The organism is Actinomycetospora sp. NBRC 106378 (genome assembly GCF_030269685.1).
In the GTDB taxonomy this organism is placed as follows: Bacteria; Actinomycetota; Actinomycetes; order Mycobacteriales; family Pseudonocardiaceae; genus Actinomycetospora.
Map to the genome: position 1 here is coordinate 56,060 of NZ_BSTT01000006.1, position 55,284 is coordinate 111,343.

At 71.2% G+C, this 55,284-nt stretch carries 61 protein-coding genes (1 of these 61 running past the window's edge); 25 read left to right on the top strand and 36 right to left on the bottom strand.

Going from position 1 to position 55,284, the window contains the following annotated elements; all coding sequences use genetic code 11:
- The 6 genes from QSK00_RS15330 to QSK00_RS15355 form a co-directional block, all read left to right on the top strand.
- Positions 1-1,078, top strand: the 3' portion of a protein-coding gene (locus tag QSK00_RS15330; RefSeq protein ID WP_285591971.1) for a BCCT family transporter. 701 nt of this gene lie to the left of the window's left edge; 1,078 of the gene's 1,779 nt are visible here — the last part of the coding sequence; its start codon lies off the left edge, out of view; it ends in the stop codon at positions 1,076-1,078.
- Positions 1,075-3,099 (top strand): transglycosylase domain-containing protein, encoded by a 2,025-nt coding sequence (locus QSK00_RS15335; protein WP_285591972.1) that lies wholly within the window; start codon positions 1,075-1,077, stop codon positions 3,097-3,099. Before QSK00_RS15330 ends, QSK00_RS15335 begins: the two co-directional genes overlap by 4 nt.
- 85 nt (positions 3,100-3,184) lie before the next feature.
- On the top strand, positions 3,185-4,777 hold the full coding sequence (locus QSK00_RS15340) for an alanine/glycine:cation symporter family protein (protein ID WP_285591973.1): 1,593 nt from the start codon (positions 3,185-3,187) through the stop codon (positions 4,775-4,777).
- A 53-nt stretch (positions 4,778-4,830) separates the two neighbouring features.
- Positions 4,831-5,682, top strand: a complete 852-nt coding sequence (locus QSK00_RS15345) for a YhjD/YihY/BrkB family envelope integrity protein (RefSeq protein WP_285591974.1) — start codon at positions 4,831-4,833, stop codon at positions 5,680-5,682.
- A gap of 127 nt (positions 5,683-5,809) precedes the next feature.
- Positions 5,810-6,157 carry a hypothetical protein gene (locus tag QSK00_RS15350; RefSeq protein WP_285591975.1) on the top strand — a complete coding sequence of 116 codons (348 nt, stop codon included), beginning with the start codon at positions 5,810-5,812 and terminating at the stop codon, positions 6,155-6,157.
- Between the two features lie 774 nt (positions 6,158-6,931).
- On the top strand, positions 6,932-7,159 hold the full coding sequence (locus QSK00_RS15355) for a Na+/H+ antiporter NhaA (RefSeq protein WP_352231143.1): 228 nt from the start codon (positions 6,932-6,934) through the stop codon (positions 7,157-7,159).
- Between the two features lie 24 nt (positions 7,160-7,183).
- Here the strand turns inward: QSK00_RS15355 and QSK00_RS15360 are convergent, their stop codons facing one another.
- Positions 7,184-7,603, bottom strand: coding sequence for a MarR family winged helix-turn-helix transcriptional regulator (locus QSK00_RS15360; RefSeq protein ID WP_285591977.1), 420 nt, complete (start codon positions 7,601-7,603; stop codon positions 7,184-7,186).
- Positions 7,604-7,759: 156 nt separating this feature from the next.
- Between QSK00_RS15360 and QSK00_RS15365 the strand changes: the two genes are divergently transcribed.
- From QSK00_RS15365 to QSK00_RS15375, 3 genes are all read left to right on the top strand, one after another.
- A complete protein-coding gene (locus tag QSK00_RS15365) occupies positions 7,760-8,209 on the top strand; it encodes a nitroreductase family deazaflavin-dependent oxidoreductase (RefSeq protein WP_285591978.1) in 450 nt (149 codons plus the stop codon).
- 118 nt (positions 8,210-8,327) lie between these two features.
- Positions 8,328-8,912, top strand: coding sequence for a DUF305 domain-containing protein (locus QSK00_RS15370; protein ID WP_285591979.1), 585 nt, complete (start codon positions 8,328-8,330; stop codon positions 8,910-8,912).
- A gap of 383 nt (positions 8,913-9,295) precedes the next feature.
- Complete coding sequence (locus QSK00_RS15375) at positions 9,296-10,000, top strand: DUF899 family protein (RefSeq protein WP_285591980.1); 705 nt, start codon at positions 9,296-9,298, stop codon at positions 9,998-10,000.
- Positions 10,001-10,215: 215 nt separating this feature from the next.
- On the opposite strand, the gene QSK00_RS15380 is transcribed toward QSK00_RS15375, so the two are convergent.
- Together QSK00_RS15380 and QSK00_RS15385 are read right to left on the bottom strand one after the other, a co-directional pair.
- Positions 10,216-10,434, bottom strand: coding sequence for a hypothetical protein (locus QSK00_RS15380; protein WP_285591981.1), 219 nt, complete (start codon positions 10,432-10,434; stop codon positions 10,216-10,218).
- Positions 10,435-10,515: 81 nt separating this feature from the next.
- Complete coding sequence (locus tag QSK00_RS15385) at positions 10,516-11,469, bottom strand: NmrA/HSCARG family protein (protein WP_285591982.1); 954 nt, start codon at positions 11,467-11,469, stop codon at positions 10,516-10,518.
- Positions 11,470-11,648: 179 nt separating this feature from the next.
- Here QSK00_RS15385 and QSK00_RS15390 point away from each other — a divergent pair, with 179 nt between their 5' ends.
- The gene (locus tag QSK00_RS15390) at positions 11,649-12,005 is read left to right on the top strand and encodes an ArsR/SmtB family transcription factor (RefSeq protein ID WP_502872043.1); all 357 of its coding nucleotides are present in this window, start codon (positions 11,649-11,651) and stop codon (positions 12,003-12,005) included.
- A 6-nt stretch (positions 12,006-12,011) separates the two neighbouring features.
- Here the strand turns inward: QSK00_RS15390 and QSK00_RS15395 are convergent, their stop codons facing one another.
- The 4 genes from QSK00_RS15395 to QSK00_RS15410 are packed head-to-tail and all read right to left on the bottom strand — an operon-like array spanning position 12,012 to position 15,404.
- Complete coding sequence (locus tag QSK00_RS15395) at positions 12,012-12,434, bottom strand: acetyl-coenzyme A synthetase N-terminal domain-containing protein (protein WP_352231145.1); 423 nt, start codon at positions 12,432-12,434, stop codon at positions 12,012-12,014.
- The gene (locus QSK00_RS15400) at positions 12,431-13,309 is read right to left on the bottom strand and encodes a fumarylacetoacetate hydrolase family protein (RefSeq protein WP_285591983.1); all 879 of its coding nucleotides are present in this window, start codon (positions 13,307-13,309) and stop codon (positions 12,431-12,433) included. Before QSK00_RS15400 ends, QSK00_RS15395 begins: the two co-directional genes overlap by 4 nt.
- Before the next feature lie 4 nt (positions 13,310-13,313).
- Positions 13,314-14,054 (bottom strand): GntR family transcriptional regulator, encoded by a 741-nt coding sequence (locus QSK00_RS15405; protein ID WP_285591984.1) that lies wholly within the window; start codon positions 14,052-14,054, stop codon positions 13,314-13,316.
- A gap of 48 nt (positions 14,055-14,102) precedes the next feature.
- Positions 14,103-15,404: an alpha-hydroxy acid oxidase gene (locus tag QSK00_RS15410; protein ID WP_285591986.1), complete on the bottom strand. Its 1,302-nt coding sequence runs from the start codon at positions 15,402-15,404 to the stop codon at positions 14,103-14,105.
- Positions 15,405-15,572: 168 nt separating this feature from the next.
- Here QSK00_RS15410 and QSK00_RS15415 point away from each other — a divergent pair, with 168 nt between their 5' ends.
- The 4 genes from QSK00_RS15415 to QSK00_RS15430 all read left to right on the top strand — a co-directional run bounded on the left by QSK00_RS15415 (position 15,573) and on the right by QSK00_RS15430 (position 19,150).
- Positions 15,573-16,328: a type 1 glutamine amidotransferase domain-containing protein gene (locus QSK00_RS15415; RefSeq protein ID WP_285591987.1), complete on the top strand. Its 756-nt coding sequence runs from the start codon at positions 15,573-15,575 to the stop codon at positions 16,326-16,328.
- A 135-nt stretch (positions 16,329-16,463) separates the two neighbouring features.
- Entirely contained in the window at positions 16,464-17,627 is a 1,164-nt protein-coding gene (locus QSK00_RS15420; RefSeq protein ID WP_285591988.1) for an LLM class flavin-dependent oxidoreductase, read from the top strand.
- A 10-nt stretch (positions 17,628-17,637) separates the two neighbouring features.
- On the top strand, positions 17,638-18,165 hold the full coding sequence (locus tag QSK00_RS15425) for a flavin reductase family protein (RefSeq protein ID WP_285591990.1): 528 nt from the start codon (positions 17,638-17,640) through the stop codon (positions 18,163-18,165).
- A gap of 40 nt (positions 18,166-18,205) precedes the next feature.
- Entirely contained in the window at positions 18,206-19,150 is a 945-nt protein-coding gene (locus QSK00_RS15430; protein ID WP_285591992.1) for a 3,4-dihydroxy-2-butanone-4-phosphate synthase, read from the top strand.
- 261 nt (positions 19,151-19,411) lie between these two features.
- On the opposite strand, the gene QSK00_RS15435 is transcribed toward QSK00_RS15430, so the two are convergent.
- From QSK00_RS15435 to QSK00_RS15450, 4 genes are all read right to left on the bottom strand, one after another.
- On the bottom strand, positions 19,412-20,203 hold the full coding sequence (locus tag QSK00_RS15435) for an alpha/beta fold hydrolase (RefSeq protein ID WP_285591993.1): 792 nt from the start codon (positions 20,201-20,203) through the stop codon (positions 19,412-19,414).
- A 211-nt stretch (positions 20,204-20,414) separates the two neighbouring features.
- Positions 20,415-20,825: an ester cyclase gene (locus QSK00_RS15440; protein ID WP_179795118.1), complete on the bottom strand. Its 411-nt coding sequence runs from the start codon at positions 20,823-20,825 to the stop codon at positions 20,415-20,417.
- A gap of 68 nt (positions 20,826-20,893) precedes the next feature.
- A complete protein-coding gene (locus QSK00_RS15445) occupies positions 20,894-22,033 on the bottom strand; it encodes a glutathione-independent formaldehyde dehydrogenase (RefSeq protein WP_285591994.1) in 1,140 nt (379 codons plus the stop codon).
- Positions 22,034-22,239: 206 nt separating this feature from the next.
- Positions 22,240-22,905: a helix-turn-helix domain-containing protein gene (locus QSK00_RS15450; protein WP_285591996.1), complete on the bottom strand. Its 666-nt coding sequence runs from the start codon at positions 22,903-22,905 to the stop codon at positions 22,240-22,242.
- Between the two features lie 311 nt (positions 22,906-23,216).
- Between QSK00_RS15450 and QSK00_RS15455 the strand changes: the two genes are divergently transcribed.
- Positions 23,217-23,609: a PRC-barrel domain-containing protein gene (locus QSK00_RS15455; RefSeq protein ID WP_285591997.1), complete on the top strand. Its 393-nt coding sequence runs from the start codon at positions 23,217-23,219 to the stop codon at positions 23,607-23,609.
- 748 nt (positions 23,610-24,357) lie between these two features.
- Here the strand turns inward: QSK00_RS15455 and QSK00_RS15460 are convergent.
- Positions 24,358-24,975, bottom strand: a complete 618-nt coding sequence (locus tag QSK00_RS15460) for a fumarylacetoacetate hydrolase family protein (RefSeq protein ID WP_285591998.1) — start codon at positions 24,973-24,975, stop codon at positions 24,358-24,360.
- Positions 24,976-25,169: 194 nt separating this feature from the next.
- On the opposite strand from QSK00_RS15460, the gene QSK00_RS15465 reads away from it, so the two are divergent.
- A complete protein-coding gene (locus tag QSK00_RS15465; protein ID WP_285591999.1) occupies positions 25,170-25,523 on the top strand; it encodes a hypothetical protein in 354 nt (117 codons plus the stop codon).
- A 696-nt stretch (positions 25,524-26,219) separates the two neighbouring features.
- On the opposite strand, the gene QSK00_RS15470 is transcribed toward QSK00_RS15465, so the two are convergent.
- The gene (locus QSK00_RS15470) at positions 26,220-26,936 is read right to left on the bottom strand and encodes an SDR family oxidoreductase (RefSeq protein WP_285592000.1); all 717 of its coding nucleotides are present in this window, start codon (positions 26,934-26,936) and stop codon (positions 26,220-26,222) included.
- A gap of 126 nt (positions 26,937-27,062) precedes the next feature.
- On the opposite strand from QSK00_RS15470, the gene QSK00_RS15475 reads away from it, so the two are divergent.
- Complete coding sequence (locus QSK00_RS15475; protein ID WP_285592001.1) at positions 27,063-27,653, top strand: TetR/AcrR family transcriptional regulator; 591 nt, start codon at positions 27,063-27,065, stop codon at positions 27,651-27,653.
- Positions 27,654-27,663: 10 nt separating this feature from the next.
- On the opposite strand, the gene QSK00_RS15480 is transcribed toward QSK00_RS15475, so the two are convergent.
- The 4 genes from QSK00_RS15480 to QSK00_RS15495 are packed head-to-tail and all read right to left on the bottom strand — an operon-like array spanning position 27,664 to position 31,441.
- Positions 27,664-28,407 carry a hypothetical protein gene (locus tag QSK00_RS15480; protein ID WP_285592002.1) on the bottom strand — a complete coding sequence of 248 codons (744 nt, stop codon included), beginning with the start codon at positions 28,405-28,407 and terminating at the stop codon, positions 27,664-27,666.
- Positions 28,404-29,663 carry an NADH:flavin oxidoreductase/NADH oxidase family protein gene (locus QSK00_RS15485; RefSeq protein ID WP_285592003.1) on the bottom strand — a complete coding sequence of 420 codons (1,260 nt, stop codon included), beginning with the start codon at positions 29,661-29,663 and terminating at the stop codon, positions 28,404-28,406. The genes QSK00_RS15480 and QSK00_RS15485 overlap by 4 nt, the downstream gene beginning before the upstream one ends.
- Before the next feature lie 33 nt (positions 29,664-29,696).
- Entirely contained in the window at positions 29,697-30,560 is an 864-nt protein-coding gene (locus QSK00_RS15490) for an SDR family NAD(P)-dependent oxidoreductase (RefSeq protein ID WP_285592004.1), read from the bottom strand.
- Positions 30,557-31,441, bottom strand: a complete 885-nt coding sequence (locus QSK00_RS15495) for an alpha/beta fold hydrolase (protein ID WP_285592005.1) — start codon at positions 31,439-31,441, stop codon at positions 30,557-30,559. The genes QSK00_RS15490 and QSK00_RS15495 overlap by 4 nt, the downstream gene beginning before the upstream one ends.
- A gap of 92 nt (positions 31,442-31,533) precedes the next feature.
- On the opposite strand from QSK00_RS15495, the gene QSK00_RS15500 reads away from it, so the two are divergent.
- The 4 genes from QSK00_RS15500 (at position 31,534) to QSK00_RS15515 (ending at position 35,128) form a co-directional block, all read left to right on the top strand.
- Positions 31,534-32,229, top strand: coding sequence for a winged helix-turn-helix transcriptional regulator (locus tag QSK00_RS15500; protein WP_285592006.1), 696 nt, complete (start codon positions 31,534-31,536; stop codon positions 32,227-32,229).
- Between the two features lie 132 nt (positions 32,230-32,361).
- Complete coding sequence (locus QSK00_RS15505; RefSeq protein WP_285592007.1) at positions 32,362-33,252, top strand: alpha/beta fold hydrolase; 891 nt, start codon at positions 32,362-32,364, stop codon at positions 33,250-33,252.
- The gene (locus tag QSK00_RS15510) at positions 33,249-34,253 is read left to right on the top strand and encodes an NADP-dependent oxidoreductase (protein WP_285592008.1); all 1,005 of its coding nucleotides are present in this window, start codon (positions 33,249-33,251) and stop codon (positions 34,251-34,253) included. Before QSK00_RS15505 ends, QSK00_RS15510 begins: the two co-directional genes overlap by 4 nt.
- Positions 34,254-34,273: 20 nt before the next feature.
- Positions 34,274-35,128: a TIM barrel protein gene (locus QSK00_RS15515; RefSeq protein ID WP_285592010.1), complete on the top strand. Its 855-nt coding sequence runs from the start codon at positions 34,274-34,276 to the stop codon at positions 35,126-35,128.
- Positions 35,129-35,199: 71 nt separating this feature from the next.
- Here the strand turns inward: QSK00_RS15515 and QSK00_RS15520 are convergent, their stop codons facing one another.
- Positions 35,200-36,210 (bottom strand): LacI family DNA-binding transcriptional regulator, encoded by a 1,011-nt coding sequence (locus QSK00_RS15520; RefSeq protein ID WP_285592011.1) that lies wholly within the window; start codon positions 36,208-36,210, stop codon positions 35,200-35,202.
- A 79-nt stretch (positions 36,211-36,289) separates the two neighbouring features.
- Between QSK00_RS15520 and QSK00_RS15525 the strand changes: the two genes are divergently transcribed.
- Entirely contained in the window at positions 36,290-37,318 is a 1,029-nt protein-coding gene (locus QSK00_RS15525) for a Gfo/Idh/MocA family oxidoreductase (protein WP_285592014.1), read from the top strand.
- On the top strand, positions 37,315-38,106 hold the full coding sequence (locus tag QSK00_RS15530; protein WP_285592015.1) for a TIM barrel protein: 792 nt from the start codon (positions 37,315-37,317) through the stop codon (positions 38,104-38,106). The genes QSK00_RS15525 and QSK00_RS15530 overlap by 4 nt, the downstream gene beginning before the upstream one ends.
- Before the next feature lie 397 nt (positions 38,107-38,503).
- On the opposite strand, the gene QSK00_RS15535 is transcribed toward QSK00_RS15530, so the two are convergent.
- From QSK00_RS15535 to QSK00_RS15580, 10 genes are all read right to left on the bottom strand, one after another.
- Positions 38,504-38,893, bottom strand: coding sequence for a tyrosine-type recombinase/integrase (locus QSK00_RS15535; RefSeq protein WP_285592016.1), 390 nt, complete (start codon positions 38,891-38,893; stop codon positions 38,504-38,506).
- A 170-nt stretch (positions 38,894-39,063) separates the two neighbouring features.
- Positions 39,064-39,636 (bottom strand): Asp23/Gls24 family envelope stress response protein, encoded by a 573-nt coding sequence (locus tag QSK00_RS15540; protein ID WP_285592018.1) that lies wholly within the window; start codon positions 39,634-39,636, stop codon positions 39,064-39,066.
- A gap of 11 nt (positions 39,637-39,647) precedes the next feature.
- The gene (locus QSK00_RS15545; RefSeq protein WP_285592019.1) at positions 39,648-40,199 is read right to left on the bottom strand and encodes a DUF6286 domain-containing protein; all 552 of its coding nucleotides are present in this window, start codon (positions 40,197-40,199) and stop codon (positions 39,648-39,650) included.
- The gene (locus QSK00_RS15550) at positions 40,196-40,738 is read right to left on the bottom strand and encodes an Asp23/Gls24 family envelope stress response protein (RefSeq protein ID WP_285592021.1); all 543 of its coding nucleotides are present in this window, start codon (positions 40,736-40,738) and stop codon (positions 40,196-40,198) included. The genes QSK00_RS15545 and QSK00_RS15550 overlap by 4 nt, the downstream gene beginning before the upstream one ends.
- Positions 40,739-40,749: 11 nt before the next feature.
- Positions 40,750-40,944 carry a DUF2273 domain-containing protein gene (locus QSK00_RS15555; protein ID WP_285592022.1) on the bottom strand — a complete coding sequence of 65 codons (195 nt, stop codon included), beginning with the start codon at positions 40,942-40,944 and terminating at the stop codon, positions 40,750-40,752.
- 219 nt (positions 40,945-41,163) lie between these two features.
- Positions 41,164-41,550, bottom strand: a complete 387-nt coding sequence (locus tag QSK00_RS15560) for a hypothetical protein (RefSeq protein ID WP_285592023.1) — start codon at positions 41,548-41,550, stop codon at positions 41,164-41,166.
- 74 nt (positions 41,551-41,624) lie between these two features.
- Positions 41,625-42,143, bottom strand: coding sequence for an Asp23/Gls24 family envelope stress response protein (locus QSK00_RS15565; protein WP_285592024.1), 519 nt, complete (start codon positions 42,141-42,143; stop codon positions 41,625-41,627).
- A 143-nt stretch (positions 42,144-42,286) separates the two neighbouring features.
- Positions 42,287-42,922 (bottom strand): Asp23/Gls24 family envelope stress response protein, encoded by a 636-nt coding sequence (locus tag QSK00_RS15570; protein ID WP_285592025.1) that lies wholly within the window; start codon positions 42,920-42,922, stop codon positions 42,287-42,289.
- Positions 42,919-43,503, bottom strand: coding sequence for an RNA polymerase sigma factor (locus tag QSK00_RS15575; RefSeq protein ID WP_285592026.1), 585 nt, complete (start codon positions 43,501-43,503; stop codon positions 42,919-42,921). The genes QSK00_RS15570 and QSK00_RS15575 overlap by 4 nt, the downstream gene beginning before the upstream one ends.
- A 329-nt stretch (positions 43,504-43,832) precedes the next feature.
- Positions 43,833-45,536: a GAF domain-containing SpoIIE family protein phosphatase gene (locus QSK00_RS15580; protein ID WP_285592027.1), complete on the bottom strand. Its 1,704-nt coding sequence runs from the start codon at positions 45,534-45,536 to the stop codon at positions 43,833-43,835.
- Positions 45,537-45,957: 421 nt separating this feature from the next.
- On the opposite strand from QSK00_RS15580, the gene QSK00_RS15585 reads away from it, so the two are divergent.
- Positions 45,958-46,218 (top strand): class F sortase, encoded by a 261-nt coding sequence (locus QSK00_RS15585; RefSeq protein WP_285592028.1) that lies wholly within the window; start codon positions 45,958-45,960, stop codon positions 46,216-46,218.
- A gap of 535 nt (positions 46,219-46,753) precedes the next feature.
- Here QSK00_RS15585 and QSK00_RS15590 read toward each other — a convergent pair.
- The 7 genes from QSK00_RS15590 to QSK00_RS15620 all read right to left on the bottom strand — a co-directional run bounded on the left by QSK00_RS15590 (position 46,754) and on the right by QSK00_RS15620 (position 54,161).
- Entirely contained in the window at positions 46,754-47,119 is a 366-nt protein-coding gene (locus tag QSK00_RS15590) for a SaoD/DsrE family protein (protein ID WP_285592029.1), read from the bottom strand.
- Between the two features lie 67 nt (positions 47,120-47,186).
- Positions 47,187-48,017 (bottom strand): amidohydrolase family protein, encoded by an 831-nt coding sequence (locus tag QSK00_RS15595; RefSeq protein ID WP_285592030.1) that lies wholly within the window; start codon positions 48,015-48,017, stop codon positions 47,187-47,189.
- The gene (locus QSK00_RS15600) at positions 48,014-49,312 is read right to left on the bottom strand and encodes a linalool dehydratase/isomerase domain-containing protein (RefSeq protein ID WP_285592031.1); all 1,299 of its coding nucleotides are present in this window, start codon (positions 49,310-49,312) and stop codon (positions 48,014-48,016) included. Before QSK00_RS15600 ends, QSK00_RS15595 begins: the two co-directional genes overlap by 4 nt.
- 637 nt (positions 49,313-49,949) lie before the next feature.
- The gene (locus QSK00_RS15605; RefSeq protein ID WP_285592032.1) at positions 49,950-50,450 is read right to left on the bottom strand and encodes an SCO family protein; all 501 of its coding nucleotides are present in this window, start codon (positions 50,448-50,450) and stop codon (positions 49,950-49,952) included.
- The gene (locus tag QSK00_RS15610) at positions 50,438-52,033 is read right to left on the bottom strand and encodes a linalool dehydratase/isomerase domain-containing protein (RefSeq protein ID WP_285592034.1); all 1,596 of its coding nucleotides are present in this window, start codon (positions 52,031-52,033) and stop codon (positions 50,438-50,440) included. The genes QSK00_RS15605 and QSK00_RS15610 overlap by 13 nt, the downstream gene beginning before the upstream one ends.
- A gap of 604 nt (positions 52,034-52,637) precedes the next feature.
- A complete protein-coding gene (locus QSK00_RS15615) occupies positions 52,638-53,288 on the bottom strand; it encodes a TetR/AcrR family transcriptional regulator (RefSeq protein WP_285592035.1) in 651 nt (216 codons plus the stop codon).
- Positions 53,289-53,765: 477 nt separating this feature from the next.
- Positions 53,766-54,161 carry a tautomerase family protein gene (locus QSK00_RS15620; RefSeq protein ID WP_285592036.1) on the bottom strand — a complete coding sequence of 132 codons (396 nt, stop codon included), beginning with the start codon at positions 54,159-54,161 and terminating at the stop codon, positions 53,766-53,768.
- Positions 54,162-54,261: 100 nt separating this feature from the next.
- On the opposite strand from QSK00_RS15620, the gene QSK00_RS15625 reads away from it, so the two are divergent.
- Positions 54,262-54,750 (top strand): winged helix-turn-helix transcriptional regulator, encoded by a 489-nt coding sequence (locus QSK00_RS15625; protein WP_285592037.1) that lies wholly within the window; start codon positions 54,262-54,264, stop codon positions 54,748-54,750.
- Positions 54,751-54,779: 29 nt separating this feature from the next.
- Here QSK00_RS15625 and QSK00_RS15630 read toward each other — a convergent pair whose 3' ends face one another.
- Positions 54,780-55,196, bottom strand: coding sequence for a tautomerase family protein (locus QSK00_RS15630; protein ID WP_285592038.1), 417 nt, complete (start codon positions 55,194-55,196; stop codon positions 54,780-54,782).
- Positions 55,197-55,284 lie beyond the last annotated feature (88 nt).

The window sequence follows — 55,284 nt, forward strand, 5'->3', positions numbered from 1 at the left end:
GCTCAACCAGCTCACGGGGCTGCCCAACACCACCACGACCCAGGTCCTCGTCGTCTGCGCGATCACCGCCGTGGCCGTCGTCAGCGTGATGCTGGGCGTGGACAAGGGCATCCGGCGGCTGTCGCTGGTGAACCTGTGGCTCGCATTCGCCCTCATGGTGTTCGTGTTCGCCGTCGGCCCGAAGATGTTCGTCCTCACCGGACTGGCCGACTGGACCGGCTACTACCTGCAGAACATCATCGGGACGAGCTTCACCGTCTTCAACCCGGACACCCAGCCCGCCGCGTTCGACTGGCAGGCCTCGTGGACCCTCTTCTACTGGGGCTGGTGGATGTCCTGGGCCCCCTTCGTGGGCATGTTCATCGCGCGCATCTCCTACGGCCGCACCGTGCGCCAGTTCGTCTCCGGTGCGTTGCTCGCCCCGGTCGGCGCCTCCATCGTCTGGTTCTCCGTCCTCGGTGGCACGGGTCTCGCCCAGCAGCTCTCCGGGCAGGCCGACATCGCGGGCGGCAGCTCGGAGTCCTCGCTGTTCACGGTCCTGTCCACGCTGTCCGTCGGCGGGGTCGTCTCGGCGATCGCCTCGGTCCTCGCGATCATCGTGGTCGTGCTGTTCTTCGCGACGTCGTCGGACTCCGGCTCGCTGGTGGTCGACATGCTCACCAACGGGGGCGACCCGCACCCGATCTGGCAGCAGCGCCTCTTCTGGGCGCTCATGGAGGGCGCGGTGACGATCGTCCTGCTGCTCGTCGGCGGGGCCGCGGCCCTCGACGCCCTGCAGGCGGCCTCGATCACGACGGGCCTGCCGTTCGCGGTGGTGCTGATCCTCATGGCGCTCGGTGTGCTGAAGGCCCTGCGCTCGGACCCGGCCGTGACCGGCGGCGGCCCGGTGGTCCTCTCCGACACCGAGGGCGGCGGCTACCGACCGGGCGCCGATCGGGGCGCCGCGGCCGAGGAGACGGCCGCGCCCGCAACGGCCGAGCCCGGGACGGCCGAGACCGGTGGTGGTCCGAAGCACGCGGCCGACGAGTCCCGCGAGGACGGCGCGGAACGGCCGGTCACCGGGAGCGCCCAGGCGTGAGTCCGCGCGCAGGGGCGCGGGCGCTCGCTGCCTGCGCCCTGGCGGGCGTCCTGTTCGCCGGCCTCACGCTGCCCCCGGTCCTGGCCGGCGGCCTGCTCCTCGGTCGGGCCGCGGCGTCGGTCGACGTGACCTCCGGCTCGCTCGCCGGGGGTCGGGTCCGTGAGGCGTCGGTGATCACCGACGCCGTCGGCACCCCGATCGCCCGGCTCTACGAGCGCTACCGCCTCCCGGTCGGCTCCGACGCCATCGCCGACACCATGAAGGCCGCGATCGTCGCGATCGAGGACCGCCGCTTCTTCGTCCACGACGGGGTCGACTGGCGGGGACTCGGCCGGGCGCTCGCGAGCAACGCGGTGCGCGGTTCCCCGCTCGAGGGCCAGGGCGCGTCGACCATCACGATGCAGTACGTCAAGAACTACCGGCTCTACGCGGTGGCGGACACGGCGGCCGACCGTCGGGCGGCGACCGCCGACACGCTGAGCCGCAAGCTGACCGAGGTGCGGCTCGCGCACCGGGTCGAGGAGCGGCTCGGCAAGGACGAGATCCTCGCCCGCTACCTCGACCTGGTCTACTTCGGCAACGGTGCCTATGGCGTGGAGGCCGCGGCCCGGACCTACTTCGCGACGACCGCGGCGACGCTGACGGTGCCGCAGGCGGCGCTCCTGGCCGGCATCGTCCGCAGCCCGGAGGGCTACGACCCGACGGAGCAGCCGGCAGCGGCACGCGCCCGGCGGGGCGAGGTCCTGCGCGCCATGGCCGACGTCGGCTCGATCTCCCCGGCGCAGGCCGCGGCCGCCGACGCCGCACCGCTCGGGATCGTCTCGCCCCTCCGTCGCCGGGCACCGGGATGCGGGGCGGCGGTCGAGGGTACGGGCTTCTTCTGCCGCTACGTGGAGGAGGAGCTGGCGGCGGCCGGGATCCCGCCGTCGGAACTGCGCACGGGCGGCTACACCGTCCGCACCACCCTGGACCCGGACGCGCAGGCGCGCGCCGACGCGGCGGCCGGGCGGATCGGGGACTCCTCGGGGGTCGCGAACGTGGTCGCCGTCGTGGCACCGGGATCGTCCGGCCCTCGACCGGTGCTCGCGCTCGCCGCCAATCGGGAGTACGGGCCGGACGCCGCGGCGGGTCAGAGTTCGTTGCCGCTCGCGACCGCCCCGCTGCGGGGTGCCGGGTCGGTGTACAAGATCTTCACCGCCGCGACCGCCCTGGAGCAGGCGCTGGTCTCTCCTGACGACGACCTCGACGTGCCGAAGCGCTACACGTCGTCGATCTCCCCCGGGCACACGGTCGAGAACCTCGGCAGCTACGACGACCGGTTGACCCTGACCCGGGCGCTGGCGACCTCACCGAACACCGCGTTCGTCGAGCTCGAGGACCGGATCGGTTCGCTCGGGCCCGTCGTCGAGACCGCCCGGGCGCTGGGCCTGCGCCGCACCCTCGACGCGCCGGCTCCCGGCGGCGGGACCGTCGGGGAGGCGGTCGTCGCGCAGGACCAGGCCTCGTTCACCCTCGGGCCGAACCCGACGAGCCCGCTCGAGCTCGCCAACGTGGGAGCCACCCTCGTCGCCGACGGCCGCTGGTGCCCGCCGACGCCGATCCTGTCCGTCACCGACCGCGAGGGTCGCCCGGTGGACCTGCCGACCCCGGAGTGCGATCAGGCGGTGCCCACCGACGTCGCGGCCGATCTGCGGACCGCGCTGTCGGAGGACCACACCGACGGCACCTCCGCCGACGCGGCCGAGGAGGTCGGATGGGACCGTCCGATGATCGGCAAGACGGGGACCACCCAGGTCTCGGCGTCCTCGGCCTTCCTCGGCGCCACCACCGCCTACGCCGGCGCGGTGATGACGTTCTCCGACCGGGGTGCCCCGGAGCCGGTGTGCACCGACCCGGTCCGCGTCTGCTCGGACGGCACGCTCACGGGCGGTTCCGTGCCGGCCGAGACCTGGTACAGGACGATGCTGCCGCTGCACCGCGACGTCCCGGAGGGCGACCTCGTGCCCGACCGCGACGACTGACTATGACCTCACGGCCCGCCTGACGATCGTCTGACGAAACGGTCGCGGGCCTTGTGATCCATGGCCAAGCGTCTGGAATGTCCGTATGACGGCTGCCGCTCCACCCCCCGCCGTGGTCGACGTCCTCGCCCAGGAGGGGGCCTCGTCCGGGGCCCTCTCGGCGATCGAGGACGCCATCGACGCCGTGTTCACGCCCGTCTCCGAGGGCCTCTCGGCGGTCGTGTTCGCGGAGATCCCGCTCTTCGGGGTGTCCTTCCCCTGGATCGTCGGGTGGTTGATCCTGGCGGCGCTGATCTTCACCGTCGTGTTCCGGGCGCCGCAGTTCCGCAGCTTCGGGCTCGCCGTGCGCATCGCGCGTGGCCGGTACACCGGCGACGACGAGCCCGGGGAGATCTCGCACTTCCAGGCGCTGACGTCGGCGGTCTCCGGGACGGTGGGTCTCGGCAACATCGCGGGCGTCGGTGTCGCGGTCACCATCGGCGGCGCCGGGGCCACGTTCTGGATGATCGTGGCCGGGCTGCTGGGGATGTGCACCAAGTTCGTCGAGTGCACGCTGGGTGTCCGCTACCGCGAGCACCACGCTGACGGGACCGTCTCCGGTGGCCCGATGCACTACCTGCGGCGCGGCATCGCCGAGCGCTTCCCGACGGCGTTCGGACGCTCGCTGGGCAAGGTCCTCGCCGGCCTCGCCGCGGTGTTCATCCTCTTCTTCGGGGTCGCCGGCGGGAACATGTTCCAGGCCAACCAGACCTTCGCCCAGCTCACCGAGGTGACCGGCGGGGAGGCCGGGCTCCTCGGGGGCGACGGTGCCGCGCTGGTCTTCGGTGTCCTGCTCGCCCTGCTGGTCGGCGCCGTCATCTTCGGTGGCATCCGCTCCGTCGGGCGCGTGACCAGCCGGCTCGTCCCCGCCATGGCGATCGTCTACGTGGCGGCCTGCCTCATCGTGCTGCTGGTCAACCTGCCCCTGATCCCCGCCGCCGTCGGCGCCATCATCGGCGGGGCGTTCACGGGAGCCGGCGTCGCCGGCGGCGCGGTCGGCGCCCTCATCGTGGGCTTCCAGCGCGCCGCGTTCTCCAACGAGGCCGGGCTGGGCTCCTCCCCGATCGCGCACTCCGCGGTGAAGACCCGGCACCCGGCGACCGAGGGCTATGTCGCGATGCTCGAGCCCTTCGTCGACACCGTCGTCGTCTGCACCATGACCGCCCTGACCATCGTCGTCGCCGACACCACGTTCTGGCGCGACGCGCAAGCCGCCGCGGCCGCCGGGGAGGACCCCTCGGGCGTCGTGGTCACCTCCTCGGCGTTCGAAACGGTGCTGCCCTGGTTCCCCTACGTGCTCACCCTCGCGGTCGCCCTCTTCGCGATCTCGACGATGATCACCTGGGGTTACTACGGGCAGAAGGCCTGGACCTACCTCTTCGGGCGCAGCACCCTCTCCGAGCGCGTCTACCAGGCGGTTTTCAGTCTGTTCGTCGTCATCGGGTCGGTGCTCACCCTCGGCGCCGTCCTCGACTTCGCCGACGCCGTCCTGTTCCTCCTGGCCCTGTTCAACATCATCGGGCTCTATCTGCTCGCCCCCGTGGTGAAGCAGGAGGTCGACGCGTTCCGAGCCGCGCGCCGGTCCGGCGAGGTGGTCGAGATGGCGCCGTCGGAGCGGCGCGCCTCGACCAACGCCTGACCCCTCGGGGGGTCGCCGGGTCGGCGGGCGGCGCCACCGGGCAGCCTGTCCGCGTGATCCTTCCCGGACGGCGACGGTTCGCCCGGACCGCAGCGGGCCGGGTGGTCGCCTCCGCCTCCGCGCACCGGCTCCCCGCCCTCGCGGCCGAGTCCGCGTTCTTCGCGGCCCTGTCGGTGTTCCCGGCGTTGCTCACGGTCGTGGCCATCCTCCGGGCGGCGGCCCCGTCCCTGCCCGGCGCGGCCGACGCCGCGGCGGTCGAGGGGATGACCCGACTGCTGCGGCTCGTGCTGACGACGCGGGGCAGTGCGGCCGCGGACGCCGCGACCGCGCTGCTGGCCACGAGCACCCCGGGCCTGCTCACGGTCGGGACCGCCGCCGCGGTGGTGCTGGTGGTCCGCACGCTGCGCTCGGTGCTCCACGGCCTCGCGACGATCTCCGGGACCGCGCCCCGCTCCTGGCGGATGGCCGCCGTGCTGGGGATCCTGCTGCTGGTCGGCGCCGCGACCGTCACGGCGGCGGCCGTGCAGGATCCGATCGCGTGGCTCGGGGTGCCCGGCGGGCACCTGCTCTGGCGGGTACTCCGGTGGCCGCTGATGCTGCTCGCCCTGTTCGGCTGGGCAGTGCTGGTCCTCCGGTCCGGCGTCCGACGGAGGAAGCGGCGCGCGCTGGTGGCGGCCGGAGCGCTGGCCGTGAGCGGGTGGGTGCTGGCCAGCGCGCTGTACCCGGTCTACGTCTCGGTCGCCGCGAGCGTCGCACAGGGCCTCGGCGCCCTGGGCGGCGGGCTCATCCTGCTCGTCTGGCTCTACCTGCTCATGGCCTCGCTGTACCTGGCGGCGGAGACCCTCGTGATCAGGTCGTCCCCGCCCCGCGCCCCGACCACGCGCGGGGACGAGGACCGCGGCTGAACCGGCCACCGCGGTCGTCAGGAACGTGCAAGGGCGGACCCCTTCCACCGTGGCCCGTCCCGGCGTTGCATGTCCCCGGCCGCGTCGAACGCCCGCCCGGCCGGGAACGCAGGAGGGCAGGTCCGACGTGACGTGCGAGGCCGGGCCCGCGGACTTCTCCGACATCGTCTGCGAGGAGACGGGGGTGTCGGTGCGGCAGGCGGCCGCCCGCGCGCTGATCGCCCGCGACGAGGTCCTCGGCGAGCCCTCCCCCGCTGGGGGGCCGCAGCACCACGCGGCGATGATCGAGGACGTGCGGGCGCTCACCGGGGTCCTCGCCGCCGAGTTCGCCCTCGCCGCCCACGACGTGGCCGTCCTGCGCGATGCCGCGTACTGGGCGTCGGCCGCGCACCGGGCCACCATGCGCTCAGACACCTTCGCCCTCTCCACGGCCCTCGCCATGCGCGGCTACGACGAGGGCACCGGGAGCCGGTGAGGCGTAGCCTCGCCCGCCTGACGACCACCTGACGATCGCGGCTGGTCCGATTCCAGGCCGGAGACCTGCGGTACCGGTACCGGGTGACCCCACGGCACCCGGGCCCTGCCGTGCTCGCCGTGACCGTCGCCCTCGCCGTCGTCGCCGGGTGCAGCTACGGCGTCGAGGCCGCTCCCCCGCAGAGTCGGCCGATGGCGCCCGAGAACACCGTCGCGCCCCCGATCCCCCAGACCTGGCTCGGCCAAGTCTGCTCCGCTCTGGTGCCCGCCGTCCGTTTCACGGAGCCGGTCCCGGCGCCCGTCGACAACGGCCAGTCCACCACCGCGGCCGTCGTCGACCTGCTGCAGGAGCAGGCAGCCTCGCTCCGGGAGCAGCGCGCAGCGCTGGCGGCGATCCCCGCGAACTCCGACGCCACCCTCGTCGGCAGGCCTCGAACGGGCACGGTCGGCCCTCCCGTTGCCCGGCCCGACCGTCCTGCGGGACCTCGCTCTGCCCGTGAACCTCACCGACGAGGCGGCGTCGGTCCCGGCCTGCCGCACGCTGAGCGCTTCGTGAGGGTCCGGCAGCGACGTCCCCGGACCTCGATCGCCCGCTGCTCGCGGGGCGGCGGTGGAGCGTCGTCGGGGAGGTCCCCGATGAGATCACGAAGGTTGCCCAGCAGGCTCATCGATCGGTCTCCGCTCACGGGCGGTCGGCGTCCAGCACACCACGGCCGACGTCATCGTTGGGTCGGGACGACGTTGCAGCGTCCTGACGAAGACCGTGATGCGCGGTGTGACGCCCGATGCGCTGCGCACCTTCCTGCCCACCCTCGCCGTCGTCGATGACCTGCTGGCGATCACGACCATCTACACCGACGACCTGTCGGTCGTTCCGCTGTCGCTCGCGCTCGTGCCGCCGGCGTTGTTCGCTTCGCTGGTCCAACGCAAGGTCCGTCGGCGGTGGACTGCTGCCGCTGGCCCTACTCGAGGAACGACTCGACGCACACACCGGTGCGCGTAGGCGATGGCAGCCGTCAGCACCTGATCATCTGACCGGTCGGCCTTCGTCGACGACCGCGGACAGCGCTGCGCCCAGGTCTCCGGAGAGGCCAGCGGCAGCGAGCCGGTCCGACCACGTCCGTTCGATGTCCTCGATCTCCGCCAACGCGATGCGGACGAGTTCCCGACCCCTGTCGGTCAGCACGATCAGGCGCGCCCGCCGATCCAGCGGGTCCGGCACGCGGGCCAGGAGATCCCGCCGCTCGAGGTCGGCGACCACCTCACCCACCGACTGATGAGTGACCGCGAGGCCGGCCGCGAGCGTGGTCAGCCGTGCCCCGCCGGGCGGGAGTGACTCGAAGACCTGGTGCGCGGAGAAGGAGATGTTCTCGTAGCCCGCCGCGCGTAACCGCTCGAGCAGGTCCTCCACCATCAGCCGGCTCACTCGCACGAACAGCGAGATCACCGTCGGAACGGGCTCGCCTGCAGACCCCGCCGCATGCCGGAACGGCTCTTGCATTCCAGCAGGCTACCTGCATACTCGCGATAGGGCAGGTTGCCTGCACAATGAACTGGGAGCTCCATGCCGAGCGAGTCGTTCCGGACGTCCGTCGGAGCCGGTGTGACGACGCTGCTGCGCCGCCGCGTGCTCGTGCGCCTCCCAATTCAGGCGTACCGCGTCGGGGCCGGGTGGATGTTCGGCTCCCGCCTGCTGCTGCTCCACCACACCGGCCGCCGTTCGGGGCGTACGAGACACGTGGTGCTCGAAGTGATCGGGGGGACGCCGCCGGACACGGCCGTCGTGATGTCCGGCTTCGGAGAACGGGCTCAGTGGTACCGCAACGTCAAGGTCGATCCGCGGGTCCTGGTGTCCATCGGGCGACTCCGCGACCGACCCGCGCTCGTACGCGTCCTGTCCGCCGACGAGGCGCGATCCGTCCTCGTCGAGTACCGCCGACACCACCCGCACACCTGGTCGTGGATCCGCGTGGTCCTGGAACGGAGTCTCGGGCAAACCGTCACCGTCGACGACGCCCCACCCGTGGTCGAGTTCCGCCTCGACGGGAGCTGAGGGACGATCCCCGACGATTCCAGGCGGCCGTCACGCCAGAACGGGTGCGCCGCGGGGTGAACGTGGACGGGTCGGGCCGCGAACGCATGCGGTCATCCACGTGAGGAGAACGACCTCGATGAGATCCGTACGCGCCCGTCGTCGGCTCGCCGTCGGGCTGCTCGCCCCGGCCCTGGCGGCGCTCGCCGCCTGCGGCGCATCAGGTGCACCGTCCGGTACCGGTACGAGGGCGACGACGGCGCCCCCAGCGGCCGCGACTCCCGTCGACTCCGCGTTCGTGCTGCACATGCTCCCGCATCACGAACGGGCGCTGCAGGTCGGCGCGCTGATGGCGGCGCAGGGGTCGGACCCGCGGGTCCGGGAGTTCGGGCAGCGGATCGTCACCGAGCAGACCCCCGAACGAGACCGGCTCCAGAGCTGGGTGACAACGCTGCACCTGACGACGTCACCCAGCGACGCGACCATGGCGTCCGGGTACATCGACGACGCGACGCTGGCCCGGCTGCGCGGGGAGGCCGGGACCGCGTTCGACCGCGACGCGCTGCTCTCCTCGGCGAACTCCGAGACCGGGGCTGCCCAGATGAGCGCTGTCGAGCTGCGGGGCGGCGCCTACGCCCCGGCGCGAGACCTCGCGACCGCCATCTCGACCGCGCCTGCCGGGGAGATCCCACAGCTTCGGCAGCTGGCGACCCAGCTGGGGTGACCCGCCGGTCCCCCGCCGGCTGTTAGTGATCAGCGGCGGCGTCTCAGTGGGGCTGCTGGGCCTGGCGAACCTTCATCGCTGCCACCCTGCTGCTCGGCATTCTTCTGGACGCCCGACTCGGCGAGACCGGCACCGTCGACGAGATCGCAGCACTCATAAGCAACGCCTAGTCTTCCGATCACACCTTCCCCGGAAGCACGCCGAGTTCACTCAGTCGCATACGAGCGGCGCCGTGATAATCCCCGTTATCGCGGCATCGCGACGAGTCGGTCTCCGGCCGCGGCGGAGTCGTCCGGGCTGTCGAGGCGGCAGGTAGATCGACCTCTGGCAGGCTGAGCGCGGACGCCGCAACCACTTCAAGACTGCTCCGGGGAAGGATCGACATGACCGGGCTGCCGTTGCCTGATCACGCACTGCCCGCGGTCGTCTCGCCGCAGGAATGGGAGGCGGCCCACGAGGCGATGCTGCTCGAGGAGAAGGAGTTCACCCGCGCCCGAGACGCGCTGGCCGCCCGACGTCGCCGGATGCCGATGACCCGCGTCGACACCAGCTACCGGTTCGTGACATCGCAGGGTGAGGTCGGGCTGCTCGAGCTGTTCCAGGGACGCCGGCAGTTGCTGGTCTACCGCTTCTTCTTCCAACCCGACGTCGACGGGTGGCCCGAGAAGGGCTGCGCCGGCTGCTCCTACCTCGCCGATCACGTCCCGCACCTGGCGCACCTCAACGCTTGGGACACCTCTTTCGTCGTGGTGTCCCCAGCGAGCCCAGAACAGATCACAGAACTCCAGACCCGCATGGGATGGCGACACATCCCCTGGTTCTCACTGCCCGGCGACACCTTCAGCCGCGACTTCGACGTCAACGAATACTTCGGACTCAACGTGTTCCTTCGCGACGACCACGATCAGGTCTATCGCACCTACTACGTCTCCGCCCGCGGGGTGGAGCCGCTACTGCCGACCCTGTCGATGCTCGATCTCACGCCGCTGGGACGCCAAGAAGATTGGGAAGACACTCCAACTGGCCGCCCCCAGCTCCCCGCCTACCGGGCCAGACGCCACGACGAATACCCGACAGCCCCGCACTGACCCTCTGACAGCCACGGATCTGGCACGCGGTCCGAGACCACTCCTCCGAGCCGTCCCCCGCACCACGGCCGACTTCGCTCCTCCAGCGACTTGGATACAGCGTCGATCGGCCCACCCGGGGCCAGGTACAAGCAAGACCGGTCGACCGCATCCGTGCGTTATGCCAACACGCACCAGGATCCTTAACGCCGGCCCCGTCGCCGCGAGCCTCTTTGTCACGCGTTTCCGAGGTAATCCGAGAAGAGAAGACGCCGTTCCGGCGCGGCTGCCGGAACTCGGCTCTGGTCTACGAAGTTGTGGGCGCCGCCTTCGGTGGAGCAGGATACATTCTTCGCGGACCAGTTGAAGTAGACCGTGCCGAAGTAGCCTCGACAGATCACGTCTCCGGCAGCGGTGTCGTAGTGGTCGAGGTCGGCGTGACATGCCTTCTCCACCAGCGCCTTCTTGCTGCACTTGAAGCCCGCCGCACTGACAGTTACCAAGCCATGAGCTACAAATCTCGTCGGTGAGTGGGCCTAGCTTCCGAAGGCGACCGGTTCCCCGCGCCAGTCGGCGTTGCGGACGAATTGTTCCCAGGTCAGCGCCTCGGGATCGATGCGTCGACTCCACTGGATATCGCGGTCGTCGCGGAAGTATCCAAACTCCACTGCGTACTCGACCATGCCGATGGTCTCGTTGGCGAAGAAGGAGTTCTCGGCAAACACAGGGAAGTAGTTGAGAAGGCCTTCGCGCGTGTAGGCGTTGCGGTACTCGGCCTTGAGTCCGGTGACACGGGAGAATGCCTCGACCATCTCGGCCGGAGAGATGAGGTCGCCGACGACCGGCAGCCAGGCGCCGAGGTAGGTGTCGGGGTTGGAGAACACCTCGAGAACGGCGGGCCCGGCCGCTGTGAGCGGGTCCACGAACGGGGCGCGGAAGTCCTCGGGGAGGTAGAAGGGCATGATCACCGTGTCACCCTCGACGCGCGGGGCGTAGTACTCCAACATGTTGGTGTAATAGAACGAGAGCGAGACGAAGGTGTGCGCGACCGGCAGAGTCCGAATGTACTCGGCGACGAGCGCCTTGTCGGTGAAGTGCGGCGCCCATTTGCGGCCCGACGTCCTCTCCTCGACGTTCTCCAAGGTACTGAAGACGACGTGACCCACTCCGGCTTCGACTGCGGCGTCAGCGAGCTCGCGCCCGAGGGGGTACTCCTCGGAGTCGGGGGGCAGGAGGGGCGGCGTCATCAGGAAAGCCCCGTCGGCCGATGCGAACGCGTTCACGAATTCGCGCTGGTGACCGAGCGCGAGGGGAACCTCAGTGATTTCGGCCCCCATCCCCGCCAGGCCTCGGGCTTGAGCAGAATCAGGGTTCCGAGTGAGGGCTCGCACGCGATACCTGCCGCTCTCGAGCAGAGAGGTGACGACGCTCCTACCCTGCTTGCTGGTGGCCCCCGCGACGGCGATCAACGGCTTACTGGTCTCGGGCATGGTGCACTCCTCTTTTGCATGCCCGGTGTCGCTGCGACCCGCAGCCGGGTCGCGCAACACCGACGAAAGCGGATGTCTCCATCATATCGTCATACCGCGATGTGTCAATGTGTAGGAACTGAGCTCGAGCCCAGTCCGTCAGATCGAGATACGATGGCGCCTAGGAGAAGGGAGAGACCGTGGCGGCGGCACAGGCGAGGAGCCCAGAGGGCGAGACTGGGGACGATGTGCCGCTGGACGCGGTCAAAGCCTTGAAGGCTTTGGCCAACCCTGCCCGGCTGCAGATCATGGACTGGCTGCGAGACCCCCATGGCGAGTTCGCGCAGTGGGAACCAATCGCCGACCGGGACGACGTGGGGGTTTGTGTCAGCCATCTGCAAGCCAAGTCAGGGCTGGCGCAGTCGACGATCTCTTCGTACATGGCGACCCTCGAACGGGCGGACCTTGTGCGGTCAACGCGCATTGGCAAGTGGATCCACTACAAGCGCAACGAGGAAACGCTGTCGCGACTAGCGGAGATGCTCCGCCGGGCATAGCGGCCATCAGGAAGGCCACGGGGGCCAGCAGCGGCTTGCACTCGACGACGTGCCTGCCCTCGATGCCGCACGAGTCGGACACGATCGCCGCTGGACGGGCGTTGTCATGGCGGACGGCGAGCTCCCACGTGGCGAACCCGCCGAACACCACACTGTGCACCGCGCCGAGGCGGGCGCAAGCGAGCGTGGGCGATCGCGGCCTCGGGACCATCGGCATGTAGATGATCCCCGGTCGCCCTTGCCGACCCCCTGCGAGCGCAGCACCCCGGCGAACCAGCGCGAGGACTGCGGCGCCGAGGACCGCATGATCGTCTCGGGCTCGGTGCACCAGTCAGTCAGGCCGGCGGCGTCGCGCCAGAAGCCCTCGGGGTCGGTCATGCTCTGCAGATAGGCCGCCTCAGACAGCTCGGCCTGGGTGTCGCCGCTCATGAGGTCGCCGATCTTGGTGGCGCCGCCTCTGATGCTTCGATGACCTGTCGTTGGCTCCCGAGCCGCTCGATGTGTGTCTCGATGACGTCGCCGGGCTGCAGATAGGGGAAGCGTCCGGACAACGCGACCCCTTGCGGGGTGCCGGTCAGGATGAGGTCGCCGGCCTCGAGCGCGACGTACTGGGAGAGATCGACGATCAGGTCTGCGACGTCGAAGATCATGTCGCCGGTCGTCGAGTCTTGCCGTGGTTCGCCGTTGACCCAGGAGGCGATACGCAGGTTGCTGGGGTCGATCTCGTCGGCCGGCACCAGGGCGGGGCCCAGGGGGCAGAATCCGGGGGCGATCTTGCCTTTGGACCATTGGCCTCCGGAGGTGTCCATCTGCCGGTGCCGGTCGGTGAGGTCGTTGGCGATCGTGTAGCCCGCGATCGCGTCGGCGGCCTCGCTGCGGTGGGTGAGTCGGTGGGTTCGTCGGGCGATGACGACGGCCAGCTCGACTTCCCAGTCGAGGGTGTCGCAGCCCGCGGGTCGCGCGACGGTGTCGTGGGGTCCGATGACGGTGTTCGGGTGTTTGAGGAAGACGATCGGGTTCGTCGGAGGGGCGGAGCCGGTCTCGGCCGCGTGGGCTGTGTAGTTCTGGCCGATGCATAGCACCGCGGTGGGGCGGGCGACCGGCGGCCCGACACGGAGGTGCTCGGCGTCGTCGATGAGCGGCAGTGCCCCGCGTTGCAGGGCGTCCCGGGCGGCCGCGAGACCTCCGGCGGCCAGCCAGTGGCCGTCGACGTCCTGGGTCAGGGGCGTGAGATCGAACAGGTCGTCGCCTACACGCGCGACGGGACGTTCCCGGCCCTGCTGGCCGAGTCGCAGGATGTCCAACCGGCTACCTTCCTGTTCCTGTTCCTGTTCCTGTGGCTCGAGGCGTGCTTCGACGCTTGGTCGTGGCGTCCTCGGCGGTGTCCTGCGCTCGCCACTCGCGGGTGATGCGCGTGGTGAGGTTGTCGAGGTGGCGGATCATCGCGGCTTCCGCGGCCTGCCCGTCCTGGTCCTGCAGCGCGCGCAGGACCCGTTCGTGCTCCAGGACCGCCGGTCCACGGCTGGTGACCCACGCGGTGGCGTACGCGCCGAGGATCACCTGCGTGCGCACCCGTTCCAGGGACTCGGCGAGGCACTCGTTGCCCGCGAGGTCCTGGATGGCGTGGTGGAAGTCGGAATCGGCGCGACGTGCGCCGTCCTGGTCGCCGCTGTCCACGGCTCTGCGGAACCGGTCGTGGATGACGACCAGTTCCTCGAGGGTCTGTTCGTCGATGCGTGGGGCGGCGAGCCGCGCGGCGAGTGCTTCGAGCTGGGTGCGGACTGCCAGGGAGTCCAGGAGCTCGTAGCGGTCGGGGGCGGCCACGGCGATGGTGCCCGCCACCCGCCGCAGCAGTCGTTCGGAGAGCAGCCGCTCGACCGCGTTGCGCACCGGGCTGCGGCTCATCTCGAGGTCTGTGGCCAGCCCGAGCACGCTCACCGGGGCACCGACCCCGAGGTCGCCGTCGAGGATCCGGTTGCGGATCAGGCTGTAGGCGGAGTCGGCGAGGGAGTCGGTGCGGGGGTCGGAGTTGAGGTCTGCCGAGGTCACGAGTGGCCCTCTCGCTCGGTGCATTTCTTGAGTGGTGGGCGGAGAAGCCTAACCAGGCGGGATCGCCAGACCGGCCTCGGCGAGGTCGGCCCACCGCCGAGGACTCCTGGCCTCGGGTGAGGGTCCCAGCCGAACGAGGTCGGGGGTCAGCTCGGCGATCGAGCGGGCCCCGAGCAAGGTCATGGTGGTGGTGATCTCTTCCTCGAACAGGGCCGCGACCCGGCGCACGCCCAGCTCGCCCGCAGCCATGAGGCCGTAGAGGTAGGCCCGCCCCACGAGCACGGCGTCGGCGCCGAGCGCGAGGGCCGCCACGACGTCGGCGCCGGAGGTGAAGGCGCCGTCGACGAAGACTTCGCAGCGGCCCTCGAGGCGATCGAGCACCTCGGGCAGCTGGCGGAGCGGGGTGGCGGAGCGGTCGAGCTGGCGGCCGCCGTGGTTGCTCAGCACGATCGCGTCGGCACCCGCGGACTCGATCCGGACCGCGTCCTCCGCGGACTGGACTCCCTTGACCACGAGCTTGCCCGGCCACTGCTCGCGGAGCCAGGCCAGGTCCTCGAAGTCCACGGCGGGGTCGAAGAGCGTCGCGGCCAGCTCGGCGACGGTGCCCTGCCACGAGTTCAGCGACGCGAAGTTCAGCGCGCGGGTGGTGAGCAGGTCGATCCACCAGTGCGGATGGCGCGCACCGTCGATGAAGGTCTGCGGTCCCAGGGACGGTGGGAGAGTCATGCCGTTGCGGACATCGCGCAGTCGCCGGCCCGCGACCGGGGTGTCGACGGTGAGCACGAGGGCCTCGTAGCCGGCGGCAGCGGCGCGGTCGACGAGCTCGCGGCTGCGGCCCCGGTCGCTCCAGAGATAGAGCTGGAACCACCGTCGACACCCCGGGATGATCTCCGCGACGTCCTCCACCGAGCAGGTGCCCATGGTCGAGAGCGCGAAGGGCACCCCCGCCGCTCCGGCCGCGCGGGCGGTCGCGAGTTCGCCCTCGTGGTGCAGGACGCGTGTAAAGCCGGTCGGGGCGAACACGATGGGCAGCGCGCTCGGGGCGCCGAGGATCGTCGCGCGGGTGTCGACGGTGGACACACCGCGCAGCACCCGCGCGATGAAGTGCACCGAGTCGAGAGCCTCGCGGGCGCGGGCCAGCGATCGCTCGGACTCCGCGCCGCCCTCGACGTAGTCGAAGACCGCTCGAGGGACACGACGGCGGGCCATCGCGCGGAGATCCTCGACGCTGGCCGCCCGCGCAGCCCGGCGTCGGTCGCCGTCGAGCACCATCGGGCGCGGGCGCAGCAGATCGGCGAGCTCCGCCGCTCGCGGCAGCCGGCGCGGCCCGTCCAGCCCTGTCCATCGCATGACCGGAACACTGCATCCACCAAGACGCACAGTCAAGCCTCACTGCATGCAGCTACTTGGAATAATCCCCGCTGGTGCACCATCAGATGTTGACTCGATCACGCTTCCGGACTACACCTGCATCCACCCCAGACTGAGGAGGAGCTTGTGTCATCGCGTCCACCGTCCGTGCTCATTCCGCTGCCCGACCGCGACTTCGACACCACCGAGTCCTCGATCGCGTGGCGCGCCTTCGTCGACGCCGGCATCGAGGTCACCTTCGCCACCGAGACGGGCCGGGTCGCCGCGTGCGATCCGCGGCTGCTGCGGCCGGGCTTCTTCAACTGGTTCCCGGCCGGACCGGACGCCCTGGATGCCTACCGGGCGATGTCGAGCTCCTCGGCCTTCCAGTCCCCCATCACCTACCGCGACGTCGACCCCGCCGAGTTCGACGCGGTCCACCTCGGCGGCGGGCACGCCCAGGGCATGCGCCAGTACCTCGACAGCGGGGTCCTCCGCGAGCGCGTGCTCGGGTTCCACCGCCAGAACAAGACGATCGGCGCGATCTGCCACGGCTCGCTGATCCCGGCCAGGACCATCGATCCCCGCACCGGGGCCAGCATCATCGAGGGCCGCCGTTTCACCACGCTGACCCGCCCGATCGAGAAGTTCGCGTTCCGCTCCACCTGGTTCCGGGTGGGCCGCCGTTACCGGACCTACTGGAAGTACACCGAGACCGAGGTCGGACAGGCCGTGGGGCCCTCCGGCGCGATCGAGCGCGGCGAGACCCGCTTCGGCCGGTTCGGGTACTCGCTGACCCACGACGAGCCGATGGTGGTCGAGGACGGCCACTTCCTCAGCGCCCGCTACCCCCTCGACGCGCCGCGCTACGCCGAGGCGTTCGTCCGTCGCCTGGTCGACGACCGCGCCACGGCGACGCCGTAACGGCTCCCCGCCCCCCTTCTCCGGCTGAGGCCCATCCCCCGGGGCCCTGCGCCTCGCCCGCCGCGGCGAGAACCACTGCACCGCCGCCACGCCGACCCGTGGCCGGCACCAGACGACCTTCGAGAGGGAACACCCATGTCCAACCACGCCCCTGCCGACGAGCGCCGGGATCGGCGCGACACCAACGCCCTGTTCTCCGCGAACCCCCTCAAGCTCGGGCTCTTCGGGCCCAACTGCGACCGCGGCTGCGCGATGACTCTCTCCGACGACGTGCCGTTGCTGACCTGGGACTACACCAAGAAGATCGCCCAGCTTGCCGATGAGGCCGGCTTCGAGGCCCTGGTCCCGGTCGCCCGCTGGAAGCAGATCGGGGACAACGGCTTCAACGGCCGCAACTTCGACACCTACACCTGGGCCGCAGGTCTGGCCTCGGTGACCCGACGGATCACGCTGGTCACCACCGCGCACGTCCAGGCGTCCCACCCGGCGGTCGCTGCCAAGCAGGTCGCCACGATCGACCACATCAGCGGCGGCCGGACCTGCCTGAACATCGTCAACGGCTGGTTCGAACCGGAGTTCAAGATGCTCGGCGGATCGTTCCTGCCCCACGACCAGCGCTACCGATACACCAGCGAGTGGTTCGAACTGCTCGAGCGATTCTGGCTCGAGGAGAACGACTTCGACTTCCGCGGCGAGTTCTTCACCGTCGAGGGCGGATACTCCCAGCCGAAGCCGATCCAGCTCCCCAGGCCGGCCATCATGAACGCCGGGGGCTCGAAGACCGGTCGCGACTTCGTCGCCCGCTACGCCGACTCCGGCTATGCCCTGCTCGCCGGCTACGACCTCGCCTCGACCCGAGCGCTGGTCGAGGAGCGCCGGGCCGAGGCTGCTGCCTACGGGCGAGACGTGGACACCTGGACGACCGCCTACGTGATCCAGCGCGACACCCCCGAAGAGGCCGAGGCCTACCGGCAGCTGGTCTTCGTCGACGAGGTCGACGAGAGCGCCGGCCAGGCCGCCGCGCACTATCTGGGTCTGAATTCCTCGGCCATGGCGCCCGACCAGTGGGAGGAGTTCAAGCTGCACCTGCGCGCCGGCTACGGCGGGTACCCCTTGGTGGGCACCGCCGAGCAGATCGCCGAGAGCCTGATCGGGCTCAGCCAGGCGGGCGTCACCGGCGTGTCGCTGTCCTTCGTCGACTTCGTCTCCGGCCTCGAGCGTTTCGTCGCCGAGGTGATGCCACTGCTCGAGAGCGCCGGCGTGCGCAAGCCGGTCCCGGCGCTGTCCGCGGTCTCCTAGCCCACCCGCCGTGGCTGCTCGCGACCCGGGAACCGACGGCGCCCCGCCCGCTGGCCCCCGGGCGGTACCGCTGGACGCGTCGGGACTGCGCCTGGTGCTCGGTGCTCACCCCCAGGGGGTCGTCGCCCTCGCCGCCGTGGTGGACGGTGCCCTCGAGGGCATCGCGGTCAGCACGTTCACGCCGGTGAGCCTGGAACCGGCCCTGGTCTCGGTCTGCGTGGCACACACCTCGACGACCTGGCCACGACTGCGCACCGCGCCGGGGCTCGGGGTCAGCGTGCTCGCCGAGGACCACGCCCAGCTGGCGCGCCGCCTTGCCGCTCCCGGCCAGGACCGGTTCTTCGGGACCTCGGTCACCGTCGGGGCCTCCGGGGCCGTCCTGATCGACGGCGCCTGCGCCTGGTTCGACTGCGTGGTCGAGAACGAGATCACTGCCGGCGACCACCTCATCGCCGTGCTCGCCGTCCTGGAGGCACACCATCGCCCCGACGTCCGTACGCTGGTCTTCCACCGCAGCAGCTTCACCCGCCTCGCCTGACCCGAGCAGCGGGCGCGTCCTCTCGCCCGCGTGCCGAGCCTTGAGGGCCGCGAACCCGGTCGTCCTCGAGGTGCCCGACGGGGCCGGTTCCGCGGCGTTCCTCGTCTGCTGGGCCGGGCACGGGAACGCTGCGCTGCTGGGCTACACCGCCCGCGTCGCGGGTGGACCGTCCTTCCTCGCCGTGTCCCCGGCCGCCGCCCAGGCCACCCGAGTACTGCCGGCGAACCACCCCCCGGTCGCCTGCACCATCGCCGAGCGCGCCGAGATCATCACCAGTCTGGCCCGCCGCCCGGGCTTCGATGCCGACACGGCCCGCCGCGCCGGCATCCCGGTGGTGGTCGCCGGCGCCCAGGGGACGCTGGGTGCCGCGCCAGGGGTTGCCGAGTTCGCGGTCGACCTGGTCCAGGCGGTTGGACTGGGCCAGCTCGCCCTGGTCACCGAGATCGTCCTCGACGACGGCGCCGGGCCGCGCGGCCTGGACCATCTCGCCACGCAGCGCGCCCTGGTCCGCGTCACCGGCCAGGAGATCATCGCCGAGCAACTGCGCACGCAGGCTCTCGCCGTCCGCGGGCCCGAAGTCGTCCTCCCGACCGACCACGGCCTCGTGCTCGCCACCGGCTACCGCGACCTCCACTCGGGCGCCGAACACCTCGTGCTGCGGGGACCGGCGACCGAGCGGTCCGCCCGACCCGTCGTCCACGTGCACCGCGAATGCCCCACAGGCGACCTGTTCAGCTCCCTGAACTGTTCCTGTCGGGCGGAACTCGACGCTGCGCTGGCCGACATCGCCGGTTCCGGAAGCGGCATCGTCGTGTACCTGCGCGGCAAACCCGGTCGGCCGCTCCACCACGGCCCCCACCTCGACGACCGACAAGCCCACCTCGTCGCCTTCATGCTCCAAGACCTCTCGGTCCCCCACATCCAGCTCCACCGCGGCGACCCCCAGCAACGGGCCGCCCTCGCCGGTCGCGGCATCCCGTGCTGACCACATCCGCCCCGACGCGACTACCACGCCGCTGCCGAGGACAGCGCTTCGACGTGCGCCGTCCACGGTCTGTCGTTGGACCGCTTCCGCACGTGATGTCAGTGAAGAGGACGGCCCCTGTTGGTTTCAGCCCGGCGTTCCCAAGCCATCGATCGGTCGAACGGCGACATCACCCGCACGTTCGCGGCGAGATCTGCTCCCGCAACGCCCACAGGGTCACCGCACGATCTCGTACGGATCGTCGACGAGGTTCGTCATCCTTCACTTGGTGTTGTCGAGGATCAGCCGGGTCGCTTCACGCGGGGCGTCCCATTGGGGGAAGTGGCCGCACCGCTCGAACCAGTGCAGCTTCGCGTCGGGGAAGAGCGCCGTGGCCCGTGCGGCCTGTCCCGGCACGGTCACCAGGTCACGACGACCCCAGCCGATCGTGACCCGGCCGGGCACGGTGCCGGCCGGGGCTCCCTCTTGTCTGGGGCCCTTGGTCAGGGCGTCCATGGCAGCGCCGGTCGAGGGAGAGTCGGCCAGCCCGCGCACGTCCGGCAGCACGGTTTCGCGCGAGAGCGCCCAGGGCCGCGCCGAGAACTGCGCCAGCAGCAAGGTCCTTCCCACCGCGCTGTCGAGCAGCGCCGGCAGCCTGCTTCGCAGCGCTCGGACCAGCGCGATCGACGGCCGCAGCGTGGCGCCGAAGACGGCGACCTCGCGGTCGCTCCAGAAGCCGCCCGGGTCCAACGCCACGGTGTCGCCGCCCACGCCCCGCCGTGCGAGCTCGAGCACGATGCGGCCGCCCATCGACTGGCCGGCGATCGAGACCCCGTCCAGGCCCTGGTCGCGGATGAAGTTCTCGACGGAGTCGGTCAGGGTCGCGATCGAGATGTCGCCACTCAACGGCGGTGTCTCGCCGAAACCCGGCAGGTCGACGGCGATGACCTCACGATGTTCTGCCAGTTCATCGAGGATCGGGGACCACGAATTCCACCCGGCACCGAGACCGTGCACGAGCAACAGCGGGCTGCCGCTCCCTCGTCTGACGTGATTCAACACCGCACCTGCCACTCTCACTCCTAGGATTCTTCGAGAACGTGCGGGACCGGCGGACGGTCGATGATTTCGTGCTCCGCGGCCCGCCCGTGTGAACGATCAGCTGCTCGACCTCGCGCCGGTAGCACCCGGACTCGGGGAGCCCGTGGAGCAGCAGGACGGGTCCCCCGTCCAGCGTTCAGGTGGTGCAGCCGGATCGGCGGGCTCCTGCCCACGGTGGTGGGGATCAGGCCTGGAGCTGGGAGAGCAGGCCCGCCATGTCGGTGGCGCCCCAGCGCTCGACGATCTGACCGTTCTCGAAGCGGCCGAGCTGCAGCCCGCGCACCTCGATCCGGCGGCCGGTGGCGGCCAGACCCTCGAACTCGCCCTGGTGGGTTCCGGTCAGGGTGTAGGCGAACGCGACCGTGTCGTCGTCGGCCACCATCCGCTGCGGAGTGATCGTGAAGTCGGGGAACGCGCCGACCAGGTAGTGGAAGAACCGGCGGTACCCCTCGCGGCCCTGCTCCTGGAACGGCGCCGGGTCGTGGTCGACCGCGTCCGGGGCGAACATGATGTCCACCCCGGCGTCGACGTCCCCGGCGTTGAGGCGCTCGGCGGCCTTCTCCTGCGTGGCGATGTTGTCGTCCCGGGTGCTCACGGGTGTCCTCCTGGATGGGGATGGATCCGGCCGCCGCGCCGCAGGTGTCACCCGCGGCGCGGACCCGGTCAGGCTGCGGGCTTGAGCAGGACCTTGGTCCAGCCCTCCAGGCGGTCGTCGAAGCTCCGGTAGGCGTCGGGCGCCTCGGCCAGGGACAGCTCGTGGCTCACGATGAACGACGGGGTCGCCGTCCCGCGGTGGATGAGCTCCGCGAGCTGGCGGTTGTAGTTCTTGACGTTGGCCTGGCCGTTGCCCACGCGCTGGCCCTTGAACCACAGGGTGCCGTAGTCGATCGGGTAGCGGCCCGCCTGCGCGTCCTCGGAGACCCCGCCCGGGTCGCCGGGCAGGAACAGCCCGACGACACCGATCCCGCCGGTCGGGCGCACGGCCGCGAACAGCGAGTTCAGGGTCATCTCGGGGTGCTCGACGCCCTGGGCGTCGTGCGCCTGGTAGCCGACGCACTCGCAGCCGCGGTCGGCGCCGACGCCGTCGGTGGCGTCGAGGATCTGCTGGGCGGGGTCACCCTGCGAGTCGTCGATCGGGATCGCGCCGGCGCGCTCGGCGAGCTTGAGGCGGTCGGGGTGCCGGTCGACGACGAACACCTGGCTCGCCCCGCGCAGGACCGCGGAGTAGGCGGCCATGATGCCGACCGGACCGCCGCCGTAGACCGCGACCGACTCCCCGGGGCGCATTCCCGCGAGCTCGGTGGCGTGCCAGCCGGTCGGGAAGATGTCGGACAGCATCGTGTAGTCGTTCTGCTTCTCCGCGGCGTCCTCGGGCAGGACGAGGCAGTTGAAGTCGCCGTAGGGCACCCGCAGCAACTCGGCCTGGCCTCCGGCGTAGGGGCCCATGCCGTAGAAGCCGTAGGCGCCCCCCGCGGTCCCGGGGTTCACGGTGAGACAGAAGCCGGTGTTGCCGCGCTCGCAGTTGCCGCAGAAGCCGCAGCCGATGTTGAACGGCAGGGAGACCTGGTCGCCGACCCGCACCCGGTCCACCCCGGTGCCCACCTCGACCACCTCGCCCATGTTCTCGTGGCCGAGGATCTTCCCGGCCTCCAGGCCGGTGCGGCCCTCGTACATGTGCAGGTCCGACCCGCAGATGTTGGTGGTGGTGATGCGCACGAGCACGTCGGTGGGGCGCTCGATCCCTGCATCGGGGACGTCCCGGACCGAGACCGACCTCGGACCGTCGTAGACCAACGCCTTCATGGAGCAGCTTCCCTACCTCGGGGCGGGGGCCTGCTCGACGTCCGTTGCTATGACGACGGCGTCAGGCCCCACGGGATCCGCGGGGTCTGGCGCGGGTTGAACGACGCCGACCTTGTCATCCATGTCCACGTCTGTCGACCCGAACGCACGACTCGAGCGGGCCCGGCACGCGGCCGATGCGCCCACGTGAGGGGCATGGGGCCGCATCAGGGGACCGCGCATCCGACGTCACTCGTGGGCGCCCGAGACCGGCTGTCAGTTTCTGAAGTCGGCTGCACGAACTCCCAAAGTGGACTGCAAGGGGCGAGCCGACCGCGAGCGATACCGCGATAATCCCCGTTATCGCGGCGTCGCCCTGTTTGCTGCCGCTCCCCCGGCCTCGCGAGGCGGGCTACGCGGAGCGGGTTGTCGAACGCCGAGAAGCCGCGGTACACGGCTCGGGCCAGCCCGCTGGCGGTCAGCACGTCCTGGCCCGGACCGACGATGAACGCGGGCGTGGCGGGCGTGGCGGGCGTCTGGTCCATCAGTTGCTGCAGGTCCTGGGCCACCTCCGTGACGGGTGCGGTCGCCGGGTGCAGGTCGGGGAAGCCGATGCGCAGCAGCTGGGCGGCCGCCTCGTCGTCGAGCTGCAGCGCGCGGGCGCCCGCGACCAGCACCTGGCGGGACGGGTGCCGCTCGCGGCCCTGCTCGAGGCGGACGTAGTACTCGAGGCGGACGTAGTAGTCGGTGCTGGCCCCGGTCCGCGGCGCGACCTCTTCGCGTCGCAGCCCGGGGACCCGGCGTGCGGTGTCGCCGGAGGAGCCGGCGACACCGGGCGGCACCAGCGCGCGGCGCGCCCGCAGGAACGCGCCGAGTCCGTTGTCCCGATCCATGACGGCGACGCCAATCGCGGCCCGAGCTGTGTACCTGGGTGCGCCGCACCCACCCACGACGGCGGCGGCCGGGCATCGATGACCACGACGACCGACCTCCCTCGGACAGCCGCCACGAGCGCGTTGGTCCCCTTGCGGCACGAGAGGCGGGCAAGGTTTTCGGCCCACCGGATCGACGCGGTCGGTCAGCGCGGACTGCCATCGTCGTCGGCGAGGCGGAGAGCACGGGGCTCGTGCCCCTTCGCCCAGGGCCGCCGAGCGCAGGGCCGGCGGAAGTCGATCACGTGGAGAGTCGTCGCATGACACAGGCAATGGAGTGGGTCGCCTATCGGGGCGCGCCTCTCTACGACGAGGACGGGAACGTCATCGGCAGCATCGAGGAGTTCTTCGTTGAGACCGACGACGGCCCTCCCGTCTGGGCCGTCGTCGTCAACGAGGCGGACCCCGCAACCCGCTCGTACGTCCCGATGCTCGACGCCCGCCGTGCCGAGGACGGCCAGGGGCTGCAGGTATCCGTCGACGGCGACGCGGTTCGCGACGCGCCGAGCACCGACTCCGGCGACGACCTCTCGGGCGAGCAGGAGCGCCAGCTGTACGAGCACTACGGGCAGAACTATCCAGGCGGGCAGACATCGGAGGAGACCAGCAACGAGAAGCGCAAGCCGGGCCTCCTGCAGCGCCTGTTCGGCCGCGATCAGCGCTGATCAGCGCCGCCGGTGGACACGACCGATGCGCTGATGACGGCGGCGTTCCTCGGGCACGGCAACCCGATGAACGCGCTGGCGGACAACCGCTACACCACCGCCTGGCACTCACTGGGAACTGCCGTGCACCGACCGCGGGCGAGCCTGGTGATCAACGCGCACTGGTACGTCAACGCCACCGCGGTCACCGCCATGCCCCTGCGCGCACCATCCACGACTTCTACGGGTTCCCGCCCGAGCTCTTTCGACGTCGACCACCCCGCTCCGGGCTCCCCGAGCTCGCCGACGAGGTCAGCGAGGTCAGCGAGGTCAGCGAGGTCGTGCACCCGACCTGGGTCGGTGCCGATGTCGACAGCTGGGGCATCGACGACGCACCTCCTCGGTGCTGCCGCACGCATTTCCCGATGCCTCGATCCCGGTGGTGCAGCTGAGCATCAACGCCGAGAAGCCGCTCGACCACCACCTCGAGCTCGGCGCTGAGCTCGCCCCGCCGCGCCGTCGGAGAGTCCTGATCATCGGTAGCGGCAACGTGGGGCACAACCTCGACGCGACCAGCTGGGGTCCCGCCGACGACGGCTCCCACCTGCTAGCGACACCGAGCAGACGTGGACAGACCTGCTCACACTGCGCCGATACGGTGCCGACTGACCAAGACGGTGCTCGAGACCGCGAAGCGGAGATGACCGAGCACCCGGGCTATGAGGTCCACGACCCGCGGAGTTCTCCCACTGCCTGGACCTCGGCCTGCTCAGAACCCCGTTCGGAGTGGGTTGACCGCGTCGCCCTCGACGATGCGGTGGCGCAGCTCGCCGAGTTCTTCGACGGCGAGAACCACCTCGTCGCCAGGCTTCAGCCAGCCACGGAACTGGTCGGGGTCCATCGCGAAGTGCTCGAACAGGCATCCGGTCGGGACGGTGCCCGAGCCGATGACGTCGCCGGGACGGAGTCGGGCGCCGCGGGAGGCGTAGGCGACGATGTCGGCGAAGCTCCAGTCGATGCTGCTCCACGTTCCGCCGCCGACCCGCTCTCCGTTGACGGAGACGGTCATGGCCAGGTCGAAGGCCTCGCCGCTGCGCCGGTGGGCGATCTCGTCGGCCGTCACGAGCATCGGGCCGATCGAATTGGCGCCGTCCTTGCCCTTCGCGGGCCCGAGCTGCAGCGCCCGCTCCTCGATCTGCAGGTCGCGGGCGCTCCAGTCGCAGTAGACGAGGTAGCCGGCGATGTGGTCCTCGGCCTTCTCCCGTGGGATCGAGATGCCGGGGGTGCCGATGACGGCCGCGACCTCGAGTTCGAAATCGAACGGTCGACGGACGAACGCGCCGCCGGCTCGAGACGCGGGAACGGCTCTACGAGGCAGCCGTCGCACTGATCACCGAGCGCGGATACGACGTCACCACCTTCGACGACATCGCGGCCCGGGCCGGCACGTCGCGGCGCAGCTGCTTCAACCACTTCGCGACGAAGAGCGACATCTCCCTCGAGTGGGCCGGACGGCGGCGGGCCCGGGCAGCCGACGCGGTTCGGGCTGCAGCTCCGCAGTCCGCGCTCGACGGGCTACGCGTGTACTTCCACGAACTCGCGGTGATCACCGAGGACCGGCCCGTGGAGACCCGCGAGATGCTGCTCGGCTTCCTCTACGCCGGCGGCCCGGTGTTCCATCGCACGCCGATGGCCCAGGAATTGCGAGCCTGGCTCGCCGACGAATCGCCGGAGTCGGTCGCGGAACTCGACGCTGCGGCGGAGATTCTCTACGACGTCTACCTCGGGGCACTCTGGCGCTGGATTCCCGACAGCAACCCGACACCAGGAGCGTTCCTCCGCCAGCTCGACGTGGCGATCGGTCTTGTCATCCGAGGCCTCGCCGATGCCTTCGCCGGAGATCGCGACGACGGCGACGATCGATCGGTCGTCTGACGTCGGGCCGGCCGAGGACGAGCCGGTCGAGACGTTCTCGGCCGTCGTCGACCTGAACCCGACCTCGGTGTTCGCGCTGTCGTAGACAGCCGTCCGGCCGATCCTCGCCGCGGGTCGGGGCTCGATCATCACGATCGCGTCCGTGTTCGGACCGAATGGGGCCGGTCAGGTCCCGCAGGCCTCGTACTCGGCCGGCAACGGCGCGGTGGTCGAGGCGCTCTCGCTCGTGGCGGACCGAGCGAGCGTTCGGCGGGGCACCGCGGCCGTCCTGGCAATGCTCACGCGCTCGTCAGGGATCACCCTCCTGGCGTCGGTCGTGCTCACCGTCGTCGATCAGTCCGCGCCGGGCCCTGGTCCGCGAAGCGCTCCCGCGAAGGACGTCGCCGCAGCATCCCTTGCCGGCGCGCAGGGAGCGAGGCTCCGAGTGGCCCCGCGGCGGCGATGACGAGGGCAGCAGGCATCCCAGCCGACGGGACCTGCGAACGACCCCGGACGTTCATCGAGGGCTCGAGCTCCTGCCCTCGAGACTCAGGGACGGCCACACCCACGAAGTTCCCTGTCCGAGTCGCCCCCGGGGCCGGAGCCCGCCGTGGTGGCCGGTGGTGTCGGTCCTGTCCATGTCCTTCGCTCCAAGGCGCAGAACCAGTTGCACCGAGGCGCCTCACCGAGCTCGACCTCTCCGCTCCTGGAACGCGGTCACGGCGTGGTGGCCCGCAACTGCGGGTAGAGCACATCCACGGGCGCGCTCAGCGCGACCTTGACCTGCCGCGATGTGTCGTCGGCGAGGACCTCGTACTCGTCGGCCTCGAGCGCGTCGTGCACGATCCGCACGAGGTCGGCCGGGGCGGTCTTGGGTTCGTCGGGCCCGGCGGCGGCCATGGAGGTGTCGACCCACCCGACGTGCACGCCGACAACGTGCACACCGCGCGGATCGAGTTCCAGGCGCAGCGAGTTCGTGGCCGACCAGAGCGCCGCCTTGGACGCGCTGTAGATGCCGGCGACGGCGTACCAGCTGAGGGCCGAGTGGACGTTCACGATCGCGGCTCCGGTGCGACCCGCGAGAAACGGGGCATAGGCCCGGGCCAGGAACACCGGCCCGAAGAAGTTGGTCTCCATGACCGCCCGGATGTCGTCGTCCTCGGCGGACAGGAGCTCGGATCCGGGCGGCGAGGCGCCCGCGTTGTTGACCAGGACCGTCACATCGGACGCGGCGGCAACAGCGGATGCGATCGACTCCCGGTCGGTGACGTCCAGGTGCAACGGGACGACCCGCTCGTCGTCCCAGTCCTGCGGGTGGCGCGCGGAGGCGTAAACCTTGGCGGCACCCCGGGCGAGGGCGTCGTGGACGAAGTACGTCCCGATCCCCCGGTTGGCCCCGGTGACCAGGACGATGGACCCCTTCAACGACGGCATGACGACCTCCTGTGGTGATCGAGCGCAGGCTCGGGCTGGTCCGAAGAATCAGCGAACGATCGTAATATGACGACCATAAGATTAGACTCGGAACTCGACAACCCCAGTCGACGGAAGGACGGCGTCGTGTCGAGGTACGCCGCGGAGCACAAGAAGGCCACTCGGCGTCGGATCGTGGAGTCCTCCGGCCTGAGGTTCCGGCAGGACGGGTTCGACGGCTCCGGGATCGCCACCCTGATGAAGGACGCCGGTCTGACCAACGGCGCCTTCTATGCACACTTCGCCTCCAAGGACGACCTCATCGCCCACGTGATCGCCGACACGCTCCAGACCCAGGCCGACGTCTACCGCGGGGTCGACGGCCGGGACGGGCTGGCGTGCGTGGTCCGTGCCTACCTGTCGGGCGAGCACCGCGACGCGCGCAGGGAGGGCTGCCCCTCCGCGGCACTGCTCGGCGAGATCGACCGGAGCTCGCCCGCGGCGCGGGCTGCCTACACGGCAGGGATCGTCGGGCTGGCCGACGTCGTCGCGGCCCATCTCGAACCCGACGAGCCCGGACGGCTCCGGGTGCGGGTGCTCGGCGCCCTGGCCGCCCTGTTCGGGACCCTGCAGTTGGCGCGGGCGGTCGACGACCCCGCCCTGGCTGAGGAGCTCCTCGACCAGGGGCAGCGGGACGTCCTCGCGATGCTCGATCTCGACGACGAGGCCGCACGCTGAGCTCCGAACGTCAGTGGTCCGTCCTGCGCGTCGGTCGCAGGTCCGGGTACGCGGGGCCGGGGAGACCGAGACCGCCGGCGCTCGCGAGTGGGCGGATGCGCAGGAACACCCCCGTGCGGTGGGTGTCGGTCGAGACCGCGTGCTTCATCGCGAAAGCGTGTCCGCCGGGCGCGTAGGCGTAGTCGAGGGCCTGAGCGGCGGAGGACCACAGGCTGACCGAGGTGTGCTCGAAGGGCAGGTCCGAGGAGATGTCGACGCTCCCCCGGTGCCCGGGGTGGTGCGCCGCCCTGCTGGCGGCGTGGAGGTTGTTGCGCAGGAACCCCGGTAGGCAGCGCGGGCGCAGCACCCCGTGCACGATCACCACGAGCGGCTCGTCCCGCTCGATCTCCCGGGCGCCGGCCGCCGACGGGCTCCATCCGTACCAGTCGTCGCCGGGATGCTGGGTCCTCACCCGCACGACCTCACCGTCGAGGCTGAAGTGGTCGCGCCCGACCAGGAGCCGCCCGAGGGGGCCACGCCACGCCGCCGCGGCCGCCTCGGGGCTGTCCCAGGCAGCGACCAAGGCGGCGCCGCCCGGCACGACGTGGGGCACGAGGCTGTGCGTGCCGTCGTTGGTGCGATTCGTCGTCGCCGCGCGGAGCCCTTCGACCCCCGCGGAGAGGACGGCCTGCACCGACGTCCGCCATCGGCGGAACCCGCCGGCAGGTCGGGTGAAGGCGTCCACCGTCACGAAGTCCGCCGTATCCGCGCTCATCGAGGGCCCGTCCCCGACGAGGTACGCCGCGGCGAGGTGACCCGCCCGTTGCGGCGGAGCATCGACACCGTCGTCGCGATGACCCCCCGGTCGGGGTCGGGGTCGAGTCCGGCGCCGATCCGGTGGAGCTGATCGGCATGCCAGCTCAGGTCGAGGAACCCGTCGAGGGCCTTGAGGTCGGTGACGGCGCCCAGCACGCGGCGCATGCCGAACTGCATCCGATGGCTCGGGAGGGCGTCGACCCGCCCGCCGAGGATGGCCGCGGCAGCGTCGGGCACGACGGCGGTCGGTCGTCCGATGCCCACGACGTCGCAGTCGCCGGACTCGACTGCGGCAGCCATGCCGCCGTGGGTCCGGAAGCCTCCGGTGACGGCGAGGGGAATGTCGCCGGCGAGTTCCCGCACGGTGCGGGCGTAGTCGAGGAAGTAGGCCTCGCGGGCGCGGGTGCTCTCGGCGGCGGTGCCCATCATGGCCGGTTCCTCGTAACTGCCGCCGCTGACCTCGATGAGGTCGATGCGCTCGTGGGCGAGAGACTCGATGACACCGCGGGACTCGTCCTCGCTGAAGCCGCCGCGCTGGAAGTCCGCGGAGTTGAGCTTGATCCCGACGGCGAACCCGGGCGAGACCCGCTCACGGACCCGGCGCACGACCTCGAGCAGGAACCGCATGCGGCGCTGCGGATCGCCGCCCCAGTCGTCGGTGCGCCGGTTGGTGGCCGGGGAGAGGAACTGGGCGACGAGGTAGCCGTGCGCGCCGTGGATCTGGACGCCGTCGAATCCGGCGGTCTCGCACACCGAGGCAGCGGCGGCGAAGCGGTCGATGATGTCCTCGATCTCGCGCCCGGTCAGCTCCCGAGGCCTCGCCGCGCCGGGCAGGCTCACCGCGACGGGGCTCGGTGCCACCGGGGTGTGCCCGAGGGCGAGGGGATTGGCCTGGCGGCCCGGGTGGTTGAGCTGGGCCCACAGGGGGGTGCCGCCGTCGTGGGCGGCCTTGGTCCACCTGGTCAGGGCGTCGAGGTCGCGTTCGTCCTCGATGACGACGTTCCCGGGTTCCCCGAGTTGGCTGCGATCGACCATGACGTTGCCGGTGACCACCAGGCCGTAACCGCCTCCGCCCCAGGTGGTGTAGAGGCGCTCGAGGCGGTGGTCGGGAGCGTTGCTCCGCGTGCCGAGCGCCTCGCTCAGGGCGGACTTCATGATCCGATTGGGGAGTACCTGGCCGCAGGCCAGAGTCAACGGGTCGGACAGGACGGACATCCCGGGGCCTCCTTGAAGGCGGTCGGTCGAGATTCAGGACGGCGTGGTCGCGTCGCGGCGCGGCTGGTCGGGCAGCGACCCGAGCCGGACGGCTTCACTGATCGCGCGCGGGCGGAAGTGGATGCGCTCCAGCGCGGCCTGGGCCAGTCCGGCAGCGCGGGCTGCAGGGCGGACCCGCCGGGGGGTCACGACGTGCGCGGAACGGCGTTCGATGCCGCGTACCACCGCCTCGACGACGGTCGGCAGCGGTACGGGGGCGAACACTCCGGTGAAGTCGCGCACGAGCGCCGAAGCGGCGGGGCTCTCGAGGGCGTCGCCGATCATCGGGGTCCGGAAGATGATCGGGTGGACGCTGCCGACCGTCACCCCGGAGCCGCGCAGCTCGAGACGCAGGGAGTCGCACAGGGCCCACACACCGGCCTTGCTGGCCGCGTAGCTGCCCAGCAGGGGTGGGTGGATGAAGCCGATCATCGAGGACAGGGCCAGCATGTGGCCGCGCACTTCGGTGACGTGAGGGGCGGTGGCCTTGAAGGTCCGCCACACGCCGCCGAGGTTGACGTCGACGACCCGCTGCCAGTCGGCCTCGCGCGTCGTCCCGAGGGCGGTGAGCGGCCCGAGGACACCGGCGGCCGCCACGACGACGTCGAACCGCCCGAAGTGTGCGCGGACCGACGCGGCGACCTCGATCAGCCGGTCGAGGTCGCGCACGTCGGCCGCCCAGCCGGCGGCGGCCCGCTGGTCGCCTAGCCGGCGGGCCCGATCGGTGACGTGGTCGGCATCGAGGTCGACCAGGGCCAGGCGCGCCCCCTTGGCCCGCAGGGCTTCGGCCAGAGCGACCCCGAGCCCGCCGCAGGCCCCGGTCACCAGCACGGTGCGACCGGCGAGGTCGTAGGTCACGAGGCGAGGAAAGCGAGGGCGGTAGGCACGAACTGCTCGTGGTACTGGAAGATTCCGCCGTGCCCGGAGCCCGGGTAGATGACCAGCTGGGCGCCCGGGATGCGCCGGGCGATGTCGGCGGAGTGCTCGCTGGCGACCATCAGGTCGGCGTCCCCGTTGGCGACCAGGACCGGCTTGTCGATGACCCCGAGGTCCTGCGGCTGCTGTCGACCGGCGTCGACGATGGCCCGGAGCTGCGCGCCCATGGCCTGCAGGGAGATCCGTTCGTCGCGGTCGGCGGTGCGCTCCTTGAGCCGTGTGAGGTAGGCCTTCGCGGCGCGCCTGCCCTCGGGGGTGCGAGGGAAGAACAGGAAGTTCCGCGGGTCGCTGAAGGTCAGCGCGGCCTTGAGGTAGGCGAGGCCCGCGATCCGGACCATCTTGTCGAGTCCGCCTGCCCCCGCGGGGCCGGTGCCGGTGAAGATCGCCTTCCGCACGAGGTCCGGGTTCTGCAGGGTCACGAACTGCGCCACGCCGCCGCCGAGGGAGAACCCGAGGAGGTCGACCTTCTCGTGGCCCAGGCCGCGGATGAACATGGCCGCATCGGCGGCCATCTCCTGCACCGTCGAGGGCACGGAGCCGCTGGAGCCGCCCACGCCCCGGTTGTCGAAGGTGATCACGTGGTGGTGCGCGGCGAGCCCGTCGACGACCCGGGGGTCCCAGTCGTCGAGCACCGCGGTGAGGTGGTGCAGGAAGACCACCGGCACGCCGCCACGGGGGCCCAGTTCGCGGTAGCGGAACCGCACGCCGCTGACCTCAAGGGTTCGGGTCGGCGCGTCCTGCCACGCGACGCGGGCCGCGTCGGTCGACGGCTGGTGGTCGGTTGTCGGGCGGGGCTGGCTCATCGAAGCTCCTGCTCTGATCGGTATACGAAACGTATAGTGGTTAGGCCCGAATCGTGTGTCAAGATGGCACTGTCGATCGGGGAGGGAAGGCCATGAGCACGAGTTCGGCGCCGACACGGACCTACGGACAGATGTGTCCGCTGGCCCGCTCGCTCGACGTCCTGGGCGAGCGGTGGACCCTGCTGGTGGTCCGGGAGCTACTGCTGGGCCCGAAGCGGTTCAAACACCTGCTCGCGTCGCTCCCGGGTATCGGGAGCAATCGCCTCTCGATGCGCCTGACGACGCTGGAAGACGCGGGCGCCGTCCGGCGGGCGACTCTGCCCGAGCCGGCGAGCGTTCCGGTCTACGAACTCACCGAGGAGGGCGAGCGCTTGCGCGGGCCCGTGGTGGGTCTCGCCCTGTGGGGTCTGCAGCTCCCCCTCGACGAGCGCGTCGATCCGGGAACGATCCGGGCCGAGCTGATCGCCCTGTGCCTGACGCACGCCCCGGAGCGGGCGCCGGCGGCGCACCGCGACGACGTCGTGGAGTTCCACGTCGGGCGCGAGGTGTTCCATCTGCGCATGGCCGAGGGGCGGGTCCTGCCCCGCTCGGGCCCGTCCCCGGTCGAGCCGACGGCCCGGGTCGAGAGCGACCTCGCGACCTTCCTCGCCCTCGCGCTCCGCGAGCTGACGCCGTCCGGAGCCCTCGCGAGCGGGCGGGCCACCGTCGCCTCCGGGCCCCCCTCGGCGCTCGCGGAGCTCTTCGACGTCCTGGCCCTCCCCCCGCAGGGTCCCATCCCGATGCCCTGAGGGGCCGACACGACGCGCACCGGAACTGCACGCCATGGCAGTATGTTCGTACTATGATCGAACACGCCGTCGCCCGAGGGGTCGACCGATCCACGGACCGATCAGCGGGCAACACCTGTCAGGAATCCGCTCATGAATGCCAGTAACCAGGTCGTCGTCACCCGATATGCGCTGGCCCCGACGCGCACCGTCGCCGCCGCGGGGATCACGTTCACCTACCGCGAGCTGGGGCCGACCGGTGGCGTGCCGGTCGTGTTCCTGGTCCACCTCGCGGCCACCCTGGACAACTGGGACCCGCGGATCGTCGATGCCGTCGCCGCCGGCCACCACGTCATCGCCGTGGACAACCGCGGCGTCGGTGCGTCCACCGGCTCGGTTCCCGGCACCGTCGAGGCGATGGCCGACGACACCTACGCCTTCGTCACTGCACTGGGACACGAGCTCGTCGACGTCGTCGGCTTCTCCCTCGGCGGGTTCGTCGCCCAGGTCCTCGTCGAGCGCCACCCCGACCTCGTCCGCAGGCTCGTCCTCGCGGGCACCGGACCGCGCGGCGGCAGCGGGATCGCGAAGGTCCCCGCCGTCACCTTCTACGACATCGTCCGGGCCGGGCTCGCCCGTGTGGATCCAAAGGCTTTCCTGTTCTTCGGCCGCGACCCGGAGGGCAAACGAGCTGCCACAGCGTTCCTCGAACGCCTCGAGGAACGCACGAGCGACCGGGACGCCCCGATGGCCGTGACGGGGTTCCTCGCCCAGCTCGTGGCGATCACACGGTGGGGCCTGGGCACCCCATCCGACCTCTCGAAGGTCCACCAACCCACGCTGATCGCCAACGGCGACCACGACCGCATGGTGCCCTCCGCGCTCTCCCGGGACTTGCACCACCGCATCCCGGGCTCGGAACTCGTCGTCTTTCCCGACTCGGGGCACGGCGGTGTGTTCCAGCACCACGAGGCATTCGCGCCGGCCCTCGTGGAGTTCCTCGACCGCCCCGAGAAGTCCGTTCCGGGAGGAGAGCAGCGATGAAGGCCTTCGTGGTCGAGAAGTACGGTCCCGACGGCCTGCGGGCGGCCGAGGTGCCCGAGCCGACGGTCGGACCGCGCGACGTCCTCGTCCGGGTCGCCGCGGCGAGCATCAACCCGCTGGACAAGATGGTCCGCGACGGCGAGTTCAAGCAGCTCCTGCGCTACAAGCCCCCGTTCACCTTGGGCCACGACGTCGCTGGCACCGTGGAGCGCGTCGGCCGCGAGGTGACCCGCTTCGAGGTCGGCGACGAGGTGTATTCCCGCCCTCGTGATCTGCGGATCGGCACCTTCGCCGAGCTGATCGCCATCGACCAGGACGACGTCGCACCCAAGCCGCGGTCGCTGACGATGGCGGAAGCGGGCGCAGTCCCACTGGTGGCGCTGGCCGCGAAACAGGCCCTCGCCGACGTCGCCCATGTCCGACCCGGTCAAAAGGTGCTCGTCCACGCCGGCGCCGGCGGGCTCGGCGCGACGGTGGTCCAGTACGCCAAGCACCTCGGCGCACACGTCACGGTCACCGCGAGCGGACACGACGAGGCCAAGGTCCGCGGCTTCGGCGCCGACGAATTCGTCGACTACCGCACCACGGACTTCTCGACGGTGCTCTCGGGTTTCGACGTCGTGCTCGACTCGCTCGGCGGCAGCAACCTCGAGAAGTCCCTGACCGTCCTCGCCCCCGGCGGCCTGGCGATCAGCGTCGTCGGCCCACCCGACCCGGCCTTCGCCCGACAGCTCGGACAGCGGCTCCTCGCCCCGGTCATGGCCGCGCTGAGCTGGAAGGTCCGCCGCCGGGCCCGCAAGCTCGGCGTCCGCTACGCCTTCCTCTTCATGCACGCCGACGGCGCCGCCCTGACCGCTCTCGCCGCCCTCTACGAGGCCGGCGCACTGCGTCCTACGCTCGACCGCACCTTTCCCTTCGACGAGACCCCTGCCGCACTCGAGTACGTCGCCCAGGGTCGAGCGAAGGGCAAGGTCGTCGTCACAGCGGACCCCCGGAGCTGATCCGGGCCGGCACCGGCCCGATGTGGCCGGGCTCGGTACCGGTCCACACCAGAAGCTGTCGTGGGCGCGGTCCCTCGACGTCACGCAACGGCGGCTCTTCTTCGGCTGATCGTTTCCTCGGTGAGGTCTCGTTGGCCGGTTTCGACTGGATCGAGATCGGCCCGTACGGCTATCTCCCCACCGACCCGGCCGAGCTGAGCGATTCCCTCGCTCGACACGGCCTGCAGGTCTCTGCGGGGACGGTGTTCGAGGCCCTGCACCGCGAGAACTCGTGGGCCGACGTCTGGAAGCAGGTCACCGAGGTCGCTGCCCTGACTCGCGCTGTCGGCGGCGAGCTCACGGTCGACCAGTGGGATCGCATGACCTCGGGGATCGACGAGCTCGGGCGGCGCATCCTCGAGCAGTACGGGCTGGACGTGCAGTTTCACCCGCACGCGGACTCCCATGTCGGTCACCAGCCCGAGATCGAACGCTTCCTCGACGCGACCGACTCCCGCTACGTGAACCTTTGTCTCGCCACCGGCCACGTCGCGTACTACCGCGGCGACTGCGTGGACCTGATCGAGCGGTTCGCGGAACGGATCGGGTACGTGCATCTCAAGCAGGTCGACCCCGCGATTCGTGCCCAGGTGGAGGCAGAGGACCTCGGGTTCCCCGAGGCCGTCCGCCGCGGGGTGATGATCGAGCCGCCCTATGGAGGGCCGCACATGCGGCCGGTCCTCGACGCGGTCGCCGGCCTGGGCCGGGACATCTACCCGATCGTCGAGCAGGACATGTATCCGTGCCACCCGGACACGCCGCCCCCGATCGCGCAACGCACCCGTACCTACCTCGCGGGCTGCGGGGTCATCGAGCTGGACATCGCCCACCGCTGACGCCACCAAGACGCACCACAGAGGCGCTCACGGACCTCGGGAGCACCCACCTCTCGTACAGCCGCGTCGGCCTACGTGGCGTCGCCGGGCTGGTGCCCAGAGGCGGGGCCGGTCGTCGAGCGGACGACCAGATGGGGGTCGAGGACGACCCGACGGGACGGCTCGCCGGAGGCGAGAGCAGCGGCGGCGGCGACGCCGCCGGATGCCAACCCGGGAACGTCCTGGGCGACGGTGGTGAGGTCGATGTGGGCGAGGCGGGCGATGCTCGAGTCGTCGAAGCCGACGACCGACACGTCGCCGGGGACCGCGACCCCGCTGCGTCGTAGCTCCTCGAGCACGCCGACCGCACAGACGTCATTGAAGGCCACGACCGCGGTCGGGAGCAGCGGCCCGTCGAGCAGCTCCCGCGCAGCGCGTATCCCGTCCACCTCGGTGAGCCCGCCGGTCAGCACCCGCGAGCCGGTGAGATTCGCGCGGCGGGCCGCGTCACGGAAGGCCGTCCGTCGCTCGTCGGAACCGGGTGCGTGGGCGCCATCGACGTGGGCGATGTCCGAGTGTCCCAGGCCGACGAGGTGGGCGATGGCGGCGTCGATCCCGGCTCGCTCGTCGGAGATCACCGCGCTCACGTTCGCCGCGGTCGACCGGGCGAGCGCCACCACCGGAACTCTCGCGGCGAGGTCGTCGAGCGCCTCGTCGGACAGGGTGGGACCCAGCAGGATCAGCGCTTCGGGACGTTCCCTCAGCAGGGCCTGCGCCGCGGCCGTCTCGTGGCGACCGGGTGCGGTCGCCGAGAGCGCGAGGTCCAGTCCGCGATCCGCGGCGGCGACGTAGAGCTGCTCGACCAGGTCGCCGTGGAACGCATGGCGCAGGCCGAAACACACGCCGAGCACCCTGGACCGGCGCTGGCGCAGCTTGCGAGCCCGCTGGTCGGGGACGTAGCCGAGCTCGTCGGCCACCGCGAGGACCCGGGCGCGTGTCGTGTCGCTGGCTCCCGGAACGCCACGCATCACGATCGAGACCAAGGCCGTCGACACGCCTGCGGCTCGCGCGATGTCGACCATGGTCGGCCGTGAGGCGCCCATCGATCCTCCGTTGACGTCGTCGACCGTCCAACCTTAACCTAGAACGTGCTACTAGAACGTACTAGTTGATGAGGCTGCCATGACCCGACTCGCCACCCGCACCGTCCGGCTCGCCCTCGTGGGCACCGGCCGGATCGGCACCCACCACGCCGAGGCCCTCGCCCGCCACGTCCCCGGCGTCGAGCTGACCTCGGTGGTCGACCCCGACGCCGCCGCCGCGGGCCGCCTCGGCGACGCTCTCGAGGTCCCCTCGGGCAGCGACCCGGCAGCGCTGCTCGCCACCGAAGACCTCGACGGCGTCGTCATCTGCGCCCCGGCCCGGTTCCACGCCGACCTCGTCATCGCCGCGCTCGAGGCCGGCAAGCACGTCTTCGTCGAGAAGCCGATGGCCACCACCCTCGCCGACGCCGACCGGGTCGTCGCCGCCGCCGACACCGCCGGCACCGTGCTGCAGGTCGGATTCAACCGCCGCTTCTCCCCCGGCTTCGCCGCCGCCCGGCGCGCCGTGGTCGACGGTCAGATCGGCACCCCACAGCTGCTGCGCTCGCTGACCCGTGACCCCGGCCCCTTCACCGCCGACCCGACACGCATCCCGCAGTGGACGATCTTCCTCGAGACCCTCATCCACGACTTCGACACCTTGTGCTGGCTCAACCCCGGCGCCACCCCGACGCGGGTCAACGCCATGGCCGACGCCCTCGTGCGCCCGGACGCGAAGGCCTCGGGACACCTGGACACCGCGGTCGTCACGATCACCTTCGACAACGGCGCCATCGCCACCGCCGAGGCCAGCTTCTCCGCCCTCTACGGCTACGACGTCCGCGCCGAGGTGTTCGGCTCCGCCGGGATGGTCACCGCCGGCGACGGCCGTGCCACTGACATGATCCTGCATCTCGCCGACGGGCGGCACGTGGACACCTCCCGTGCCGACACCGACCTGCTCCACACCGCCTACGTCGGCGAGTTCGCCGCCTTCGCCGACGCCATCCGCGCCCAGCAGCCCGCGGTGGTCGGCGCCCGCGACGCCCGTACCGCTCTCGAGATCGCCCACGCCGCCATCCGCAGCATCGAGAACGGCACCACTGTCACTGTGAAGGACCTCCGATGAGCTTCACCCTTGCCGCCAGCGCCGAGATGCTCCACACCGATCTCCCCTACACCGAGCGCGTCACCCGCCTGCACGACGCCGGGTTCGAGGTCGAAATCTGGAACTGGACCACCAAGGACATCGACGAGCTCGTCACCACCGGCGCCCGGTTCTCCTCCATGACCGGCTACATCACCGGCGACCTGCTCGAGCCCGACGGCATCGAGGCCCTGCTCTCCTCCGCGGCCCGATCCGTCGAGGTCGCCGAGCAGCTCGGCTGCCCCCGGCTGAACCTGCACGGCACCGGACTCGACGGCCGCGGCCTGCCTGTCCGCCCGGTCGACGTGGTCACCCCGGCCATGTGGTTGACCGCCGCCGACACCCTGCGCCGCATCGCCGAACTCGGAGAGCGCGCCGGGCGGGTGTTCACCCTGGAGAACCTCAACCTCGCCGTCGACCACCCCGGCACCCCCTTCGCCCGCGCCGAGGACACCCTCGCCCTCGTCCGCGCCGTCGACAGCCCCGGCCTGCGGATGAACCTCGACCTCTACCACGCCCAGATCGGTGAGGGGAACCTCGTCGAACTCACCCGCCGGGCCCTGCCCTGGGTCGGCGAGATCCAGGTCGCCGACGTCCCCGGCCGTTGCGAACCCGGCACCGGAGAAATCCGCTACGGCGCCATCGCCGCCGCCCTCGACGCCGCCGACTGGCAGGGCACCGTTGGGCTCGAAGGATGGGCCGCCACCGACACCGACACCGCGCTCCGCCGATTCCGAGACGCCTTCTCCGTGCCGGGGTTCACCGACTAGCGAGCCCACTCCTGGCCTCGTCGTACGTCGGGCCGCCGAAGACCGCGGTGCACTCCGGTGCGTCCGACGTTCGTCGTGAGTGCGGCGAATCCGAGCGCGCGGGCGACCAGTCGTCACGGGTACGCCCCCGGCCGGCACAGCCAGCACGAACCAGCGCTCGGTCCGCTTTCCCACGGACGACAGCCGGGTGCGGGGTCCTCCGCCGGGCTCGCCCGGCTCCCCCGCGCCCGCCGGTGCGGACGATGACGGTCCATCGCCGGCGCGGCTGGACGTCGTCCTCGACGCGGTCAGGCGGTCTCCTTGGCCTCCTCGAGCCATGCCGTGACTGAGGTCGTCCGCGCCGTCGGCGGGATGCAGCGAGGTGTGCCGGTCAACTTCCGAGAACCGATGCTTTCCGTCAGGTGAGCCAGTGGGTGGGGTTGGTGGGGTCGAAGGTGCGGGCGGCGTCGATGTAGGGGTCCATGGAGGCGCGGGAGCGCCAGCGGCCGTGGCGTTGGACGTCGCGTTCGGGGACGCCGGCGGCGATGGCTTCGGTGGCGAACCCGCGCCGGAGGCTGTGCCCGCCCCACAGGTCGGCGTCCTCGAGCCCGGCGGCGGCGGCGCGGCGTTTGATGATCTCGGCGATCGAGTTGCGGTGCAGCCCGTTGGTGCGGGGGCGGCGGCCGTAGCGGTCGATGCCGCGCCAGGCGGGGCCGTCTGTGATGCCGTGGGAGCCGAGCAGGTCGCGCCAGCGGGTCCAGGCGGCACCGGCGTCGAGCAGCGCCGATTCGCCACGCCCCTCCCCCACCGTCGCCTCTGGGGACGGAGCGGCGATGCCGATCGTCGTGCCCGCTGTCGTTTCACGAAGCCGACTGCACGGATTCCCGTACCCTTCTGCACCCGGATTGGGTGCGGGCGCTCGAAGGTCGGTGGGAAGCTCCGCCACCCGGTGCCGGGCCGGGCGCATGGTGGGTGGGCTCAGGTGAGTCGGGCGCTGCGGGCGTCGTCGAGGCGGAAGAGGACCTCGGCGGGCAGGGCGGTCAGGTCGAGGGCCTGCCGGAGCCGGGGCACGGCCTCGGTGTCGATCCGGCGGCGGACGTCGGTGATGTCGGCAGCGTCCTCGGTGCCCACGGTGAGGTAGAGCATCGGGCGGGCGACGGTGCCGGCGAGGCGTGCGGAGGCGCGGTGCACGCCGGGGTAGTTCTCGACCTCGTCGACCAGGGGGGCGACGGCGTCCTGGGCGTCGATGCGGGTGGCGCCCGTGGCAGGGTCGGCCTCGAGGCGCCAGGTGCCGGTCTTGGCGCGGCGCTGGGTCTGGGCGAGCAGCCAGCGCAGCGCGAGCAGCCCGACGATCACCGCGATCGCGATCGCGACGTAGGACACCCAGGTCGGCGGGGAGAGCGACGCCGGGGTCAGCGCCTGGTCGGCGGGGATCAGCAGGAGCACGGCGAAGGCGGTGAGCAGGGTGAACGCGGCGGCGGCGAGCAGGACGATCGCGACGACTAGCAGCAGGGTGCGGTTGAGCCGGGCGGGCCGGTTCGGGCTGGCCATGACGGCCCCTCCTAGGTGTTCTTGTCGGCGCGGGCGCGGACCCGCACGCGGGGGCGGGCGGCGGGGCCGATCTCGACGATCCGGGTCTCGAGCCGTGTCTGGACCTCGGCGGGCACGGCGGCGGGGTCGGCGGCGGCGACCGTGACGGTGGCGGTGATGCGTCCGAGGCGGGCGGAGACGTCGGCGGAGGTGACCCCGGGGACGGCGCCCGCGGTGGTGGCGAGGTCCTTGGTGAGGGTGTTGCGGCGGACGCCGGCGTCGGCGCCGCGGCTGCCGTCGTCGTCGTCGACCAGGGCGCGCAGCGGCAGCACGGTCGGTGTCCCGGGACGCAGGGCGATGACGAGCAGGATCAGTCCGAGGACGGCGAGCACGATCGCGACGGCGACGGTGCCAGCGCTCGACCAGCTCTGCGACGAGGTCACCCCGAGCAGCGCGGAGAGCGTGATGAACGGGGTCCGGCCGAGCAGGGACTGCACGACCGCGACGACGACGAGCACGCACACCGCGAGCATCACCAGCGCGACGATCGTGGCGGGCAGGCTGCGGCGAGGACGGCGGATCACGCGATCACCCTCCGGGTCACGGACGTGCCGCGGGTGAGGGCGGCGACGGAGATGTCGACGCGGGCGACGCTGAGCTCGGTCAGCGCTTCGACCCGGTCGCGGACGTGCGCGCGGACCGCCTCGGTGGTCTCACGCACTGAGGCGGGGTAGGCGACGGTGAGGCGGACCTCGACGGCAGCGGTCTGGCCGCTGACTCGCGCCGAGGCACGGGGTCGACCGTCGCCGTCGTCGCGCCCGGTCGGGACGCCGAGCACGCGGCGCGCGGCGCCGCCGACGCCGTCGATCTCGGCGGCTGCGGCGACGGCGACCTTCTCCACCACGACGTCCTCGATCGACAGCGAGCCGCGCTCGGCGGCCTCGGGAGCGTCGGCGGCGTGCCGGCCGGTACCGGGCGTGGGGGTGTTCGCGGTCGAGGTGACCTTCTCCGTGACCGGCGAGAAGCCCGCGCGGGTGGGCGGAGCCGTGGAGAACTGCCCGGTCGGAGTGTCGTCGGGCTCGGGGCCCGGGCGGGCGGCGCGAGGGCCGGAGGGGCTGCTCATCGGGTGGGCCCTCAGAGGTTCGAGCCGGACCGGCCGCGGCCGGTGAGGCCGTCGAGGTCGAGCTGGCCGTCGAGGACCCGGCCGATCAGCAGGCCCAGCGCGCCGAGGACGAGCACGATCAGGAACGCCACGAACCCGCCGAAGGCGGCCGAGACACCCAGGACGAGGCCGACGATCAGGCCGAGGGCGGTGTGGGAGACAGGCATGTCGATCAACTCCGGGAAGAGCGAGAAGGGGCCCACCACGAAGGAGGACGGGAGGGCCAGGACGGATGGAGCGCCGGCCGGAGGCGGAGCGACACATCCGGCGGGCCCGGCGAGGGGCCGGGCCCGACGGACGCCCGGGGAGGCCCGGGTCAGCGACCCGCGCCACCGGGATCAGGACCGCACGGGATCAGGGCCGCACGGGATCGGAGCCGGCCAGGATCAGGGTCTGTCGACCTCGAGGTCGCCGGTGTCGAGGTCATCGAGGCCGATGTGGACCGGCAGGCCGGGGACCAGGGGGGTGACCGCGGCGCGGATCTGGGCTTCGAGGGTTCGCAGCGGCCCGGGATGACCCACGACCCGCACGGTCACCTCGGTGGCGGTGATCTGGACCCCGGTCACCCGACGCCCGGGCAGGTAGGTGCCGACGGTGCCGAAAGGTCCGGCGGAGAGCCGCGACACCGCAGGGCAGGCCAGCACCGCGGCGGCGACGGGCTCGGCGAGCGCGTCGGTGTCGCGGGCGACCGGCGCGGTGACCGACCCGGCCGGGTCGAACCGGGGTGCGACGTCGACCGGCGGCCCGGGCGGACTCTCGGCCGTGGGGGGCATCGGGCCCGGCCCGGTCGAGGCCGGGGCAATGCCCCCGTCCCCGGGAAGGGGGGTCCCGCCGGAGCGCGGGGAGGTCACTGAACGCGGTTGGTGGGACGCGCAGGAGCCTGGTCGTCGGCGGCGTCGTCGTCCGCGGAGGGCAGGTGCAGGTCGACGACGTTGATGTTGACCTCGACGACCTGCAGACCGGTCATCTGCTCGACCGCGCCGATGACGTTGCGGCGGATGGCACGGGCGAGCTCGGAGATCGCGACGCCGTACTCGACCACGATCGTGAGGTCGATCGCGGCCTGGCGCTCGCCGACCTCGACCGACACGCCCTGGGTACTCGACGCGCGGCCGCCAGGGATGCGCTCGGTGATCGCACCGAAGGCGCGGGCGGCGCCGCCGCCGAAGCCGTGCACGCCGGGGACCTCTCGGGCAGCGATGCCGGCCACCTTGGAGACCACGGCGTCGGAGATGGTGGTCTTGCCCTGCGCGCTGTCCAGCCCGCCTCCGGCGGCGGGGGACGCTGCGAGCGCCGACCCGCCGGCCGGCCCGGTGGTCCCCGCGCTGGAGGCGCTGGCGGGGGTGGAGGTGGTGGGGACGGTCATGGAGAACTCCTCGCGCGATGTCGTCTGGGCCGACGTCCCCGAGGGCCGGGGGCGCCGGCGACCGGTGCGCACTGCGTTCCGGTCGACCTGCGGTTGGACCCGCCCGGCCGAGGATCCTCTCGGTCCGTCTCGGGTGACCCCGTTCACATCGGCCGGTGGTCCTGGCCGTCGTGATCGGTGGGGGTGGGGAAGACGTCGGTGATGGCGACGTCGACGGTGACGACCTCGAGGCCGGTCTGGGCGGCGACCTCGGCGGCGACCCGGGCGCGGAGGTGCTCGGCGAGGCGTTGCATGTCGTGGCCGTACTCGGCGGCCACGGTCAGCTCGAGCGCGACGCTCTGCCCGCTGATCCCGGCGGCGACCGTGGACGGGGTGGGGTCGATGACCCTGCCGAGGGCGCCGAGGGCCATCCGGACCCCGGCGCTGGTGCGGGCGGCGCGCCCGGCGACGGCGACCACGGCGCGCGCCGCGACCAGGAACGAGTCCGTCTCGTCGGCGACCCGGCCGTAGCCGGCCGGACCGGCCTGCTCGCGGATGGTGGCCAGCGCCCGGTCGAACAGCCCGGGCGGGGCATGGACCTCGGTGGCGGCGAGCTCGTCGAACGGCGCCCACAGTCGCGAGTACTCGGCGAGGGTGGCCTGGCAGTGCGGGCACTGACGCTGGTGGTCGTCGCGCTCGGCGCCGCGACCCTCGGCGATCTGCTCGAGCAGCGCGTCGGGGTCGGCCCCGCACGCCAGCCGCTCCGGCGGCTCGTTCCCGGTGGCACCGGTGCGGGTCATGTCCAGTCCTTCATCGCGGCGAGCAGGTTGCGTCGGCCGCGCTCGAGGCGACTGCGCAGGGCGGGCTCGCTGATGTTGGCGACGATCGCGGCCTCCCGATAGGACATTCCCTCGATCTGGCAGAGCACCACTGCTGCCCGCTGCTCGGCGGGCAGCGCCGCCAGCGAGCGCGTCGCGGCGTCCAGGCGTGCGGCGTCCTCGACCCGCTGGGCCGGCCCGGTGGTGCGGGGGTGGTCCTGATCGAGCAGCTCGCTCGTGCCACGCGTGGGCACGCGGCGGGCGCGTTGGAGGTTGAGGCTGCGGTTGATCACGATTCGATGGAGCCAGGTCGAGAACGTCGAGGAGCCTGTGAAGGTGACCAGGGCCCGCCACAGCTGCACCGCGACGTCCTGGGCGACATCCGCGGCGTCGGCGGGGTCACCGGTGATCCGCAGCGCGATCCGGTAGATGCGGTCCTGATGGCGACGCAGCAGCACCTCGAAGGCCTGCCCGGAGAACGTGGACCCCGAGGTCGCCTCACGGATCAGCCAGTCATCGGCCGCGTCGTCCCAACGGGGAGCACCGGGCCTGCGTGCCGCCACCGGTGGTGAGGAGCGTCCCGTGCCGGGCGTGGACGCCGATGCGGTCTCGGCTGTGGGGGGTCCGGCGCCGGCCGGGTAGCGGGCGGACTCCTGCGCCGGTGGTGGCCTCTCGGCTGACACGGTCGGTCCCACCCCCGGGGCGCTGTGGTCGCGATGCGCCGAGGAAGTCCCCGAAGCGAGGACCCGATACCCCGACGACCCGGATCGGAAGCGCCCCGCCGCCCGGCACTCGAGGTATGAGCCAGGTCAGCCGTGACGGGCGGGAGAGTTCGCAGTGGACGGTCGCTGCCCGCGGGTGCGGGCGGGCGTGCAGATCCCCAGGTGTTGCACTACACGAACCGGACCGCCAGCACGACGATGTCGTCGCCGGCATCGCGACCGAACCCGTCGAGCACGGCATCAACGAGGGCGTCCGGACCTGAGCCTGCGTGTCGGGCCAACACCGCGCGGAGTTCGCCGGTGCGCTCGTCGACGTCGACACCACGCCGTTCCACGATGCCGTCGGTGTAGAGGACGAGGGTGGCTCCGACCGGGACGGTCAGCTCCAGGTCCTGACGGTCCTCGGTCGAGCCGCGTGGCAGGCCGAACAGTCGGCCGTGTCCGTCGAGCAGCCGGGTGGTCCCGTCGGGGTACACCAGCAGCGGTTCAGGGTGCCCCGCGTTGATCCACGTCATCGCCCATTGCCTCGGGTCGCTGGGGCGAAGACACGCCACCACCGCGGTGCCCGCGGCACCGAGCCCGGTCCCGTCGTTCGCGGTCTCGAACCGGGACATGATCGTCGACGGCCGACGGGACGTGCTGTCCCAGGCACTCTGGCGCAGCATCGACCGCACCTGGCCCATGTCGATCGCGGCATCGAGCGCGTGTCCCACGATGTCGCCGACCGACACCACCACGACCGGGTCGCCGGGTCCGGTGTCGTCGGAGAAGGCGAGGACGTCGTACCAGTCGCCGCCGACGTACTCGCGGTCGTCCGCGGGCACGTACCTGGCCGCGAGCTGCAGGCCCGGTACCTCCGGGAGCGTGGTCAACATCGCCTGTTGCATCTGGCGGGCCACGCTCACCCGGTGTTGGACCCACCCGACGTGGTCGAAGGCCTGCGCGGTGTACAGCGCGACGGTGTTGACCAGCAGCAGATCCGCCGGAGTGAACCGCCGAGGTCCCGTCCACCCGAGCATCAGGACACCCAGCACGCCGCGGGTGTCCGACACCGGTGCTGCCGCCACCGCCCCGAGGCCGAGCGCTCGCGTCGACCGCGGGAGCAGCGCCTCGTAGCCGTCCTCGGTCGACCACGTCACGATCCGTTGCTCGGTAACCGCCCGACGCGGGGGTGCCTGCGCGTCGTCCTCCAGGTCCGCCCAGGCCCGGTCCGCGCCGGTCCGCTCCGTGCCCGGCGCCACGAGCAGCTGGAGATCGCCGTCGCGGACGGCGAAGAGCGCGACGTGTTCGGCGCCCAGGACGCCACCGGCCAGGTCGACCAGCCCGGCTCGGACCTGTTCGACGGAGGTGCTGTCCCCGACCGACCGGGACACCTCGAGAAGGGTCTGCGAGCGCTCGAAGGACTCCCGCAGGGAGAGCTCCAGACGATCCCGGTCGGCCCGCTCCCGCTCGGCGTCCCGACGAGCCAGCCGCAGCCGGAGCTCGGTCGAACACGCAGAGGCCAGATCGTGCAGGATCTCGAGCTCGTCGGCGCCCCAGCGACGGGGGTCGTGGTCGATCGCGCAGAGCGAGCCGAGGACGTGGCCCGCCTCGTCCGTGAGCGGTATCCCGGCATACGCCACCACCCCGAGATCGGGGATCGCCAGGTTGGAGGCCACCAGCGGGTCTGCCCGGGCGTCGTCGATGACGAGCGGGCGCCCGGTGGCGACGACGTGTTGGCAGAACGAGTGCGTCAACGGTGTCCGCCGCGAACTCGCGAACGGCTCGACGAGCCCGACGGCACCGGGGAAGACCTGCTCGTCGAGACGGACCAGGGAGACCAGGGCCACCGGCACCCGCATCCACCGTCGCACGCGCTCGGCGAACCATTCCATGGCGGGATCGGAGCGCGCGTCGAGTCCGGCCTCCGACAAGACGATCAGACGCTGGGGATCGGTGACTCCACCGCACGTAGCCGCACCGGCGTCCTGCGCGTAGTCCTCGGCCACCGTCCCCCCTCTGCGATCACCACGCCGCTGACTCCCCGCAGCAGCTGGATCCTCGCATTGTCCCTCCGGCGCACCGGGTGGACAACGACCGTAGCCGGGCTCCCCGATCCGCGACGACCGCCACGACAGTCGAGGGAGAGGACGACTGCTCGTCCCGCTCGGGATGACGATCCAAACCCACCGCGCGCCGATCCTCCTGCCCGCCCTCGCCCGACATGGCGGCCACCGAGTCGTGCTGATCCGACGAACCACGGGTGCGGAGCGTGACCGGCGGCAAGGCCGGGCACGACGAAGGAGAGCAGGGGAAGTGTTCTACGCCCCCTCCCAGCTCGAGCCCCTCGACGAATTCACCGTCACCTGCGGCAACGGCCGGGTGATCACCTACGAGGTCAACGTCGTGCGGCAGTACCCCAGGAACGCTTTCCCGAGACGTCTACGGCCCACCACGCACCCGGAGATGCACCTGATCACCCGCGGCGGGCCCGTCGACGACAGGGCACGCTCCCATCGTGACAACACCGTCGTCTACGCCAACCAGACCGACCCGTTGTCCTCCTCGCGACGGTGAGCCTGTGAAGCGGTCCATACCCGACGCCGTCCATCAGCGACGCCCCTCCGGCACGGCCACGACCCCAGCGATCGTGACGCCGGGGTTCGACACCTGTTCCGAGCGCACGCACTAAATCGCGCGCTATGTCAGCTCTCCGGGGTACGCCTCACCGCTATCGCGACAATTCCTGCCACCGAGAACGCTCACATTAAACGATTGTCGGCAACCTAACGCTGACACAATCTAAGTTATCGGATCGTCATTCGTACTGGTCACACGGCTACTCCGTTGGATTATGTCAGAAGCGGTGCTCGATCACCCACCATTCCTCGAGGGCGATGCACCTCAAGCCTGGTGCGTGTTCGCCCGCCTCGCGTGCGCGACCCAGGAGCTCATCGGCGTGATCGGCGACCGGTAATCCGTCCTCGTCCTGATCGAGCTGGGCGTATGGGCCCGAAGCCGCCCCGGGTGCCGGTGCGGGGGTCACGTCCCCGCCCCCACGGGCATCGGGCGAGGAATTCTCCGAGCCCGGGGGCCACCGGTCAACGAGAAGTCACAGCGTGATGATGTGGTCCGGGGGGTTTCCGGCCAACGCCGCGTAGAGGTCCGGGAAGCAGTCCACCTCGACGCCCGGGACGGTCCCGGTCGACGAGCAGCTCCCGGGCTCGCCCTGGGCGAGCCCGCGCTCGAGGGCGCACCGGTCGCACAGCATCAGCAGGATGTTCTGGTCGGCGGCCACGGTGGCCATGCGTTCACCCAGCGGGTCCCCGGAGCGCAGGACGTAGGTGTTGTCGTCGAAGAACATCATCCCGACGACCTCGGCGCCGTGCCGGTCCTCCTCGAGCTGGGGCAGGATCATCTGCCCGAGCTTGTAGCTGGCGGTGTGACCGGACGTGGAGAAAACGTAGGCGACCTTCATCATCTGTCCTCTCGTCGCTGAGATCGGGGCTGGGCAACGCCGGCTCGGACGCCGGCCTATCGGGGCGTCAGTCTGCGAGCAGGGACAGGAGGGTTCCGCCCAGGATGCGGGCCCGTAGCTCGGACCCGCAGCGGGTGCGGGCGATCATCCTCTCGGCGAGCACGCGGATGGAGACCATGTCGTCGTAGGGCGCGTCCGAGGCGAACAACGTCTTCTCCGGACACTCCTGCATCGCCAGCAGCGGCCCGAAGGCGAGTTGCGGGGTGCTGATGTCCAGATAGAGGTTCGGGACGTCCCGGGCCGCCTCGATCGCGGTGAGCCAATTCGCTCCTCCGAGCTGGCCGATGATCACGGGTGCGCCTGGGTGGCGCCGGGCGATCTCGGCGAATGCGCGTATGTCGGCGAGGGTCTGGGGGGCGTAGCCGTGCACCAGGACCGGCAGGCCGTGGTCGGAGGCGGCCCGGACCACCGGCTCGATCTCCTCGCCCCGGTCGGGAACGGGGACGAGTTCGCCGATCCCGCGGAATCCGTGACCGGCGACCTCCTCGTCGACCCACCGGTCGATGTCCGACGCCCCGGCCACCGGGACCGGGCCGAACCCGAGGAAGCGATCGGGATGGGCGTGCAGCGCTGCTCTCTGCTCGGACATTGCGGCGCGGAGGGGCTCGTCGCCGTCGCTGCCCCCGCTGGTCGCCCGGGAGAGCACCGCCATCTCGCGCTGGAACCCGGCGAGGTCGGACGCTCGTTCCGGGTGGGGGCGCGCGATGATGAGCACGGCCTTGTCGATGCCCGCCTCGTCCAGGGCGTCGATCTGGTCCTGGACCGGCAGCATGACGTGCTGATGACTGTCGATGACGGGTGTCGAGGTGTCGAACTCGACGACTGGCCGGGTGGTCATGCCCCGCAGCACCCCCCGCCGCACAGCGACACCGATGCACTGACCGGCGACCAGAGGCGGGCCACCGCCGCGCCGTCTGCGGGTGAGATGTGGCCTTCGCCGGTCCCGCGCGACGGCGTAGCGCTCGACGGTGGTCCGCTGCGTTCCCGGTGGCCCGGCCCGGCCCGCCACACTGGGCTACGGCCGTCGGTGGCCGTGAAGACCTGGAAGACGTGCGGCCCGTAGGTGGTGTCCACGGTGATCCCACCCGGTTCGTCGGCCCGCCACCGCTCGTAGGGTTGGCCGTCGCACCGGACCTGGACCACCGCGGCGTCCGGGAGGCGCGTGACGCGGAACGTGGTCGCGCGACCCGTGGCGGCGGGGTCGCCGGCATAGGTACCGATGTGGAGGATCCCGGTCCCCTTCTCGTACCACGCCTGGACGATGCCGAGCGTCGGGTAGTCGACGCCCTCGAGGGTCGGCTCGTCGAACTTGGCCAGGTTCGGGTTCCTGAACAACTGCGACCAGGCGCCAGGTCGGCCGACCTCGCTCACCATCGCGCAGGCCGAGAGCTGACCACGGGGCCACGTCTCGTCGAGACCGAACCAGAACCCGAATTCACCGTCCCCGAAGTACCGGGGCTCGAAGTGCTGTTCGGCGTAGTCGGTGAGGCGGTGGACGGTGACGTCGTCCTCGAATTCCCGGGCTACGGTCATGGCCACCGCCATCCGTCGCGGCTCGGGGATGACCGCGATGGGCTTCTTCGGGTCGTTCCACCCCAGGGAACTGACGGCCGCGTGGTAGAGGTACTCCGCGAAGACGGGTTCCTGCGGCGCGAGGTAGAAGCACACCGGCAGGGCACCCAGCGGGGGCTGCCATTGCGTGTAGTCGATCAAGGGGTCGTGGTAGAAGGCGACCCGCTCGAGCTCACCGGTGCGCTTGTCGATCGCGAAGAACAGGTCCTTGTTCTCAGCCAACCACTGGTCGTACACCTGGTGCGAGGAGCGGCCGAAGATCGCGTCGTAGAGCTGGAGCCCGAGACCCGCGGCAGAGAGACAGAACGGCCAGATCTTGGTGTTCTCGCAGTGCGGCCCCTTCGGGTTCTCCTGCCACTGTCTGACCAGGAGGTCCACGACCCGGTGCTGGGTCCACTCGAAACGGGTCCGATCGACCCCGGCGACGAGGAACGGGTCGCCCCACCTGTCCTCGCCCGTCACGTAGGCGTGCAGGGACTGCACGAGGTTGAGCCACCCCTTGAAGAAGAGGTTGCCGTCGGCCCCGATCGGATCCGGCTGCAGCCCCCAAGGGAGCGGCACCGTTCGCGACCCACCCGGGCGTGTCGTACTGACCGACCAGCCAGTTGGGGATGTAGGCGTCGACCCACGCCTGCGGGTACGACCCTCGGCGAGGGTCCGCACCGAACTGGGTCAGCCAGTCGACCGCCCCCCAGAAGGTGATGTGCCGCTCGACCAGCCGGCCGAGAATCTCGGCGTAGACCTCCCGCCAGGCAGGCGTCTGATCCGCCATGGTGCCGATCGCGTAGCTCGTCTCCGACAGGTCGAAGCGCGGGAAGCTCATCATGGGAGCCTGCGACGTCTGGTCCCACCACTCCGCCGGCTCGCCGTCCTCGCTCCAGTCGTCCGGGACGGTCGCCTTGCGGTAGACGTGTCGAAGCCACCCCGCGCCACGAGGCCCGAGGTGCGGGTGGCTGACATCGAGGTCGGGGAGCCGCGCCCCGAGGATGTCGACCATGGGTCGGTCCTCCTGCTCTCGTCGTCGGACGCCCGGGGCGACCGCCCCGTCACGCGACGGAATGTGGGTGGGCTGCGATAGCCGTGAAACAGGTGAAGGTCGACGACGAATCACTTCGACGCGCGGCCGGCCCACCGTGAGATGTCGGCGGCCTCGCTGTCGATGTTCGCAACGAACTCGTTCTGGTGGGCGGGCCCTCGACTACTGCAGGAGTTCTCGCAGCCGCGCTGTGATCCGTTCTGCGTCGAGGACGTCGGCGAAGTGGGTGAGGTAGTCGCCGTTGGCATCAAGGAGGTAGGTCAGAGTGGTGTGCGGAACGGCGTAGCCCTCGGGGTCCTCGGGATCGACACCGCGCCGGGCGAAGACATGGAAGGCCTCACGGGCCGCTTCGGCGTCCTGGGTGGTGCCGGTGAGACCCAGGAAGCGCGGGTGGTGCCGTTCGAGGAAAGCCCGCATCACCTCGGGGGTGTCCCGTTCGGGGTCGACGGAGATGTAGAGCGGCTGGACGCGCTCGGCGAGCGGGCCGAGCGCTTCGAGGACGTCGTCGAGCTTGGCCAGCTCGCGGGGGCAGACCATGCGGCAGTGGGTGAACCCGAAGAAGACGAGTTGGTAGGAGCCGGCGAAGTCGTCCTGGGTGACGGCACGGCCGTGGTGGTCGAGCAGGCGGTAGCGCGGCACGAGCGCGGGCATCAGCGCCGCCACTGCACGTCGACATCCCGGACGCCCTCGAGGGGCAGTGACACGGTCAGGGTGTCGGGCGTGCGGCGCACCCCGATGCCGCGGCCGGCGTCGGTGGCGGCGTCCTCGCTGCGCGCGACGGGTTCGCCGTCGACGAGCAGCGTCCAGGGCCGGGGGGCGACCCGGGAGATGGTGAGCGTTGCCGCGACGGTGGTGAGCCCGTGGCGTGGCGCGACCGAAAGGGCCAGGTGGTCCTTCTCGTCGTCGTACACGGCGCGCAGGACGTCGACGTCGTCGTCGCGGCCGGTCAGAGCGGGACGCTGTCGGTCGCGGTCGGTCCAGGGGCGCTGGAACAGCGTGCGGAGCCCGTCCTCCACGTTGAGCCGGGCATAGGGCAGCATCGCGTTGCTCACGGTGGGGGTCATGGAGGCGAAGCGGCCTGCGGTGTCGTAGGTGGCATCGTGGCGTGGGTAGTAGAGCCCGCCCTTGTCCCACTGTGGGTTCATGACCGTGTCGGCGTGACGGAACAGTCCCTCGAGCGTCGCGCGGTCACCCATCTCGGAGGCCCACCCGGCGACCCAGCCGAACTCGCTGTGCAGACCGGGCTCGGCGAGGCCTTCGGCGCCGGGCGGCAGCGCGAGGTTGCGCACCGCGATCGTGCCCTCGGGGGTCGGGTCGATCCAGTTCTCGAGCTTGTCGCGGTAGGTGTCCCGGACCAGTTCGGGACGCCACATGTTGAGCAGCATCCCGAGCCAGGCGTCGGTCCAGGCCGAGCCCTGATCGATCAGCAGGTCGGTGGGCAGCAGGTCGTTGCGCTGGACCACGAACTTGGCGAAGTGCCCGTCGGGTCCGACCCCGTCACCGAACTGGCTCCACGCGCGGCGATAGCCCTCCATGACCTCCTCGGCGGTCTGGCCGCCGTAGAGGTGGTCGTGCAGCCGGAACCCGAGGATCGGGATCTGGTTGCAGATCTGGAAGACGCAGAAGGGTTCGCAGGCCACCCCGAGGTAGCCGTTGCGCACCATGTTCCAGTAGATGCGCTCGTTGAGGGTCCGCTGGTCGTAGGCGAAGCTGTCGCGCCGGTCGCGGCCGAACAGGATCGGGCGGAACGCGAAGGTCAGGGAGTCGGGCTGCTCGTAGCGGCGGTCGTCGAACAGCATCGTGAACAGCAGCGTCATCATCTGCAGGTAGGCGCTGTACATGATGTTGTCGACCGCGACCGGGTCGGTCCGGCTCGGTAGCTGCGGCAGGTCGATGGGCCCGAAGCCGCCCTGGGTGCTGGTGTCCCGCCAGTAGGTCCACACGTCCGGTTCCAGCATTCGCTGGATAAGCCGGTCGAGGGTGTCGTGGAAGACCACCGGTGCCGCGGGCAGGCGGTGGTAGTGGGCGAGCGCGAGGGCGAGGCTCATGTAGCCGAGCTGGTAGCGGTAGGCGTTGAAGTCCTCCTGCATCGGCAGCGGACCGGCCATGTGCCGCCAGTCCCCGCGCGGCAGACGCGAGAGATTGTCGATGTGGCGGAGGTGGCCCGCCTGCTCGGCGGTCAGCCGCGGCGCGGCGCTCCCGGCGCCGGGTCGCCCGGTACCGGGACGGTCGACAAGGGTCGTCATCGCTGACAGCACTCCTTCACGCCCCGCTCGGGGGGCGACGGTCGTGGTGGACGATCGAAGACGGACGGACGAGGCACGGAACGGGCGAGACGCACTCGGGACGGGTCCGGAGCTCAGACCCGCAGCGAAGTCCGCACCACCGGGACCGGCGTGCCGGCCTCGAGCCGGCTACGGCTCCAGTCCTTCCGCAGCACGGCGAGGGTCTCCAGCGGCTTGCGTGCCTCGGCGACTCATCCCGAGAACCCGGGTGGCCCACGCGGCGATCCCGACCCCCCGTAGTGGTCACGCGGATCGACCTGTCGGTCTCGTGGGGAACGGCACGAGCCTTGGCCGCGTCGGGGGTCGAGAGCCGATCGGTCCCTCTCACACCCCCGCGGGGACGCCCGGATCGACCTGAGCGGCCCTGGTTCCCGCGCGCAGCTCGGCGTCGGCCGGGCAGCCCGCAGGAGAGCATCACGGGGATCCAGTTCTCACCCATCAGCTCCACCATCGGCGTCCCTCACCCGACCGAGCTGATGGCCAGATCGCCCTCTCCGCGTCGAGCACGACCCCTCCCGAAGATAAACTCGATTCGAGTTCACCTTCTGCTGGCGGACGGCCGCTGTCAAGCCCCCTCGGGGCTCGGGATGCGGAGGCCGAACCGCCGACGCCAGTAGGCCGCGCACGCCTCGTGGAGCTCGGCGATCACCGCGGGGTCCCCGGCCGGGTCGAGAGCGAATGCGAGTTCCCACAGCGAGCCCGCAATGGTGACCATGATCAGGTGGTCACGCGTGGTCCCCGGCGTCGGGGACAACCGCGCCACGGCCGCCTGCAGCTTGTCGACCAGTGTTGCCCGGTAGTACTCATGGATGCGGGTGACCGTCGGGGAGGCCCGTCGGTCGAACCACAGCTCACGCACGCCGGGGTGGGCGGCGAACTGGTCGCGATACACCGCGACCAGGGTGTCGAGCAGGACGCCGGGGTCGTCGTGGTCCGCGGAGAGCACGGGGTCGACCGCGGCGATCAGTTCATCCATGTAGTCCGCCGCAACAGCGGCGACCACGCTCTCGACGTCGGGGAAGTAGTGATAGATCGTGGCCGCAGACGCTCCCGCGCGGTCGGCGATGCCCTTGATCGACACCTCCGACGCGCCGGGCCCGTGTTCGTCGATCAGCTCCCGGGTCGCCTGCACGATCTGGGCCCGCCGGCGACGTCCTCGCGGCTGCGGCGGCAGCGGCTGCCGCCACGACGGTTCTTCTGCGGTATCCGACGCCACGTCCGGCAGGGTAGAGGCGTCGCGCGCCGACGGGCCCGGCAGCGCGTCCCGGCGGGACGACCGTGACGACGGCGCGTCGATCGGGAGATCGCGCCCTCGCCCCGCGAGGTCGTGACGGGATCTCGCCGTCCTCCAGGACGTCGGCACCGGGCACCTCCTGGATGACGATGGCCACGTCCTTCTTCGCGACGCCGGTGGTCTCCGACCAGGCGTCGGCCAAGTCGTCCGATGACCTGCCATCACCGTGTTCCCACCCCCGGCTACGACACGTCGGCCTCCCCCAAAGAGAAGGACGCCGAGACATGTGGCACGGCTGTGAGCGTCGGTGATGGCACTCGCGAGGTCCTGACGCTGCTGCCGGGAGATCACGTCGGCCTGCGCGAAGCAGATGTAGGTGGGCACGGCGATGTCCTTCCGGTGAGCGTGGGGCGCGCCGGGCTGCTCGCGGACCCGCGGGTGCTGGTGGTGATGCGGCCCTCAGGCCGTCGTCTCGTCGGCAGCCCAGTCGTGGTTGAAGCCACCGAGATGCGCGTGGTACATGTCCGAGCCCGGATGTTGGGTGAACTCGACCTTCACGCGAGCAGGGTCCAGACGACCGTGCTCGGCGCAGACCGCGATGAGCGCTCGCGCGAGCTCGGCGCGGGTCTCGGTGGTCCGCCCCGAACGCACGTCGCACATGAGCAGCGCGGCCTCCTCCGGCCGTCCCGTGGTGCACCGCCACACGTGCCCCTCCCCCACGTCCCGGACGACCACCGTGATGATCTCGGGGACGACCTGCATGATCCGGGCGTAGACCACGCCCATCTCCTCCGCCAGCCGCCGCCGCGTGGCGGGGTCGTAGGTGCGGGGGGCGTCGAGCTGCAGGGACGGCACGTCCGCTCCTCTCAGGAGGTCACGACGCGGAGGCCGCGTCCATCCGAGACCGTCCCAGATATGCTTCTCCGAAGAAAGTCAACGAGGGGTGGATGCTGACGTGCCGCTGCGGTCGGACTGGTCGGAGAAGTCGTGCCCGATGGCGCGCTGTCTCGACGTCCTCGGGGATCCGTGGGCGATGCTGGTGATGCGCGACGTCCTCAGCGGTGACCGCCGCTTCGACGAGCTGCGCTCGCGGCTCGACGTCGCGGACTCCGTGCTGAGCAAGCGACTGGCGGCGCTGTGCGAGGCCGGACTGCTGGAGAAGGTGCCGTACACGGGCACGGTCCGACCTCGTTACGAGTACCACCCGACCGCGGCGGGCCGGGACACCGCGCCGATCCTGCAGGCTCTGGCCCGGTGGGGAGACAAGCACAACACCCCGCCCGCGCTCGAGTGGACCGCACTGGAGGTGTACTGCCGACGGTGCGGGACCGAGGCGACCGAGTCCGCGGACTGGTGCGTGTCGTGCCGCGCCCCACTGCGACCGGAGTCCACCGCATGGATCCGGCCGTCGCAGTGGGACGACGTGCGTCCCCTGGCCATCTGAAGCGACGCCAGGGGACGCAGCCGCGCAGCTCAGGCCGGACGCGCCCCCACCTTGGCGAACCACGCGTCCTCCTCGGCCGCGACGGGTTCGGGCAACACGTGGCCGGCTTCCATCGCCCACTTCGAGGGCAGGTCCTCGACCACGACCGCCACCCGCATCGGGTCGACGTCCGTGACCGCCATGACGGCGTCGTTGATCCTGGTCATGATCGCGAGGCGGACCTCGTCGGGTCGCCCGGCACGCACCTGCCCGCGGACGAAGACGGGCCGCGAGGGCTTGCCGCCGGTGTAGGTCGAGTCGGGCTCGAGGTCGGCGAAGATGACGTTGATGAAGTCGACGGGCCCGCCGGTCTCCTCGGCGTGGATCGCCGTGATGCTCTCGACCAGCGCGCGCCGCGCGTCCGGGCTCAACGTGCCGCGCTGGGACTGGACCTCGTAGATCGGCATGACGGTCTCCTCCTCGTGAACGGGTTCTGCCGGGGTCGCCCGAGCCGGGCAGCGCGCCGACCTCGGCGACACTGACCGTCGAGACACC

Excerpts from the sequence above, each read along its gene's own strand:
- QSK00_RS15510 (WP_285592008.1), top strand. The coding sequence starts at position 33,249 with ATGAAGGCCTTCGTGGTCGAGAAGTACGGTCCCGACGGCCTGCGGGCG.
- QSK00_RS15385 (WP_285591982.1), bottom strand. The coding sequence starts at position 11,469 with ATGCCCGAGACCAGTAAGCCGTTGATCGCCGTCGCGGGGGCCACCAGC.
- QSK00_RS15630 (WP_285592038.1), bottom strand. The coding sequence starts at position 55,196 with ATGCCGATCTACGAGGTCCAGTCCCAGCGCGGCACGTTGAGCCCGGAC.
- QSK00_RS15525 (WP_285592014.1), top strand. The coding sequence starts at position 36,290 with ATGACCCGACTCGCCACCCGCACCGTCCGGCTCGCCCTCGTGGGCACC.
- QSK00_RS15455 (WP_285591997.1), top strand. The coding sequence starts at position 23,217 with ATGGAGTGGGTCGCCTATCGGGGCGCGCCTCTCTACGACGAGGACGGG.
- QSK00_RS15445 (WP_285591994.1), bottom strand. The coding sequence starts at position 22,033 with ATGAAGGCGTTGGTCTACGACGGTCCGAGGTCGGTCTCGGTCCGGGAC.
- QSK00_RS15590 (WP_285592029.1), bottom strand. The coding sequence starts at position 47,119 with ATGAAGGTCGCCTACGTTTTCTCCACGTCCGGTCACACCGCCAGCTAC.
- QSK00_RS15505 (WP_285592007.1), top strand. The coding sequence starts at position 32,362 with ATGAATGCCAGTAACCAGGTCGTCGTCACCCGATATGCGCTGGCCCCG.
- QSK00_RS15560 (WP_285592023.1), bottom strand. The coding sequence starts at position 41,550 with ATGCCCCCCACGGCCGAGAGTCCGCCCGGGCCGCCGGTCGACGTCGCA.
- QSK00_RS15570 (WP_285592025.1), bottom strand. The coding sequence starts at position 42,922 with ATGACCCGCACCGGTGCCACCGGGAACGAGCCGCCGGAGCGGCTGGCG.
- QSK00_RS15595 (WP_285592030.1), bottom strand. The coding sequence starts at position 48,017 with ATGACCACCCGGCCAGTCGTCGAGTTCGACACCTCGACACCCGTCATC.
- QSK00_RS15580 (WP_285592027.1), bottom strand. The coding sequence starts at position 45,536 with ATGGAATGGTTCGCCGAGCGCGTGCGACGGTGGATGCGGGTGCCGGTG.
- QSK00_RS15340 (WP_285591973.1), top strand. The coding sequence starts at position 3,185 with ATGACGGCTGCCGCTCCACCCCCCGCCGTGGTCGACGTCCTCGCCCAG.
- QSK00_RS15500 (WP_285592006.1), top strand. The coding sequence starts at position 31,534 with ATGAGCACGAGTTCGGCGCCGACACGGACCTACGGACAGATGTGTCCG.
- QSK00_RS15550 (WP_285592021.1), bottom strand. The coding sequence starts at position 40,738 with ATGAGCAGCCCCTCCGGCCCTCGCGCCGCCCGCCCGGGCCCCGAGCCC.
- QSK00_RS15450 (WP_285591996.1), bottom strand. The coding sequence starts at position 22,905 with ATGGATCGGGACAACGGACTCGGCGCGTTCCTGCGGGCGCGCCGCGCG.
- QSK00_RS15530 (WP_285592015.1), top strand. The coding sequence starts at position 37,315 with ATGAGCTTCACCCTTGCCGCCAGCGCCGAGATGCTCCACACCGATCTC.
- QSK00_RS15520 (WP_285592011.1), bottom strand. The coding sequence starts at position 36,210 with ATGGGCGCCTCACGGCCGACCATGGTCGACATCGCGCGAGCCGCAGGC.
- QSK00_RS15375 (WP_285591980.1), top strand. The coding sequence starts at position 9,296 with ATGACCGGGCTGCCGTTGCCTGATCACGCACTGCCCGCGGTCGTCTCG.
- QSK00_RS15565 (WP_285592024.1), bottom strand. The coding sequence starts at position 42,143 with ATGACCGTCCCCACCACCTCCACCCCCGCCAGCGCCTCCAGCGCGGGG.
- QSK00_RS15540 (WP_285592018.1), bottom strand. The coding sequence starts at position 39,636 with ATGGCCAGCCCGAACCGGCCCGCCCGGCTCAACCGCACCCTGCTGCTA.
- QSK00_RS15485 (WP_285592003.1), bottom strand. The coding sequence starts at position 29,663 with ATGTCCGTCCTGTCCGACCCGTTGACTCTGGCCTGCGGCCAGGTACTC.
- QSK00_RS15495 (WP_285592005.1), bottom strand. The coding sequence starts at position 31,441 with ATGAGCCAGCCCCGCCCGACAACCGACCACCAGCCGTCGACCGACGCG.
- QSK00_RS15555 (WP_285592022.1), bottom strand. The coding sequence starts at position 40,944 with ATGCCTGTCTCCCACACCGCCCTCGGCCTGATCGTCGGCCTCGTCCTG.
- QSK00_RS15470 (WP_285592000.1), bottom strand. The coding sequence starts at position 26,936 with ATGCCGTCGTTGAAGGGGTCCATCGTCCTGGTCACCGGGGCCAACCGG.
- QSK00_RS15370 (WP_285591979.1), top strand. The coding sequence starts at position 8,328 with ATGAGATCCGTACGCGCCCGTCGTCGGCTCGCCGTCGGGCTGCTCGCC.
- QSK00_RS15395 (WP_352231145.1), bottom strand. The coding sequence starts at position 12,434 with ATGAGCGGCGACACCCAGGCCGAGCTGTCTGAGGCGGCCTATCTGCAG.
- QSK00_RS15515 (WP_285592010.1), top strand. The coding sequence starts at position 34,274 with ATGTGGCCGGGCTCGGTACCGGTCCACACCAGAAGCTGTCGTGGGCGC.
- QSK00_RS15410 (WP_285591986.1), bottom strand. The coding sequence starts at position 15,404 with ATGCGATGGACAGGGCTGGACGGGCCGCGCCGGCTGCCGCGAGCGGCG.
- QSK00_RS15420 (WP_285591988.1), top strand. The coding sequence starts at position 16,464 with ATGTCCAACCACGCCCCTGCCGACGAGCGCCGGGATCGGCGCGACACC.
- QSK00_RS15610 (WP_285592034.1), bottom strand. The coding sequence starts at position 52,033 with ATGACGACCCTTGTCGACCGTCCCGGTACCGGGCGACCCGGCGCCGGG.
- QSK00_RS15480 (WP_285592002.1), bottom strand. The coding sequence starts at position 28,407 with ATGAGCGCGGATACGGCGGACTTCGTGACGGTGGACGCCTTCACCCGA.